The 56852-nt window shown below is 62.9% G+C and carries 53 protein-coding genes and 2 tRNA genes (1 of these 55 running past the window's edge); 31 read left to right on the forward strand and 24 right to left on the reverse strand.

The annotated features are described in order from the left end of the window. The coding region (locus tag Q6A48_RS19605) for a YbdD/YjiX family protein (protein ID WP_304555892.1) at positions 1–191 on the forward strand (191 nt) is incomplete at its 5' end. A gap of 510 nt (positions 192–701) precedes the next feature. Here Q6A48_RS19605 and Q6A48_RS19610 read toward each other — a convergent pair. Continuing rightward, positions 702–2498 carry a methyl-accepting chemotaxis protein gene (locus Q6A48_RS19610; RefSeq protein WP_304555893.1) on the reverse strand — a complete coding sequence of 599 codons (1797 nt, stop codon included), beginning with the start codon at positions 2496–2498 and terminating at the stop codon, positions 702–704. Positions 2499–2753: 255 nt separating this feature from the next. On the opposite strand from Q6A48_RS19610, the gene Q6A48_RS19615 reads away from it, so the two are divergent. Beyond that, positions 2754–4829, forward strand: coding sequence for a TonB-dependent siderophore receptor (locus Q6A48_RS19615; RefSeq protein ID WP_369811719.1), 2076 nt, complete (start codon positions 2754–2756; stop codon positions 4827–4829). A 69-nt stretch (positions 4830–4898) separates the two neighbouring features. On the opposite strand, the gene Q6A48_RS19620 is transcribed toward Q6A48_RS19615, so the two are convergent. From Q6A48_RS19620 to ribBA, 8 genes are all read right to left on the reverse strand, one after another. Next, complete coding sequence (locus Q6A48_RS19620; protein WP_369811717.1) at positions 4899–5897, reverse strand: acyltransferase family protein; 999 nt, start codon at positions 5895–5897, stop codon at positions 4899–4901. Between the two features lie 426 nt (positions 5898–6323). Beyond that, entirely contained in the window at positions 6324–7367 is a 1044-nt protein-coding gene (locus tag Q6A48_RS19625) for an LLM class flavin-dependent oxidoreductase (RefSeq protein ID WP_304555895.1), read from the reverse strand. A 29-nt stretch (positions 7368–7396) separates the two neighbouring features. After that, positions 7397–7882 carry a flavin reductase family protein gene (locus Q6A48_RS19630; protein ID WP_304555896.1) on the reverse strand — a complete coding sequence of 162 codons (486 nt, stop codon included), beginning with the start codon at positions 7880–7882 and terminating at the stop codon, positions 7397–7399. A gap of 37 nt (positions 7883–7919) precedes the next feature. Then, positions 7920–9071, reverse strand: a complete 1152-nt coding sequence (locus Q6A48_RS19635; protein WP_304555897.1) for an ABC transporter ATP-binding protein — start codon at positions 9069–9071, stop codon at positions 7920–7922. 17 nt (positions 9072–9088) lie between these two features. Further along, positions 9089–9898: an ABC transporter permease gene (locus Q6A48_RS19640; RefSeq protein WP_304555898.1), complete on the reverse strand. Its 810-nt coding sequence runs from the start codon at positions 9896–9898 to the stop codon at positions 9089–9091. A gap of 6 nt (positions 9899–9904) precedes the next feature. Continuing rightward, positions 9905–10837, reverse strand: a complete 933-nt coding sequence (locus Q6A48_RS19645) for an ABC transporter permease (RefSeq protein ID WP_304555949.1) — start codon at positions 10835–10837, stop codon at positions 9905–9907. Next, entirely contained in the window at positions 10834–11859 is a 1026-nt protein-coding gene (locus Q6A48_RS19650; RefSeq protein WP_304555899.1) for an ABC transporter substrate-binding protein, read from the reverse strand. Before Q6A48_RS19650 ends, Q6A48_RS19645 begins: the two co-directional genes overlap by 4 nt. A 248-nt stretch (positions 11860–12107) precedes the next feature. Continuing rightward, positions 12108–13217 (reverse strand): bifunctional 3,4-dihydroxy-2-butanone-4-phosphate synthase/GTP cyclohydrolase II, encoded by a 1110-nt coding sequence (gene ribBA / locus Q6A48_RS19655; RefSeq protein WP_304555900.1) that lies wholly within the window; start codon positions 13215–13217, stop codon positions 12108–12110. A gap of 80 nt (positions 13218–13297) precedes the next feature. On the opposite strand from ribBA, the gene Q6A48_RS19660 reads away from it, so the two are divergent. Beyond that, positions 13298–13591, forward strand: coding sequence for a DUF1330 domain-containing protein (locus Q6A48_RS19660; RefSeq protein WP_304555901.1), 294 nt, complete (start codon positions 13298–13300; stop codon positions 13589–13591). 6 nt (positions 13592–13597) lie between these two features. Here the strand turns inward: Q6A48_RS19660 and Q6A48_RS19665 are convergent, their stop codons facing one another. From Q6A48_RS19665 to Q6A48_RS19695, 7 genes are all read right to left on the reverse strand, one after another. After that, complete coding sequence (locus Q6A48_RS19665) at positions 13598–14161, reverse strand: NUDIX hydrolase (protein WP_304555902.1); 564 nt, start codon at positions 14159–14161, stop codon at positions 13598–13600. A 1-nt stretch (position 14162) separates the two neighbouring features. Further along, on the reverse strand, positions 14163–14915 hold the full coding sequence (locus Q6A48_RS19670; RefSeq protein WP_304555903.1) for a GntR family transcriptional regulator: 753 nt from the start codon (positions 14913–14915) through the stop codon (positions 14163–14165). Between the two features lie 58 nt (positions 14916–14973). Then, positions 14974–15378 carry a carboxymuconolactone decarboxylase family protein gene (locus tag Q6A48_RS19675; RefSeq protein WP_304555904.1) on the reverse strand — a complete coding sequence of 135 codons (405 nt, stop codon included), beginning with the start codon at positions 15376–15378 and terminating at the stop codon, positions 14974–14976. A gap of 61 nt (positions 15379–15439) precedes the next feature. Then, on the reverse strand, positions 15440–15925 hold the full coding sequence (locus Q6A48_RS19680) for a flavin reductase family protein (protein WP_304555905.1): 486 nt from the start codon (positions 15923–15925) through the stop codon (positions 15440–15442). A gap of 12 nt (positions 15926–15937) precedes the next feature. Beyond that, positions 15938–17419, reverse strand: coding sequence for an aldehyde dehydrogenase (locus Q6A48_RS19685; protein ID WP_304555906.1), 1482 nt, complete (start codon positions 17417–17419; stop codon positions 15938–15940). After that, positions 17416–18249, reverse strand: coding sequence for an alpha/beta fold hydrolase (locus tag Q6A48_RS19690; RefSeq protein ID WP_304555907.1), 834 nt, complete (start codon positions 18247–18249; stop codon positions 17416–17418). Before Q6A48_RS19690 ends, Q6A48_RS19685 begins: the two co-directional genes overlap by 4 nt. A 45-nt stretch (positions 18250–18294) precedes the next feature. After that, complete coding sequence (locus tag Q6A48_RS19695) at positions 18295–18885, reverse strand: amino acid synthesis family protein (protein WP_304555908.1); 591 nt, start codon at positions 18883–18885, stop codon at positions 18295–18297. 632 nt (positions 18886–19517) lie between these two features. Here Q6A48_RS19695 and Q6A48_RS19700 point away from each other — a divergent pair. The 21 genes from Q6A48_RS19700 to nudC all read left to right on the forward strand — a co-directional run bounded on the left by Q6A48_RS19700 (position 19518) and on the right by nudC (position 46127). Beyond that, complete coding sequence (locus Q6A48_RS19700) at positions 19518–20927, forward strand: circularly permuted type 2 ATP-grasp protein (protein ID WP_304555909.1); 1410 nt, start codon at positions 19518–19520, stop codon at positions 20925–20927. Between the two features lie 3 nt (positions 20928–20930). After that, positions 20931–21881 carry an alpha-E domain-containing protein gene (locus Q6A48_RS19705; RefSeq protein ID WP_304555910.1) on the forward strand — a complete coding sequence of 317 codons (951 nt, stop codon included), beginning with the start codon at positions 20931–20933 and terminating at the stop codon, positions 21879–21881. Further along, a complete protein-coding gene (locus Q6A48_RS19710) occupies positions 21878–22675 on the forward strand; it encodes a transglutaminase family protein (protein WP_304555912.1) in 798 nt (265 codons plus the stop codon). Before Q6A48_RS19705 ends, Q6A48_RS19710 begins: the two co-directional genes overlap by 4 nt. 482 nt (positions 22676–23157) lie before the next feature. Next, positions 23158–23760 carry a transposase gene (locus Q6A48_RS26145; protein WP_369811718.1) on the forward strand — a complete coding sequence of 201 codons (603 nt, stop codon included), beginning with the start codon at positions 23158–23160 and terminating at the stop codon, positions 23758–23760. A 26-nt stretch (positions 23761–23786) separates the two neighbouring features. Further along, positions 23787–25391, forward strand: a complete 1605-nt coding sequence (locus Q6A48_RS19720) for a ShlB/FhaC/HecB family hemolysin secretion/activation protein (protein ID WP_304555950.1) — start codon at positions 23787–23789, stop codon at positions 25389–25391. Between the two features lie 17 nt (positions 25392–25408). Beyond that, positions 25409–27208, forward strand: coding sequence for a DUF2341 domain-containing protein (locus Q6A48_RS19725; RefSeq protein ID WP_304555913.1), 1800 nt, complete (start codon positions 25409–25411; stop codon positions 27206–27208). 10 nt (positions 27209–27218) lie between these two features. After that, complete coding sequence (locus Q6A48_RS19730; protein ID WP_092348164.1) at positions 27219–27644, forward strand: ExbD/TolR family protein; 426 nt, start codon at positions 27219–27221, stop codon at positions 27642–27644. Between the two features lie 2 nt (positions 27645–27646). Continuing rightward, on the forward strand, positions 27647–28351 hold the full coding sequence (locus Q6A48_RS19735) for an energy transducer TonB family protein (RefSeq protein ID WP_304555915.1): 705 nt from the start codon (positions 27647–27649) through the stop codon (positions 28349–28351). A gap of 39 nt (positions 28352–28390) precedes the next feature. Beyond that, the gene (locus Q6A48_RS19740) at positions 28391–30082 is read left to right on the forward strand and encodes a putative porin (RefSeq protein ID WP_304555916.1); all 1692 of its coding nucleotides are present in this window, start codon (positions 28391–28393) and stop codon (positions 30080–30082) included. A 15-nt stretch (positions 30083–30097) separates the two neighbouring features. Further along, positions 30098–30745, forward strand: a complete 648-nt coding sequence (locus Q6A48_RS19745) for a DNA repair protein (protein ID WP_304555917.1) — start codon at positions 30098–30100, stop codon at positions 30743–30745. Between the two features lie 23 nt (positions 30746–30768). Beyond that, positions 30769–31248 (forward strand): YbjN domain-containing protein, encoded by a 480-nt coding sequence (locus Q6A48_RS19750; protein WP_304555919.1) that lies wholly within the window; start codon positions 30769–30771, stop codon positions 31246–31248. Next, the gene (locus Q6A48_RS19755) at positions 31245–32189 is read left to right on the forward strand and encodes a peptidylprolyl isomerase (RefSeq protein WP_304555920.1); all 945 of its coding nucleotides are present in this window, start codon (positions 31245–31247) and stop codon (positions 32187–32189) included. Before Q6A48_RS19750 ends, Q6A48_RS19755 begins: the two co-directional genes overlap by 4 nt. A 122-nt stretch (positions 32190–32311) precedes the next feature. After that, positions 32312–33295: a LysR substrate-binding domain-containing protein gene (locus Q6A48_RS19760; RefSeq protein ID WP_304555921.1), complete on the forward strand. Its 984-nt coding sequence runs from the start codon at positions 32312–32314 to the stop codon at positions 33293–33295. A 246-nt stretch (positions 33296–33541) separates the two neighbouring features. Continuing rightward, positions 33542–34213 carry a DUF3313 domain-containing protein gene (locus Q6A48_RS19765; protein ID WP_304555922.1) on the forward strand — a complete coding sequence of 224 codons (672 nt, stop codon included), beginning with the start codon at positions 33542–33544 and terminating at the stop codon, positions 34211–34213. A 104-nt stretch (positions 34214–34317) separates the two neighbouring features. Further along, positions 34318–34818 carry a thiol peroxidase gene (tpx, locus tag Q6A48_RS19770; RefSeq protein WP_304555923.1) on the forward strand — a complete coding sequence of 167 codons (501 nt, stop codon included), beginning with the start codon at positions 34318–34320 and terminating at the stop codon, positions 34816–34818. Between the two features lie 221 nt (positions 34819–35039). Further along, positions 35040–36356, forward strand: coding sequence for an MdtA/MuxA family multidrug efflux RND transporter periplasmic adaptor subunit (locus tag Q6A48_RS19775; RefSeq protein WP_304555924.1), 1317 nt, complete (start codon positions 35040–35042; stop codon positions 36354–36356). Continuing rightward, positions 36353–39448, forward strand: coding sequence for an MdtB/MuxB family multidrug efflux RND transporter permease subunit (locus tag Q6A48_RS19780; protein WP_304555925.1), 3096 nt, complete (start codon positions 36353–36355; stop codon positions 39446–39448). Before Q6A48_RS19775 ends, Q6A48_RS19780 begins: the two co-directional genes overlap by 4 nt. Positions 39449–39605: 157 nt before the next feature. Next, a complete protein-coding gene (locus Q6A48_RS19785) occupies positions 39606–42710 on the forward strand; it encodes an efflux RND transporter permease subunit (RefSeq protein ID WP_304555926.1) in 3105 nt (1034 codons plus the stop codon). Continuing rightward, positions 42707–44182, forward strand: a complete 1476-nt coding sequence (locus Q6A48_RS19790; protein WP_304555927.1) for an efflux transporter outer membrane subunit — start codon at positions 42707–42709, stop codon at positions 44180–44182. Before Q6A48_RS19785 ends, Q6A48_RS19790 begins: the two co-directional genes overlap by 4 nt. A 295-nt stretch (positions 44183–44477) precedes the next feature. Beyond that, complete coding sequence (locus tag Q6A48_RS19795; protein WP_304555928.1) at positions 44478–45290, forward strand: crotonase/enoyl-CoA hydratase family protein; 813 nt, start codon at positions 44478–44480, stop codon at positions 45288–45290. A gap of 6 nt (positions 45291–45296) precedes the next feature. Continuing rightward, positions 45297–46127 (forward strand): NAD(+) diphosphatase, encoded by an 831-nt coding sequence (nudC, locus tag Q6A48_RS19800; RefSeq protein WP_304555929.1) that lies wholly within the window; start codon positions 45297–45299, stop codon positions 46125–46127. Here nudC and Q6A48_RS19805 read toward each other — a convergent pair. Further along, on the reverse strand, positions 46095–46874 hold the full coding sequence (locus Q6A48_RS19805) for a TSUP family transporter (protein ID WP_304555930.1): 780 nt from the start codon (positions 46872–46874) through the stop codon (positions 46095–46097). The genes nudC and Q6A48_RS19805 overlap by 33 nt on opposite strands. A gap of 324 nt (positions 46875–47198) precedes the next feature. On the opposite strand from Q6A48_RS19805, the gene Q6A48_RS19810 reads away from it, so the two are divergent. Both Q6A48_RS19810 and Q6A48_RS19815 read left to right on the forward strand, forming a co-directional pair. After that, positions 47199–47272 (forward strand) — tRNA-Cys (locus Q6A48_RS19810). Positions 47273–47466: 194 nt separating this feature from the next. Further along, positions 47467–47553 (forward strand) — tRNA-Leu (locus tag Q6A48_RS19815). Positions 47554–47634: 81 nt separating this feature from the next. On the opposite strand, the gene Q6A48_RS19820 is transcribed toward Q6A48_RS19815, so the two are convergent. Next, a complete protein-coding gene (locus Q6A48_RS19820) occupies positions 47635–48027 on the reverse strand; it encodes a RidA family protein (protein WP_304555931.1) in 393 nt (130 codons plus the stop codon). 197 nt (positions 48028–48224) lie between these two features. On the opposite strand from Q6A48_RS19820, the gene Q6A48_RS19825 reads away from it, so the two are divergent. After that, positions 48225–49085, forward strand: coding sequence for a LysR family transcriptional regulator (locus tag Q6A48_RS19825; protein WP_304555932.1), 861 nt, complete (start codon positions 48225–48227; stop codon positions 49083–49085). Between the two features lies 1 nt (position 49086). Here Q6A48_RS19825 and Q6A48_RS19830 read toward each other — a convergent pair whose 3' ends face one another. Next, positions 49087–50544: an MFS transporter gene (locus Q6A48_RS19830; RefSeq protein WP_304555933.1), complete on the reverse strand. Its 1458-nt coding sequence runs from the start codon at positions 50542–50544 to the stop codon at positions 49087–49089. Positions 50545–50763: 219 nt separating this feature from the next. On the opposite strand from Q6A48_RS19830, the gene Q6A48_RS19835 reads away from it, so the two are divergent. Further along, positions 50764–51522, forward strand: coding sequence for an SDR family oxidoreductase (locus Q6A48_RS19835; protein WP_304555934.1), 759 nt, complete (start codon positions 50764–50766; stop codon positions 51520–51522). 168 nt (positions 51523–51690) lie between these two features. Here Q6A48_RS19835 and Q6A48_RS19840 read toward each other — a convergent pair whose 3' ends face one another. Next, positions 51691–52053, reverse strand: coding sequence for an NUDIX hydrolase (locus Q6A48_RS19840; RefSeq protein ID WP_304555935.1), 363 nt, complete (start codon positions 52051–52053; stop codon positions 51691–51693). Between the two features lie 245 nt (positions 52054–52298). Between Q6A48_RS19840 and Q6A48_RS19845 the strand changes: the two genes are divergently transcribed. Both Q6A48_RS19845 and Q6A48_RS19850 read left to right on the forward strand, forming a co-directional pair. Next, positions 52299–52487, forward strand: coding sequence for a hypothetical protein (locus tag Q6A48_RS19845; protein ID WP_304555936.1), 189 nt, complete (start codon positions 52299–52301; stop codon positions 52485–52487). Between the two features lie 77 nt (positions 52488–52564). Further along, positions 52565–52792, forward strand: a complete 228-nt coding sequence (locus tag Q6A48_RS19850; RefSeq protein WP_304555937.1) for a PLD nuclease N-terminal domain-containing protein — start codon at positions 52565–52567, stop codon at positions 52790–52792. An 81-nt stretch (positions 52793–52873) separates the two neighbouring features. On the opposite strand, the gene Q6A48_RS19855 is transcribed toward Q6A48_RS19850, so the two are convergent. Both Q6A48_RS19855 and Q6A48_RS19860 read right to left on the reverse strand, forming a co-directional pair. After that, the gene (locus tag Q6A48_RS19855; RefSeq protein ID WP_304555938.1) at positions 52874–53104 is read right to left on the reverse strand and encodes a hypothetical protein; all 231 of its coding nucleotides are present in this window, start codon (positions 53102–53104) and stop codon (positions 52874–52876) included. Between the two features lie 151 nt (positions 53105–53255). Next, on the reverse strand, positions 53256–53510 hold the full coding sequence (locus tag Q6A48_RS19860; protein WP_304555939.1) for a DUF6555 family protein: 255 nt from the start codon (positions 53508–53510) through the stop codon (positions 53256–53258). Positions 53511–53749: 239 nt separating this feature from the next. On the opposite strand from Q6A48_RS19860, the gene Q6A48_RS19865 reads away from it, so the two are divergent. Further along, complete coding sequence (locus Q6A48_RS19865; RefSeq protein ID WP_304555940.1) at positions 53750–54649, forward strand: polysaccharide deacetylase family protein; 900 nt, start codon at positions 53750–53752, stop codon at positions 54647–54649. 9 nt (positions 54650–54658) lie between these two features. Here the strand turns inward: Q6A48_RS19865 and Q6A48_RS19870 are convergent, their stop codons facing one another. Together Q6A48_RS19870 and Q6A48_RS19875 are read right to left on the reverse strand one after the other, a co-directional pair. Next, a complete protein-coding gene (locus tag Q6A48_RS19870) occupies positions 54659–56446 on the reverse strand; it encodes a DAHL domain-containing sensor histidine kinase (protein WP_304555941.1) in 1788 nt (595 codons plus the stop codon). 255 nt (positions 56447–56701) lie between these two features. Then, on the reverse strand, positions 56702–56852 hold the 3' portion of the coding sequence (locus Q6A48_RS19875; protein ID WP_304555942.1) for a prohibitin family protein. 704 nt of this gene lie beyond the right edge of the window; 151 of the gene's 855 nt are visible here — the last part of the coding sequence; its start codon lies off the right edge, out of view — the gene reads right to left on this strand; it ends in the stop codon at positions 56702–56704.

Raw genomic sequence — 56852 nt, forward strand, 5'->3', positions numbered from 1 at the left:
ATGACTTGAGTCGCCTCGGTAAATACCTCGGTCAGGCCGCCCGCCTGATGGTCGGCATGCCCGACTACGACAACTACGTCGAGCACATGCAAACCCAACACCCGGACAAGCCGCTGATGGACTACGAAACGTTCTTCCGCGAACGCCAGGAAGCCCGCTACGGCGGCAAGGCCGGGCCCAAGTGTTGTTGACAATGAGGTAGCTCAACCCCCTGTGTGGGAGCGGGCTTGCTCGCGAAGGCGGTGTATCAGTTGACGAAGGTGTCGACTGGCCGGACGCTTTCGCGGGCAGGCCCGCTCCCACAGGTGTTTTGGGGTGGTTTCAAGCTAGGCGTACACCGCCGACCCTGTGTGGGAGCGAGCTTGCTCGCGAAGGCGGTGGGTCAGTTGACGAAGATGTCGACTGGCCGGACGCTATCGCGGGCAAGCCCGCTCCCACAGGTGTTTTGGGGGATTTCAAGCTAGGCGTACACCACCGATCCCTTGTGGGAGCGAGCCTGCTCGCGAAGGCGGTGGGTCAGTTGATGAAGGTGTCGACTGGCCGGACGCTATCGCGGGCAAGCCCGCTCCCACAGGTGTTTTGGGGTGGTTTCAAGCTAGGCGTACACCACCGATCCCTTGTGGGAGCGAGCTTGCTCGCGAAGGCGGTGTATCAGTTGACGAAGATGCCGACTGGCTCGCCACACCCACCCGCCACCCACATCACTCCGCCAGCAACACCGCCGCATCGAACCCCACCCGCAAGTTGCCCCAATGGCGGCCGCCGAAGAAGAAGGGTACGTCGATCTCGGTCATGATTTCCCCGGTGTCGCGCAGGTAGGTCTGGAGCAGGAAGCGCTGGACGTTGCCCGCCGCGCGCAGGCCGATCGGGTCGTTGAAGATCCGTTTGTTGCGGCACACCGGCAGGTCCACTGCGCGATCACCGGTGGGCGGCTTGGAAACCCAGCTGTTGTTCACCGGGCAATACCCCTTGGTGTCGACGATGAACGACACCTTGCCACCCGGCGTGCTGCGGGTGAGGTTGTCGCATTCCTCCTGGCAGACCTGGGCGAAGCGTTCGGTGTAGCCGGTCATGTACTGCTTGGGATCGGTGCCGGGAATCAGTTGGTAGCTCTGGTCGAACAGGTTGAGGCCTTCGCGGTGCAGCGCTTCCAGGCGGACCTGGAGCGTATCGCGGCATTCGCTGGCGCGGGTGATCGCGGCGTCGAGCTTGCCGTGGCCCAGCACGAACCGGCCCAACAGCGCCTGGACCTTTTCGGCGACGCCGGACAGGTCGCGAGTGGCCGTGGCCGACTGCTGCATGCGCTGGTCAATCGACTGGCTGTCGGCATGGATCTGGGTCACCCGGTCGTTGATGCCGGTGTTGCTGTCGGCGAACTGCTGGATATGCCCGGCAATGTCCGCCAGCTTGCCGTTGGTGGATTCGAAGTCGCTGATCATGCTTTCGAAATGGCCGGAGGCACGCTCCACCACTTTCTGGGTTTCCCGGGCGCTGTGGCTGATCTGGGTGGTCTGTTCGTGGGTGGAGCTGACTTCTTCGAGCATGGCGTCGATGTTGCGCGAGATATCGTCGGTGGCCCGGCTGACGTTCTGGGCCAGGGTGCGCACTTCATCGGCCACCACCGCAAAGCCGCGGCCGCTTTCGCCGGCCCGGGCGGCTTCGATGGCCGCGTTGAGGGCCAGCAAGTTGGTCTGGGCGGAAATCTGCTGGATCAGTCCGACGATCGACTTGATGCTCGAAGAGCGCTGGTTCAGGGCGCTCACCAGCGTGGCGAACTCACCGAGGCTGGCAGAGATTTCGCTGATGTTGCCGGTCACTTCCAGCAGCTCGGCGTAGGAGTCTCGGGCCATGCTCAGGTTCTGGGCGGTGGTGCTGGAAATGCCCTGGGTCTGGCGCGACACCTCTTCGATGCGGCCCACGGCGGTATTGCTCTGCTCCATCACTTCCCTGGCGAACCGTGCCTGGTGGGTCGCGCTGTCGCTGGAGTCGCTGATGTTCTTGAGCGAGCGCGCCGACTCGACGGCAATGTGCACGGTCAACGCCTGCACATTGCTGATGATCTCCCGCTGCTTGGCCAGGAAGCGGTTGCAAGTGCTGGCCAGCACGCGGATTTCGTCATGGGTCACCAAGGGCAGGTCCTTGGACAAGTCGCCTTCACCGTTGGCGATTTCTTCCAGGGCCTTGGTCATGGCGGTGACCGGGCGCACGATCAGGTGCCGGAAGTACCAGACCATGAAACTGATCATGGCCAGGGTCAGGAACGCGCCGAAGAGCAGGGCATGGCTGAGGCTGTCGAGGCGGCTCTCGATTTGCCCCAGCAACGCCGCATCAAGCTGCGCGCCGCGCAACTGCAGCAGGATATCGGCACGGGCACTCAGGGCCACCCAGTACAGCAGCCCGCTGACCAACACCAGCAGGAAAAGGCTCGACAACTTTTTGGTGAGCGTATCGAAGAACTGCATCTCGATAGACTCGTACAAGGCCTTTAACGTCTGCATGCCGCTGCTCCTGGGCAAAAAAATCTCTCAATGGAATACATTCGACCGAGAGGGCCAAAGCTTTAGCGGATTAGGGCGTTTTGATATCACTGCGGGGCGTCGGCCCAGCGATCGTGGAAGCAGGCTCACTCCACGATGTATTTACTGGGAATGGTTCTCAAAGTATAGTCGCTCTCATTAACATCCCTCCGTGAGTGCAGCGCTTTGAATCGTTCCACCCCTCCCGTCAGACGCAACCGCTTCATCCAGTGTTTATTGCCCACCGTCTCCTGTTGCTTCATCGCGACCCCGCTGTGGGCGCAGGACACGCTCGAACTGCCGGCCACGGCCATCCAGGGCAGTCGTACGCTCCAGGACGAGGGCTACACGGCGTCGCAAGCCAGTACCGCGAGCAAAAGCGATGTACCGATCAAGGAGGAAGCGCAATCGATCAATGTGGTGACCCCGCAGACACTGGACGATTACCAGGTGCGCTCGCTGGGCGATGCGATGAAGTTCGTCAGCGGCGTCAGCCAGGGCAATACCCTGGGCGGCTCGCGGGATTCGCTGGTCAAGCGCGGTTTCGGTACCAACGACGACGGCTCGATCCTGCGCGACGGCGTGCGTTCGAACCTGGGGCACAACTTCAGCGCTACCACCGAGCGCGTCGAAGTGCTCAAGGGCCCGGCCTCGATGCTGTACGGCGCCTTGGAGCCCGGCGGGTTGATCAATGTCATCAGCAAGCAGCCCGAGTACAGCCAAAGCACCACCTTGAGCGGCTCTGCCTACAGCGAAGGCGGCGGCACCATGGCCCTGGACACCACCGGACCGTTGGGCGATACCGGCCTGGCGTATCGCCTGATTGCCGAACGCGGGCATGAGGATTACTGGCGCAACTACGGCGTCAACGAGAGCACGCTGGTGGCGCCGTCCTTGGCTTGGACAGGGGAGCGGGCTTCGTTGAATTTGAGTTATGAATACAACGAATATTCCAATCCGTTCGACCGGGGTACGGTGTTCACCAACGGGCATCCGGCCGATATCGATTATGACAAGCGCCTGGATGAGCCTTGGGCCAAGAGCGTGGGGATTCGCGAGACGGCTACGGCGCGGTTCGAATATGAGTTGAGTGAGGCGTGGAAGACCCGTGTGACTTATGGTTGGAACAATGATCGGTACAGTCTTTCGATTGCGCAGCCGAGCCTGTCAAAAACCGGTGTTTTTCAACGGGCTGCCAACGGTGCTCATTATGACGACGAAACTCGCTATGCCAGTTGGGATTTCATGGGCAAGCAAGAGCTGCTTGGCCAACGTCACGATTTGTTGATTGGCGTTGATAATCAGGTTTCTGATCAATTCCGTGGCAAGACTTACCGTGGAAAGGCTCAGGCTGGTTTCGATATCACATCGCCGGTTTATGGCGGTCTGGCTGAGCCCAGTGTGATCAGTCCAACTCAAAGCGATCTGCGCAACCAGTTGAACTCCAGCTCTGTCTATTTGAAGGACAACTGGCATCTCGACGATCGCTGGATTTTGGTATTGGGAGGTCGTTATCAGCATTACGATCAATACAGTGACCAGGGGCTTGGTAGTAACTACGAAGTCAATCGCGATGACAACGGTGACGCCTTCGTACCCTTCCTCGGCCTGGTTTACAAAGCCACCGACACTTTGTCGCTGTACGGTAACTACAGCCGTTCGTTCAAGCCCAATGACACCGTGGACGACGCCGGCAAGACCTTCGATCCGGAGGAGGGCCGCAGCTATGAGATCGGTGCCAAGTACGATCCGCTCCCAGGCTTGAACATCAACCTCGCGTTGTTCGACATCGTCAAGAAAAACGTCGTGACGTCCTCTACGGTCAATGGCGTGACCCTGTCGGAAGCCGCCGGCAAAGTCGGTTCCCAAGGCCTGGAACTGGACATCACCGGTCGCCTGTCCGAGCGTTGGGACCTGATTGGCACCTACGCCTACACCCACACGGAAATCCTCGACGATCCGGATGATGAAGGCCAACGCCTCGCTGACGCACCCAAGCACACCGCCAGCCTGTACTTGAGCCACCACTTGAACGTACCTGCCGAATTCGGCGCCTGGCACGCCGGTGCCGGTGCGCGCTACGTCGGTGAACGCGCCGCCAACAACGCCAACGATTTCTGGCTGAGCAGCTATACCGTCGCCGACGCCTTCCTGCGTTGGGAGTCGCCGGTATTCGGGCACAAGACCTCGCTGCAACTGAACGTCGACAACCTGTTCGACAAGCAGTACTACCCGTCCTCCACCGGCAGCCAGTTGCAAGTCAACGTCGGCGAGCCGCGTACCGCCAAGCTGAGCGCCAGCGTGACGTTCTGACTTCGCGGCGTTGAAATGCAAAATGCCCGGGACCTGAATCCCGGGCATTTTTTGTACCGCTGTCGGCGACTAGGCCACTGTGCCGCCGATGGGACCTTGCGCCCCACGGTATTTAGCGCCCGCCCTCAGCGCATGGCGCAGCTTCAGCGCCGGGCGCTCGACCCCGTAGTACGACACCCCACTCAACGCGAACGACAGCACCAGCACCGCCGTGATCATCAGGTTGCTGTACGCCACTGGCCAGAACGCGCGCAACACGTACATCACCACAAAATGATTGAGAAATACTCCATAGCTGATGTTGCCCAGCAGCTCATCCAGCCGGTGGTATTTCAATCGGCCGAGCAGGAACACCGCCGGCAGGCCCAGGGCGATGCCGAGGGTGACTTCGGCGTTGAACGGACGCCGGGGAATGACCCCGATGACAATCGCCACGAACATCGACGCGGCGATGATCGTGGTGATGGCCGCCATCCACAGGCCCTTTGCCCGAGCCCGGTACAGATAGCTGCCGCACAGGAAAATGAACAGCACCCCGGGCAGCAAGCGGTAGCCATAGAGATCGGTATTGATGTAGCCCAGCGTCGCGACCATGAACACGGTGACTGACACGGCGAACGCGATCCCCCGGCGCCTATGGAGAATCAGGAAGGGGATCAGCAGGTAGAAGCACATTTCCAGCCCGAGGGACCAGGCAGGTGGCAGGATCTCGGGCACGGTGATGCCGAACATGTAGAAACCCAGCGGCAGGATCGGCAAGCTGGTGGCGATGTTCTCCAGCGTCAGGGCCTGCGCCTGGGGCGTTCCGGGCAAAAGGAAGTGAATCACCACACAGGACATGACGAAGTACAACAGGAACTGCGGGTACAGCCTCAGCAATCGATCCAGGTAGAACAGGCCGATACGCCCGACAGCGTTGTAGTTGCGTTCGATCAGCGAGGTCATCACGAAGCCGCTGATGATCAGGAAGGACACCACGGCGACGACGCCGGGGTTGAACCCCATGAACGTCACGCCCATGTGCGAAATCGCCACGAGCAAGGCCAGCAGCAGACGGTAAACCCCCACGCGCATCATCCTTAATCAGAGTTGATCCGTTGGGGAGCGAAGTTATTTGGGTTTGCAGTGGGTGAACAGCGGTTTACAGGGGAGCGGCGGGGAAATGCGGGAGATTGGCAGATTTGACATCAGCGTCTCGGTCAGGCCGCTTCTCGCTCCAAAGCGCCATTTCTACATTTTTAGAAGATTGTGGCGTCAAACAGACTGATACCCTCTTTTTTCAAGATTTAGATCAGGAAGTTATTTCCTCATTGATATAGCCATCATCCACCGGGCGGGAACGGGTGATGGCCGGTACATTCCGAATCTGTGCGACAGGCACCCCGCCACCGCGAGCAGGCTCGCTCCCACAGGTGTCCCACGGCGTACGCAATGTTTGTGCGCACCCCTGGCCCTTGTGGGAGCGAGCCTGCTCGCGAATGGCGGTGCAACTGATCAGCGAAACGCCGGCACCACGTGCTTGATGAACAACTCCAGGGATTTTTTCTTCTCGGCGTGAGGCAGGCTGTTGTCGCACCAGAAGCTGAACTCATCCACTCCCAGTTCCTGGTAGTACTTGATGCGTTCGATGATTTCCTGCGGAGTGCCGATCATGGTGTTCTTGCGGATGTTTTCCAGCTGGAATTCCGGACGCTCGGCGAACTTTTCTTCCGGGCTTGGCGCGAGGAAACCGTTGGCCGGCACTTGCTTGTTGCCGAACCAGGCATCGAAAGTGCGATAGAACCTGGAGATCGCCCGGGCACCGACCTTCCAGCCTTCGGGGTCGTCCACGGCATGCACGTGGGTGTGACGCAGCACCATCAACTGCGGGCGCGGGATATCGGGGTTGTTGTCCAGGGCCGCCTGGAACTTGTTCTTCAGGTCCAGGACTTCTTCGTCACCTTTCATCAGTGGCGTGACCATGACGTTGCAGCCGTTGGCGACAGCGAAGTTGTGGGAGTCCGGGTCGCGGGCGGCGATCCACATGGGCGGGTGCGGCTTGCGGATCGGCTTGGGCACGCTGGTGGACGTCGGGAATTTCCAGATCTCGCCGTCATGGGCGTAGTCGCCCTGCCACAGGGCGCGGACCACCGGAACCATCTCCCGCAGGGCCTGCCCACCGGCGGAGGCGGGCATGCCGCCGGCCATGCGATCGAATTCCACCTGGTAGGCACCCCGGGCCAAGCCCACCTCCATGCGGCCATTGCTGATCACATCCAGCAGCGCGCATTCACCGGCCACCCGCAGCGGATGCCAGAACGGCGCGATGATGGTGCCGGCGCCCAGGTGGATGGTGGTGGTCTTGCCGGCGAGGTAGGCCAGCAACGGCATCGGGCTCGGCGAGATGGTGTATTCCATGGCGTGGTGTTCGCCGATCCACACGGTGCTGAAACCGCCGGCTTCGGCCAGGAGGGTCAGTTCGGTCAGGTCCTCGAACAGCTGGCGATGGCTGACGCTTTCGTCCCAACGCTCCATGTGTACGAACAGGGAAAATTTCATGGCGCTCTCTCTTGTCAGTGACGATCGGTTCAGGCGAGGACGGGCAGGGCGCCCATCTTGCCGTGGCAATAGACCAGTGGCCCCGACGTGTGCTGGGGGACGATCAGGTTCTTCACCGCGCCGACCATGATGGCGTGGTCGCCGCCCTCGTATTCGCGCCACAGTTCGCACTCGATGATGGCGGTGGCGTTGGCCAGAAGCGGGTTGCCCAGTTCGCTCAGGGTCCATTCGATGTCCTGGGCCTTGTCCTTGCCTTTGCGGGCGAAGGCGTAGGCTTCGTCCTGCTGGCCGCCGGAAAGCACGTGGATGGCGAAGCGCTTGTTCTTGATCAGCACCGGATAGGAGTCGGAGCTGTAGTTGGGGCAGAACAGCACCAGCGCCGGGTCCATCGACAGCGAGCTGAAGGCGCTGGCGGTCAGGCCGACGACCTGGTCGTCGTCGTCCAGGGTGGTGATCACTGTCACACCGGACGGGAACGAGCCCATGACCTGCTTGTACACATTGGCATCAATCATTTAACAATCCTCTACGCATACGTGATGACGCGATGCCTCAATGGGCACCGGCGGCTTTGTTCAGGTCGCTCTCGGCCCACTGGGTGTAGACGCAGGCATCGGCGGTTGCCCAGCGCACGCGCACCGGGTCGCCTGCCTTGAGCGGCATGCCGGCGGCGGAAAGGGCCTTGACGGTCATGGCGGTGCCGCCGGACGTCACCACGCTGCACGTCTGGCTTTCGCCGAGGAACAGCACTTCCACGACCTTGGCCGACACTTCGTTCCAGCCTGCCGCAAGCGGTTGTTGCGCCGCCTGTTCGGTGCTCAGGGCCAGGGCTTTTTCCGGGCGCACCATCAACAGTACGGCCTGGTCGGCTTGCAGGCCGGCGGTCAGGCGAATCGACAGTGATTGGCCTTCGAAACTCGCCGCCGCGTTGCCTTGGGCCTTGAGCTTGAGGAAGTTCGAATTGCCGAGGAACGACGCGACGAAGGCATTCGGCGGATTCTGGTAAAGGTCGTAGCCGCTGCCCAGGCCAACGATCTTGCCGTGGCTGAAGATGGCGATGCGTTGGGACAGGCGCATGGCTTCTTCCTGGTCGTGGGTGACATAGACGATGGTGATGCCCAGCCGCCGATGCAGTTGGCGCAGCTCGTCCTGCAGGTCTTCCCGGAGTTTCTTGTCCAGGGCGCCGAGGGGTTCGTCCATCAGCAGGATGCGAGGCTCATAGACCAGCGCCCGGGCGATCGCCACGCGCTGCTGCTGGCCGCCAGACAGTTGCGAAGGGCGGCGGTGGGCGAATGGTTCCAATTGCACCAGCTTGAGCATGGCGTCGACACGACGGTCGCGTTCCGCCGGGGCAAGCTTGCGGATCGCCAGGGGGAAGGCGATGTTGTCGCGTACCGACAGGTGCGGGAACAGCGAGTAGCGCTGGAACACCATGCCGATGTCGCGCTTGTGCGGTGGCACGTTGACCAGGGATTTGCCGTCCACCAGGATCTCGCCGCTGCTGGGTGTTTCGAACCCGGCCAGCATCGACAGGGTGGTGCTCTTGCCCGAGCCGCTGGAACCGAGGAAGGTCAGGAACTCTCCGTCCTGGATCTCCAGGGAAATGCTGTCCACGGCGGCAAAGTCACCGTAGTGCTTGTTCAGGTCGCGCAGGCTGACCAGGGCCTTGTGGTTCTGTTGTGCGGGGTCTTTGACAGCACTCATCGTGTTCTCCTAGGCGCTCAGGCGCTGAGTTCATTGCGCCGGCGCAAGGCGGCGGCGATCACCATCACCAATACCGAGAGGCCGATCAGCAGCGTCGACGCGACGGCGATCACAGGCGTCAGGTCCTGGCGCAGGGTGGTCCACATCTTGACGGGCAAGGTTTGCAGGGTCGGGCTGGCCATCATCACGCTCAGCACCACCTCGTCCCACGACACCAGGAACGCGAACAGGGCGCCGGCGACCATGCCCGGGCGAATCGCCGGGAACGTCACCTTGAACACCGCTTGCAGGCGCGAGGCCCCGCAGATCACCGCCGCGTCCTCGATGGACTGGTCGAACAGCTTGAGGGAGTTGATGATCGAAATGATGGTGAACGGCAGCGCGACGATGACGTGGCTGACCACGAACGCGAACATCGTCCCGGTGTAGCCGAGCTTGAGGAACAGCGCATACACCGCCACGGCAATGATCACCAGCGGCACGATCATTGGCAGGGTGAACAGGCCGTAGAGCATCTCCCGCCCGGGGAAGCGCCCGCGCACCAGGGCGAAAGCCGTCGGCAAACCCAGCGCCACCGCGCAGGCCGTGGTCAACAGGGCGACCTTGAGGCTGGTCAGCGCCGCGCTCATCCAGTCCGGGTTGGAAAAGAACTGGCCGTACCACTTGAACGTCCAGCCCGGCGGTGGGAACACCAGCCACTGGGAGGAGCCGAACGACAGCAACACGATGAACACGATCGGCAACAGCAGGAACAATCCGATCAGGCCGGTGGTGGCGTACAGACCGAAGCGCATGCGCCGGCTCATGGCATTGGGAGTCAGGAGCATGACGATTTACCTCGCGTGACTGGCGCCGACCGGGGATTCCGGCTGGAGCTTCAGGTAGAAGTAGAACAACACCAGCGTGATGACGACCAGCAACGCGGCGCCGGCGCTCGCCAGGCCCCAGTTGAGGAACGATTGCACCTGCTGGATGATGAACTCGGGCAGCATCATGTTCTGCGCGCCGCCCAGCAAGGCCGGGGTCACGTAGTAACCGAGGGACATCACGAACACCATCAGCCCGCCGGAGAACAGCCCTGGCCGGCACAGCGGCAGGAATACCCGGAAGAAGTTGGTCCAGGGACTGGCGCCGCAGATGGAGCCCGCCTGCAGGATCATCGGGTCGATGGCCTGCATGGTCGCCTGCAACGGCAGGACGATGAACGGAATCATGATGTAGCTCATGCCGATCACCACGCCAGTGAGGTTGTGCACCATTTCCAGCGGCTGGTCGATGATGCCCATCGCCATCAGGGCCTTGTTGACCACTCCGGAGGCCTGCAACAGCACCAGCCAGGAATAGGTCCGGGCCAGCAGGCTGGTCCACATCGACAACAGCACGATGTTCAGGATCCAGCGTCCCCAGCCACGAGGCACCAGGGTGATGGCCCAGGCCAGGGGGAACCCCAGCAGCAGGCTGAACAGGGTCACCAGCCCGGCCACCGAAAAGGTGTTGAACAGCACCCGGGCATAGGCTGAGTTGGCGAACAGTTGCTCATAGTTGCCGAGCCCGGGAACCGGCTCCAATACGCCGCGCAACAGCAGGCCGATCAGCGGCGCCAGGAAGAACAGGCCCAGGAACAGCAGGGCCGGGGCGAGGTTGCCGAGCCCACGCCAGCGCTGGGCCAGCGACGGGGTTTGCGCAACGACTGCCTTGGCGGTTGCCACGCCGGCGGCGCTGGCAGCGCCCCCGGCAGCTGGGGTTGCCGTTGCCGACATTCTTATTTGACCAGCCATTCGTTCCACCGTGTCGCGATGTCCTGACCGTTCTTGGCCCAGTATGCGTAATCGAGCGTGATCTGATCCTTGGCATAGGCGGTCGGCAGGTTGGGAGCGAGCACCGAGTCCAGGCGTGCGACGCTGTCGACGTTGACCGGCGCATAGGCGGTCAGGTTGGAGAAGTCGGCCTGGCCCTTGGCGCTGCTGGCGTGGGCCAGGAACTTCATGGCCGCGGCCTTGTTTTTCGAACCCTTTGGGATGACCAGGATGTCGGCCATGACCAGGTTCTGCTTCCAGCTCACGCCGACGGGCGCGCCGTCCTGTTGCAGGGCGTAGACGCGGCCGTTCCAGAATTGGCCCAGGCTGGCTTCGCCGGAGGCGAGCAATTGTTGGGACTGGGCACCGCCACCCCACCAGACAATATCTTTCTTGATGGTGTCGAGTTTCTTGAAGGCGCGGTCCAGGTCCAGCGGGTAGAGCTTGTCTTGCGCTACACCGTCGGCCAGCAGGGCCAGTTCCAGCACGCCAGGGCTAGGCCATTTGTACAGTGCGCGCTTGCCGGGAAACGCCTTGGTGTCGAACAGGGCGGACCAGTCCTGGGGCTTGCCGGAGCCGAGCTTGCCTTCGTTGTAGCCGAGGACGAAAGAGAAGTAGAAGGAGCCGACGCCGTGGTCGGACACGAAGCGCGGGTCGATCTTGTCCCGTTGGATGACCGAAAAGTCCAGCGGTTCGAGCAAGCCTTCGGCCGCAGCCCGCAAGGCGAAGTCCGCTTCCACGTCGACTATGTCCCACTGCACGTTGCCGCTCTCGACCATGGCCTTGAGCTTGCCGTAGTCGGTCGGGCCGTCCTGGACCACGGTGATGCCGCTGGCCTTGCTGAACGGGTCGGCCCAAGCCTGCTTCTGTGCATCCTGGGTGCTGCCGCCCCAGCTGACGAAATTGACGCTCTCAGCCGCCGTCGATGCCTGGCTGGCAACGCCCAGCAGGCTCGCAAAAAGAACGGCGACTGCACTTTTCTTCAACACCATTTTCACGCCCTCATTGTTGTGTTTATTGAGCGGGCTTGTGTCTGCCCGCTTATCGGGAGCTTGGGTCCATCGGGTCTTGCGGCTGACCGTGCCAAGGGCGGGTTGAGCGCGCTGTCCCTGCCGGGTGCGCTTGGCTGAAGCCTTCGGTCTATGGAATATCATATTATGGTATTCCAAGCTTTCTGCAAGCATTTTGCCTGACCGACTATCTGTCCGGGGTGGTTTTTTGTGCCTGTGGCCGAGCCGGACTACCCGCTAAACGGAATACTTTCCACTACCTCCAGGTCATACCCGGTCAACCCTGCATACTTGAGCGGTGGCCCCAGATGCCGCAGCTTGCCGACGCCGAGATCCTGGAGAATCTGCGCCCCGGTGCCCACTTCAGAATAGATGCGCGATTGGGAGCGGCTGAACTGCCTGGGCGGCTGGGTGAGATGCGGGACGCGTTCGAGCAGCGCCTGGGACGATTCGTGGTTGGCCAACACGACCACCACGCCGCGACCTTCTTCGGCGACCCGTTGCAGGGCCGCCCACAGCGTCCAGTTGGACGGGCCGTTGTATTCGGCGCCCACCAGGTCCCGTAGCGGGTCGATCACATGCACCCGCACCAGGGTCGGTTCGTCGCGGCGAATATCGCCCATGACCATCGCCAGGTGCACGCCGCCCTCGATGCGATCTTCAAAGGTGAACAAGCGGAAGGTGCCGTGCACCGTCGGCAATTCGCGCTCCCCGATGCGCACCACGGTGTGCTCGGTGCTCAGGCGGTAGTGGATCAGGTCGGCGATGGTGCCGATCTTGATGCCGTGCTGGCGGGCGAAGATTTCCAGGTCGGGCCGGCGGGCCATGGTGCCGTCGTCGTTCATCACTTCGACGATGACCGAGGCCGGTGTGAAGCCGGCCAGGCGCGCCAGGTCGCAACCGGCCTCGGTGTGCCCGGCGCGGGTCAGCACGCCACCTTCCTTGGCACGCAACGGGAAGATATGCCCCGGCTGCACGATGTCGGCGGGGCCGGCATCGACCGCCACTGCGGCCGCGACGGTGCGGGCCCGATCGGCGGCGGAGATGCCGGTGGTCACGCCCGTGGCGGCTTCGATGGACACCGTGAACGCGGTGCTGAATACACTGCCGTTGCTGGGCACCATCTGTTCGAGGCCCAGGCGCTGGCAATGCTCGTCGGTCAGGGTCAGGCAGATCAATCCCCGGGCTTCGCGAGCCATGAAGCTGATGGCCTGAGCGCTGCAACAGTCGGCGGCGAGCAGCAGGTCGCCCTCGTTCTCGCGGTCTTCGTCATCCACCAGCAGCACCATCTTGCCCAGGCGGTAGTCTTCGATGATTTCCTGAATGCTGTTAAAGGCCATGGCGGGTTCTCTTCGTGATGGCGTGCTTGATGGAAACAACTTGTGGTATACCATAATACAAAACAAACCGAGAGGTCACTATGAAGGCGTACTGGATTGCTCATGTGGATGTCACCGACCTCGATCAATACCGCCAATACACCCAGCGGGCACCGGCGGCGTTTGCCTTGTACGGCGCGCGCATGTTGGCCCGGGGCGGGCGCAGCGAGGCCATGGAGGGCAGGCCGACGCCGCAACGCAGCGTAGTGATCGAGTTCGATTCGTACGAGCAGGCGTTGGCCTGTTATCACTCGCCGCAGTATCAGGAGGCCAAGCGTCACCGCAAGGAAGTGGCCCAGGCCGAAGTGATCATTGTCGAAGGCGTGGCGCCTTGAGGCCCATCAGCGGATGAAGTGGATCTTGCCGCTGTCATCGTTACCGATGTAGATGCCATAGACCCCGGCCTGACGCTCCTCGATGTAGCGTTCGAGGATCTGCCGGATGGCCGGGTAATAGATACTGTCCCAGGGAATGTCTTGCGGGGCGAAGAACTGGCAGGCAAGGGTTTCCGGGCCGAACCGGCCGGTGATCTCCACGGCGACGGCGCGGAAGATGATGTACACCTCGCTGATCTTCGGCACGCTGAAGATGGAGTAGGGCGAGACGATGTCGGCGCGCACGCCGGTTTCTTCCCAGACTTCCCGCAGCGCGGCCTGCTCGGTGGTCTCGTTGCCTTCCATGAAACCGGCCGGCAGGGTCCAGGTGCCGGGCCGTGGCGGGATGGCGCGCTGGCAAAGCAGGTACTTGCCGTCCTGCTCGATGATGCAGCCGGCAATGATCTTGGGATTGACGTAGTGGATATAGCCACAGCCGTCGCACATCAGCCGCACATGGGTATCGCCCGCTGGCAGGCGGTGATTGAGGTCACTGCCGCCACACTTTGGACAAAAGCTCGGGCTGAACATGTCAGTGGCCTATGCGAGGTTCTTTGAGCGCGATGGGCGCGGTGATCTCGGGGATGTCACCGGTTTCTTCCTGCTGGCGCTTGAGGTATTCCAGCGCCACCTTGGCCGCCGCGCGCACGTGGTCCACCGACGCCTGGTGGGCCGCCAGCGGATCGCCGCTCTTGATCGCCTCGACCATGCGCTCCATTTCCTGGTTGCTGGCGCCCCGACGGTTTTCCTGGGACACCGACGTCGCCCGCAGGTAGCTGATGCGGGCCTGCAATTGCCGCAACTGGGTGGCGGCCACATGGTTGCCGGAGCCTTCGAGCAGCACGTCGTAGAAACCCTGTACCGAATCGAGCACCTGTTGCAGCTCGCCCTCCTTGAGGGCCTGGCGGTTTTCCTCGAGGGCCCGCTCAAGTGCCTTGATGTCCTTGGCCTTGGCCCGCAGGGTGAACAACTGCACGATCAGGCCTTCCAGTACGCAGCGCAGCTCATAGATGTCGCCGGCATCGGCCAGAGTGATGATCGCCACGCGCGGGCCCTTGGCATCGGCGAACTCCACCAGGCCTTCGGATTCCAGGTGGCGCAGGGCTTCGCGTACCGACGTCCGGCTCACGCCCAGGCGATCGCACAAGTCGCGCTCGACCAGTCGATCTCCCGGCAGGAGCTGGAAGTTCATGATGGCGCTTCGCAGTTTATCCAGCACGATCTCGCGCAGGGTAACGGGGTTGCGATTGACCTTGAAGCTGTCGTCGAGTGGCAGGCGTTTCATGGGGTCCGCTCTGTGGTATGGCTGTCCATGCCCAACGGGCAACATCTGCACGTTCAGGTCAAACAGCCGAAGGTTGACTGGAGGCCTCGGCATCGGCTTCGGCGAAGGCTTCACGGGCAAGCCGGAAACTGTCTACCGCCGCGGGAACGCCGCAATAGATGCCGACCTGAAGCAAAATTTCGCGTATTTGCTCACGACTCAAGCCGTTACGCAAGGCGCCACGCACATGCAACTTGAGTTCGTGCGGGCGATTGAGCGCCGAGATCATCGCCAGGTTGATCATGCTGCGCTCCTTGAGCGACAGGCCTTCGCGTCCCCAGACGTGACCCCAACAGTATTCGGTCACCAGGTCCTGAAGCGGCCGGGTGAAGTCGTCGGCGTTCTCGATGGCGCGCCTGACGTAGGCCTCGCCGAGCACCTGGGTGCGGATCCGGAGGCCCTGTTCGTACTGGTCGTTGCTCATCGTGGCATGCTCCCAAAATTGTCTGCCGGCCCCACGTCGGCGCCTGTGGGGCGTGTCGCCATCAGGCGAGAGTGGGCAGGGCGCCGAGCTTGCCCTTGTGGTAGATCATCGGCGTGACCGGTTGCTCGGGCAGGATCAGGTGTTTCACCGCACCGACGATGATGGCGTGGTCGCCGCCGTCGTACTCGCGCCACAGTTCGCACTCGATGATCGCCGTGGCCTTGGCCAGGATCGGGTTGCCAAGGGCACTCAGGTGCCAATCGATGCCGTTGGCCTTGTCCTTGCCTTTGCCGGCGAAGGCGTAGGCTTCGGCGGTCTGGTCGGCGGACAGCAAGTGGATTGCGAACTGCTTGCTGTCACGCAGGATCGGGTAGGTGTCGGAGGCGTAGTTGGGGCAGAACAGCACCAGCGCCGGGTCGATCGACAGGGCGCTGAACGCGCTGGCGGTGATGCCGACGATGCTCCCTTCCGGGTCCAGGGTCGTGACCACGGTGACGCCGGACGGGAAGGAGCCCATGACTTCTTTGTAAATGCCGGGTTCGATCATTTTTCAGGACTCCTAGCGCATCACGAACGGGTCAGGCATGGGGGCCTGGGAGAGGTTGATCCACACCGTTTTCAGCTCGGTGTAGGCCAGCACCGAATCGATGCCGCTTTCGCGTCCATAGCCGCTGTTCTTGAAGCCGCCGATCGGCGCCATGGCCGAGACCGCGCGGTAGGTGTTGACCCAGATGATCCCGGAGCGCACGTCGCGGGCCAGGCGATGGGCGCGGCCCAGGTCACGGGTCCAGATACCGGCGGCGAGGCCGAATTGCGAGTCGTTGGCGATCGCCAGGGCCTCGGCTTCGTCCTTGAACCGGATGACCGAGGCCACCGGGCCGAAGACTTCTTCCTGCATGATCTTCATGGAATTGCGGTCGCATTCGAACAGGGTCGGCTCATAGAACCAGCCGTCGCCCAAGTGCTGCGCACGCTTGCCGCCGAGGCGCAGGCGGGCGCCTTCGGCGATGGCGTCGGCCACCAGGCCTTCGACCACGGCCAATTGCTGGGCGGTGGCCATCGGGCCCATTTCACTGCTGTCGTCTTGCGGGTTGCCGATGCGGATGCGCTTGGCGCGTTCTTCCAGGCGCGAGACGAACTCATCGTAGATCTCGTCCTGCACCAGCAGGCGCGAGCCGGACACGCAGCTTTGCCCCGAGGCCGCATAGATGCCCGCGATCGCACCGTTGATGGCGCTGTCGAGGTCAGCGTCGGCGAAGATGATGTTCGGCGACTTGCCCCCCAGTTCCAGGGACAGCTTGGCGAAGTTCTCGGCACTGCCGCGCACCACATGACGGGCCGTGGCCGCACCGCCGGTGAAGGCGATCTTGCGCACCAGTGGATGACGGGTCAGGGCCGCGCCGGCAGTGGGGCCGTAGCCGGTCACGACGTTGACCACGCCAGGGGGAATCCCGGCTTCCAGGGCCAGGCGAGCCAGCTCCAGGATCGTCGCCGACGCGTGTTCGGAAGGCTTGATCACGAGGGTGTTGCCGGCGGCCAGGGCCGGGGCCAGCTTGATGGCGGTCAGGTACAGCGGACTGTTCCAGGGGATGATCGCCGCGACCACGCCCATGGCTTCATGCACGGTGTAGGCAAACAGGTCCGGCTTGTCGAGGGGCAGGGTGCCGCCCTCGAGCTTGTCGGCCAGGCCCGCGGTGTAGTGGAAGAATTCCGGCAGGTAGCCGACTTGGCCACGGGTTTCGCGGATCAGCTTGCCGTTGTCGCGGCTTTCCAACTGGGCCAGCTGTTCCTTGTTCTCGGCGATCAGGTCACCCAGGCGCCGCAGCAATTTGCCGCGCGCGGTGGCGGTCAGGCCGCGCCATGCCGGGCTGTCGAAGGCCGCCTGCGCCGCCTGCACGGCGCGCTCGACGTCGGCTTCGTCGGCATCGGGCAGTTCGGCCCAGGCTTGTGCGAGCGCCGGGTTCAGGCTTTCGAAGGTCTTGCGGGACAGGGCATCGACCCATTCACCGCCGATGCACATCTGGAAGCGTGTGAGTGTCATGCAACGTTCCCCTTTATTGGATTGGGTCGGGCGTACGCCTTGTCGAGGAATTCCAGCAGTAGCTGGTTGACCAGGCGAGGCGATTCTACCGGCATCATATGCCGTTGCTCGGCAAGCACGGCAACGCTGGCACCGGGAATGCGCGCGGCCAGCTGCTCGGCCATTTCCGGGGTCGAGCCCGGGTCCAGTTCGCCGGTGGCGATCAGCGTCGGCACCTGGATGGTGCCCAGGTCCTCGGCGCGGTACATGTCCTGGGTGGCGAACAATTGGTAGGTGGTCAGGTAACCTTGCGGGTCGTTCTGCGCCAGGGTCTGGCGCAGCGCGGCAATTTGCGCCGGGTTGGCGGCCTGGTATTCGCGGCTGAACCAGCGCGACAGGGCGGCCTCGGCGTTGGCGTCCGGGCCATGCTCGGCGGCCTGTGCGGTGCGGGCGATCACCCCGGCACGCTGCTCGGCGCTGCGGTTGAACACACTGTTGAGCACCACCAGGCCTTGCAGCCGTGATGGGTAATGCAAGGCAAACGCACGAGCCACCAGGCCGCCCATGGAAAAGCCGATGACTGTGGCCTGGGGCAACTGCAGGTGGTCGAGCAGCTCCAGCAACTGATCGGCATAACCCAGCAACGACGTACCGTTCTGCGGACGCGGGCTGGCGCCATGGCCGAGCATGTCGTAGGCGATGACACGGTATTTCGTGGCCAGGCCGACGACTTGGCCCCCCCACATTTCTTTGTTCAGGCCCACGCCGTGGATCAATACTACGGGCTGGCCTTGGCCGGTCGCCAGGTAACTGGTGCCGGCCGGGGTGAGTTCAGCGGTAAGCCGAATCATGGAGCGCTCCTGCATGCCTTTTTTATTGTGGTTGCCCAGGCTGGATTACTGCGCGTTCTCGGCGGCCAGTTCTTCCAGGTCGATGTAGCGGTTGCCGATACGCGGGTGCAGGCGACCGCCATCGGCGCAGCCCAGGACCACGACGATTTCGTCGGCGCGCGGGGCGTCTTCGATCTGCATTTCCAGGGTGATGTAGTGGGAGCGCAGGCCTTCGTCGTCCTTGTGCATCATGGGGATCTGGATCGAAGTGCCCGGCCCGCCGCGCTTGTTGGTGAAACTCAAATAGCTCTTGGCCTTGACCGCTTCACGGTAATGGTTGCCGAAGCGCAGGGTGTGGATGACGGCCGAGGCGTGTTCGATTTCGCCGTCGGCGCCGACCACCGCGGCCTTGCCATAGGCTTGGATCTTTTGTGCGCCGCCGATGAGGCCCACCAGGCGCTCGACCATCAGGGCGCCGAGGTCGGAGCAGTGGGCGCGAATCTCCGGTTTCAAGTCTTCGACAAACCCACGGCCCAGCCAGGGGTTCTTCATGACCACCGCCAAACCGACCATGGTCACCGGCTTGTCGGTGGCCTTGCCGCCTTCGATGAAGGTTTCTTCGATGTAGCTGACGATCTTGCGAATTTCGAAACTCATGAGCTGCTCCGTGGGAGGATGAAGGAGGACTTTGCGTATGATGGTATACCATAATACTGTAAGCGCAATAGGTCACTTCCAGAATGTTTGCCAGGGCGACAGAAGGAGGATCGACGGGGCCGACTCGGCCCTTGGCAATCTGTAACAACAGGCTTCGTGGCCACACAAATGGCGAAGGCCGACTATCCTCTGGGGAATAAATCTCCCCCTTTCGGTGCAACAAGCGCTGGTTAGCCGCCGGGCTGCACCGCTTCCACCCGTTCGAGGCCACATGAGGACCGCAGGCGTCAGGCGTTTCATCCCCCACAGGCCGAGGGTTGCTCGCCAATACCCACCATGACTTCGCTTCAACGAACATTTGCGCCGGTTTTTTCCCGCCAAGACCGCTTAAGGCACAGCGATTGCTAAGGTTCATCCATGAACGCCACCACCAGAGGAGTCAACCAAAGAGAACCCATTGCCACGCAGATTCACCCAAGGGGCGCTCGTCATCCAGACGCAAGGCCAGTCAAGAGACCGCTGCCAATGGGAGGGACTCGCAGAAACAGGGGCTGATCAAACCAGGCAAGGCCGAACCATAGGAATGACGCAGTGATAAGAAATGCCGTGTAGAACGCGGCTGGGAGTTGGCTATGCCCCACGCTTTTTTTGATGAAATGTACGACGCCAAGGGTGACTGCCGCCCGCATTACCAGGCCTTCTCACGCTGGCTGGCGGACACGCCCCACGAACTGCTCGAACAACGCCGGCGCGAAGCCGACCTGTTGTTCCACCGGGCCGGTATCACCTTCACCCTCTACGGCGATGAGCAGGGCACCGAGCGGTTGATTCCCTTCGACATCATTCCCCGCAGCATCAAGGCCAGCGAATGGCAGACGGTCGAGCGCGGTTGCATCCAGCGGGTCCAGGCCCTGAACATGTTCCTGGCCGACATCTACCACGGCCAGCGCATCCTCAAGGAAGGCATCATCCCGCCCGAGCAGGTGCTCGCCAACGAGGGCTACCAGATCGCGATGCAGGGCCTGGACCTGCACCGAGGCATTTATGCCCATATCGCCGGGGTCGACCTGGTGCGCGACGGCGACGGCAGTTACTACGTGCTGGAAGACAACCTGCGCACGCCCAGCGGCGTGAGCTACATGCTCGAAGACCGCAAGATGATGATGCGCCTGTTCCCCGAGCTGTTCGCCGCCCAGCGCGTGGCCCCCATCGATCATTACCCGAACCTGCTGCTCGACACCCTCAAGCGTTCCAGCCCGCTGGACAACCCCACCGCCGTGGTGCTGACCCCGGGCCGCTTCAACAGCGCCTATTTCGAGCACGCGTTCCTGGCCCGGGAGATGGGCGTGGAGCTGGTGGAGGGCGCCGACCTGTTCGTGCGTGACGACCACGTGTACATGCGCACCACCGCCGGTCCCCAGCAGGTGGATGTGATTTACCGCCGGCTGGACGATGCGTTCCTCGACCCCCTGTCGTTCAACCCCGACTCGATGCTGGGCGTGCCCGGGCTGATCGCTGTCTACCGTGCCGGTAATGTGGTGCTGGCGAATGCGGTCGGCACCGGTGTCGCCGATGACAAGTCGATCTACCCCTATGTCGACGAGATGATCCGTTTCTACCTCACCGAAGAGCCGATCCTGAAGAACGTACCGACCTGGCAATGCCGCAAGCCCCAGGACCTGTCCCATGTACTGGCCAACCTGCCGGACCTGGTGGTCAAGGAAACCCAAGGGTCCGGCGGCTACGGCATGCTGGTGGGCCCGGCCGCCACGGCGGCGGAGATCGAAGACTTTCGCGCCCGGCTCAAGGCCCGCCCCGAAGCCTACATCGCCCAGCCGACCCTGAGCCTGTCCACGTGCCCGACCTTCGTCGAAAGCGGCATCGCGCCACGGCACATCGACTTGCGTCCGTTCGTGCTGTCGGGCAAGGAAACCCGTCTGGTGCCCGGCGGCTTGACCCGGGTGGCACTGCGCGAAGGCTCGTTGGTGGTGAATTCGTCCCAGGGCGGCGGCACCAAAGACACGTGGGTCGTGGAGGACTAGGACATGCTTTCAAGAACCGCTTCGGACCTCTACTGGATGTCCCGCTACCTGGAGCGCGCCGAGAACCTGGCGCGCATGCTCGAAGTCAGTTACTCGCTGTCGCTGATGCCCCAGGCCGGGCGCGGCGAAGGGCATGCCGAACTGGCCATGTCGTTGCTGGCCGCCGGTACGCTGGACGATTACAACGCGCGCTATGAGGCGCTCAACAGCGAACACATGCTGCATTTCTTCGCCCTGGACGAAACCAACCCCGGCAGCATCTACAGTTGCCTGCGGGCGGCGCGGACCAATGCCCACGCGGTGCGCGGGCGCATCACCGCCGACATGTGGGAAAACATCAATGCCACCTGGCTGGAAATGCGCAACATTGCCAGCAACGGCCTGGGGCGCTACGGCATCAGCCACTTCTGCGAATGGGTCAAGGAGCGCTCGCACCTGTTCCGTGGCGCGACGTCGGGCACCATCATGCGCAACGACGCCTACCGCTTCATCCGCCTCGGCACTTTTATCGAGCGGGCGGACAACACCTTGCGCCTGCTGGATGCGCGCTACGAGATGTTCGGCGAGGAGTCGGAGGAGGTCAGCGACAATTCCGCCCGTGGCTACTACCAGTGGAGCGCATTGTTGCGAGCGTTGTCGTCGTTCGAGGCGTTCAACGAGATCTACCGTAATGCGCCCAACGCCGAGCAGGTGTCGGAAATGCTGCTGTTGCGCGCCGACGTGCCGCGCTCGCTGCTCGCCTGTATCGAGGAGCTGGACCAGATCCTCGCCAGTTTGCCCGGCCAGAACGGCAGGCCGGCCCAGCGCCTGGCGGCGGAGTTGCATGCGCGCCTGCGCTATTCGGGGATCGACGAGATCCTTGCGTCGGGCCTGCATCAATGGCTCACCGACCTGATTGAACAGGTTCGCCACTTGGGCCAGACCGTCCACGAGTCTTACCTGGAGGTCGTATGAAACTGTCCATACGCCACGACACCACCTATCGCTACGCCGATGAAGTCTGCACCAGCATCCAGTTCCTGCGCCTGACGCCCCGGGACACCCCGCGCCAACGCATCCTGGAGTGGCACCTGGAACTGCCACGCCTGGTGCGTAGCCAGATCGACCCCTATGGCAACATCCTGCACGTGATGACCATGGACGAACCCCACGGCGCCCTGGTGCTGAGCGCTTTCGGCGAGGTGGAAATCCATCCGTCGGTGGAGAAGGAACCGGATGAGCAGTCACCGCTGCCGTACCTGCGCACCAGCCGGCTCACCCTTGCTGACGAAGCGCTTGCCGCGTTCGCCCTGGAGCAATGCGCAGGGCGTCGCGACCGGGCGGCGCTGGCCGACTTGATGGAGGGGCTGGCGGCACGAATGCCCTACAGCCTCGGTACCACGGCGGTCAACAGCACGGCGGCCGAGGCGTTCGCCGGCGGGGCAGGGGTCTGCCAGGACCATACCCATGCCTTCCTGGCCTGCGCCCGCAGCCTGGGGATCCCGGCGCGTTACGTCTCCGGCTACCTGTGCACCGACGATGAACATCACCTGGCCAGCCACGCCTGGGCCGAGGCGTGGCTGGGCGACGGCTGGTACAGCTTCGACATCACCAACCGCCTGGTCCGCCCGGACCGCCACCTGAAACTGGCCGTCGGCCTGGACTACCTCGACGCCTGCCCCGTACGCGGCATGCGCCGCGGCGGCGGGGCGGAACACATGCAGGCCCGGGTGCAGGTGAACTCGATGGTGCAGGTCCAGCACCAGTAGCCGCGGGCTCGCGGGCAGGCCCGCTCCCACAGGATTGGTGTGGTGAATACCGAATCGGTGAACACCCGAGCATCCTTGTGGGAGCGAGCCTGCTCGCGAAGACGGCCGCCCATCCAACATCCCCGCCAACTGATCCACCGCTTTCGCGGGCAGGCCCGCTCCCACAGGATTGGTGCGGTGAATACCGAATCGGTGAACACCCGAGCATCTTTGTGGGAGCGGGCTTGCTCGCGAAGACGGCCGCCCATCCAACGTCCCCGTCAACTGATCCACCGCTTTCGCGGGCAGGCCCGCTCCCACGGGATTGGTGGGGTGAACACTGGCCGCTTGCGCGCTACCTCATGCCCTCTCAAATGAAGCTTTCATGACAAAAGTTCGGTAGCACATCGCCATTCCCGTCATGCCTGTGTGACGTGTTCGAGGGGACCCCTGGGGTCGTTTGGAGCCGGGGCGCGAAGCCGGGAGTGAGGGCGATGGGGACTATGGAACGTTATTCGAAAGTGGGCATGCAGGAGCTCGACCAGCGGCTGTCGAAAATCGTCGAGGCGGCGCGCAAGCAGCCGGTCTCGGTGTATCGCTATGGCGCGCCGTGGGTCTGGATCGTTTCCCAGGATGACTGGCAGGGCGCGCTCAAGGAAGTGTCCAGCTACATCCCGCAGGGCCATTCACTGGTCCTGTTGCGTCCGCAGATCGACGACCTGCTCGACGACCACCGCGACGTGCTGCAGGGCCTCAACGCCGCTGACGAGATGCTCATCGCGCCGCAGACCGCCATGCACATCCTCTTGCTGCAACTGCTCTATTCGGTGCCCAGCGAGCAGCAACTCTACGAACAACTCAACTACAACCTGCTGTTCCGCTGGTTCGTCGGCCTCGACCTGAACCAGAAAGTCTGGAGCTTCAACGTCTTGAGCAAAGACCTCGCCACGCTGCTGGGCGATGCGCGGGCAGTCAGGCTCATCGAGAAAATCATCGGTGAAGTGTTCTGTGGCGCCTTGCTGCAAATGCCGGAGTTCTCGTTGAACTTCGCGCTACTGCACACCTGGCTGGCCCGGCACGCCACGACATCGACAGCCAGCAATTGAGCCGTATCTTGAATTCAGGGGGTGGTGTGGAGCATTTCTTCAAATCGCGACCGGCGATGTGGGGCTGGTTGCTGCTGGCGGTCGGCGGGCCGTCGGCGTTCGCGGCCGAAGGCGGGCAGGACGCCGAGGCGGCCTCCACGCGACGGGTGGACGTGAACGAGTACTTCGTGCGCGGCAACACCGTGCTCGATGCCCGGGCCATCGAGGAGGCGGTGTATCCGTTCCTCGGCCCCCAGAAGGCCTTGAGCGACATCGAGGGCGCACGCGAAGCCTTGCAGAAGGTCTATCAGGCGCGCGGCTACCAATCGGTGTTCGTCGAGTTGCCCGAGCAGAAAGTCGAAGACGGCATCGTCTACCTGCAAGTCAGCGAGACCAAGGTCGGCCGCGTGCGGGTGGTGGGGGCCAAGCATTATTCGCCCGTGGAAATCCGCGACGACGTGCCGGCCCTGAAGGAAGGCGAGGTACCTGACTTCGCCCAGGTCCAGGCAGAACTGGCGAAGTTGAACAAGACCCCGGGTCGCCAGGTCATGCCGCTGGTGCGCGAAGGCCAGCGGCCCGGGACCATGGACGTGGATTTGCAGGTCGAGGACCAGAACCCGTGGCAGGCCAGCCTCGGGCTGAACAACGACTACAGCGCCGACACGGAAAAGCTGCGCACCGTTGCCAGCCTCGGCTACAACAACCTCTGGCAACTGGGCCACAGCGTTTCGCTGACCTTTTTCACCGCGCCCCAGGACACCGAAAACGCCAAGGTCTGGTCGGGCTCCTACACGGCGCCGTTGAACGAACGCTGGAGCGTGCAGTTCTCCGGCTATCAGTCCGACAGCAACGTGGCGACCGTGGGCGGCAGCAACGTGCTGGGCAAGGGCCATTCCTACGGCGTCTCGGCGATCTACAGCCTGCCGTCGAGCGCTGCCTGGGCCAACACGTTCTCCGTTGGCGTGGACTTCAAGGACTTCGATGAAGAGCTGAACCTGGGCGGTGCGAGCGACAAGGCGCCGCTCAAGTACGCGCCATTCACCTTCGCCTACAACGGCCTGCGCTACACCGAAAGCAGCCAGCTGGGGCTCGGCCTGAGCCTGGTGGCCGGTACGCGCAGCCTGCTGGGCTACGGCAGTTCCGATGAGGAATTCGACTACAAGCGCTATCGCGCCAGCCCCAGCTTCGCCGTGCTCAAGGGCGACGGCAACTACACCTTCACCTTCGGCAACGACTGGCAGAGCGCCTCGAAAGCGGCCTTCCAGCTGGCCTCCGGTCCGCTGGTTTCCAATGAGCAATTCTCCGCCGGTGGTGCCACGTCGATACGCGGTTACCTGGCGGCCGAACGCACCGCCGACGACGGCTACCTGTTGTCCCAGGAGCTGCGCACACCGTCCCTGGCCAAGTTCCTCGGCAGCTATGTCCAGGAGTGGCGTTTCTATGCCTTCGCCGAAGGCGCGCAGTTGTACCTGCGTGACGAGTTGCCCGACCAGGACGCCGACTACGCGTTGGCCAGCGTCGGCCTCGGCACCCGGGCAAGCCTGAGCAAATGGCTGTCCGGCAGCCTCGACTGGGGCTTTGCGCTGCTCGACGGGCCGAACACCTCGAAACAGGAATCGCGCCTGCATTTCAACCTGCAAGCGACGTTTTGAACCCAGGAGTCATGTCCATGCAACGCTTATTGTTATCCGTGTTTATCTGCCTGGGGCTGGTGCTTCCGGCGACCGCCAATGCCTGGTGGCAGGACGATTGGCACTACCGCAAACAGATTTCCGTGGACACCACGCCCCAGGGCGCCGGCATCGCCCAGGCCCTGGGACGCACGGCGCTGCTGGTGCGCCTGCACACCGGCAATTTCACCTTCGACGGCGTCAAGGACGATGGCTCGGACTTGCGTTTCGTCAGCGCCGATGACAAGACCGTGCTCAACCACCAGATCGAAAGCTTCGATCCGCTGATGGGCATGGCGCTGATCTGGGTCGATGTGCCGAGTGTGGAGGGCGGGCAGCGCCAGGACCTGTGGATGTACTACGGCAACCAGAAGGCCCCGGCCACGGGCAGCGGCCAGTTGACGTTCGACCCGGACTACACCGCGCTGTACCACTTCGACGGCGCCACCGGCGTGCCGCCCCGGGACACCACGGCCTACGGCAACAATGCCCAGGGCGCGACCGGCACCAGCATCGATGGCGTGATCGGCCGTGCCCTGCAGTTCGGCGGCCAGCCGCTGTTGCTGCCGGCCAGTCCTTCGTTGCAACACAATGCCGGCGCGGCGTTCACGTTCAGCACCTGGCTGCGCCAGGACCAGGCCGGCGGCGAACAAATCATCCTCGCCCGCCACGAAGCCGCCGCCAGCTTGCTGGTGGGGGTGAACCAGGGCGTTCCGTTCGTGGCGATCGACGGCCAGCGGGCAGTCTCGACCCAATCGCTGAACCCTGGCCAATGGCAACACCTGGCCCTGACCGCCTCGGGAGACCGCGTGGTGCTGTACGTCAACGGCCGCGAAAGCGCGAGCCTCGCGGTGGCGATGCCGGCGTTCAATTCGCCCATCGCGCTGGGCGCCGATGTCTCGGCCGGTGCCTTTGCCCCGTTCAGCGGGGCGATGGACGAAGCACGGCTGTCCAAGGTCGCTCGGCCGGCACCGCTGTTGCTGGCCGACGCGAACGCCCAGGGCGCCGAGTCGAAGCTGGTTGCCTATGGCGTCGATGAAGAACAGTCCGGCTTCGGTTTCGGCAGCCTGGGGTTCCTGTTGAACGCCGTGCCGCTGGACGCCTGGGTGATCATCGGCGTGCTGGTGCTGATGATGTTCCAGTCGTGGATCATCATGATCCGCAAGAACCGCATGGTCAGCCGTCTCAGTGCGGCCAACCAGGCCTTTCGCGAGCAATTCGCCCGGATCGGCACGCGCCTGGAAATGTTCGCCGACGACCAGGACCTGGCCCAGCGCCTGCAACATTCGTCGCTGTGGCGCCTGTACCTGGTGGCCGTCAAGGAAATCCGCACCCGCCGCGAGCAGGGCGCCGACACCTCGTCGGTATCGGCCGCGACCATCGAGGCGATCCGCTGCTCCATGGATGGCGTGCGGACCCGGGAAAACCAGCTGCTGAGTTCGAAACTCTCGACCCTGTCCAACGCCATTGCCGGCGGCCCCTACATCGGCCTACTCGGCACCGTGCTGGGGATCATGGTGGTGTTCCTCGGCACGGCGATGGCCGGTGACGTGAACATCAACGCCATTGCCCCGGGCATGGCCGCCGCCTTGCTCGCCACCGCCATGGGCCTATTCGTCGCGATCCCGGCGTTGTTCGGCTACAACCGCCTGATCACCCGCAACAAGGAAGTCAGTGCCGACATGCGCGTGTTCGTCGACGAGTTCATCACCCGCCTGGCGGAAATGCACGGTGAAGGCCAGGCCGGCGAATCGGCCCATCGCCGTGACCACCACGCCCAATCGTTCGTACCGGCCTGAGGAAATCGCGATGGCTAGCGTAAATGCTTCACACGATGACGACGATGACGCGGCAGTGGACAGCATCAACATCACGCCGTTGGTGGACGTGCTCATGGTGGTGCTGGTGATGTTCATCCTCACTGCCACGGCGCAGGTGTCGGGGATCCAGATCAACTTGCCCAAGGCCAGCGCCTCGGTGTCGTTGTCGGAGGCCAAGACCAAGGCGATTTCGGTGAACGACGGCGGTCAGGTGTTCCTCGACGCCTACCCGGTGACGCTGGCCGAGCTGGAAGAGCGCCTGCGCATCGAGAAAGCCCAGAACCCGGACTTCCCGATCATCGTGCGCGGTGACGCCACGGTGCAGTACCAGAAAGTCATCGAGGTGCTCGATCTGCTGCGGCGGCTGGAACTGTCCCAGGTCGGTCTCGTGACCGGCAAACCGAGCCAGGGCTGACCATGACCGCGAAACTTCCCATCAACCCACCGCCGGTGAAGAGCTCGCCGCTGCGCCTGCTCAAGTGGGCCGTGGGCCTGCTGCTGGCTGGCGTGGCGGCCTGGCTGCTGTGGCAGTGGGCCAATGACATGAGCGGCGTGCGTCGCGAAGCGCCGAAGGTGCCGACCATCATCCCGCTGCCGCCACCGCCGCCACCGCCTCCGGAAAAACCCAAGGAGCCGGAGCCCAAGGTCGAGGAAAAAGTGGTCGAGCCCGAGCCGACCCCGGAACCCGAGGAGGTCAAGCCCGAGGAAGAAGCACCGCCGTCACCGGTGGATGACCTGGCAAACCCCATGCAAATGGACGGCGACGCCCAGTCCGGCAACGACGCGTTCAACATCGGCGCGGGCAAGGGCGGCGGCATGGCGGGAGCGGGCGGTGGCCGGCTGGGCAATGGCACCTATAGCCAGTTCCTGGCCTTCACCTTCCAGCGCTTGCTGCGGGAGAACCCCGACCTGCGCAGCCTGGCGTTTTCGCTGCAAGCCGACGTCTGGCTCAGCGCCGCGGGCGAGATCACCCGGGTCGAGCTGGTCAAGTCCAGCGGCAATCGGCAAGTGGACGACCAAGTGCTTTCCGCACTGCGTGCCGCCCCGCATTTGAGTGAACGGCCGCCGGCCTCCCTGACATTGCCGGTGCGCCTGTCCCTGCAGGGACGGCGTCCGGGTTAATCGACTATTTCAAAGTTCGCCAACAGGAGTTGTGTGCAGATGATTTCCAATGTGAATCGATTGTCGTGGGCGGTCGGCCTGGTGGTCCTGGGCCTGGCCGGGCACGTGGTCGCCGCCCCGGCGCCTTCGGAGAACGCCACGATCAATCTGATCCGCCTGCTGGTGCAGCAAGGCGTGTTGAAGCAGGATCAGGCCGACGGGCTCATCGCCCAGGCCGAGCGGGAAGCGGTGCAGGCCCGCCAGGCCGCCACGGCGGTGGCTGCGGCGCCGGTTGGCGCGCCCGGGGACGTGCGCGTGCAATACGTGCCGAACATCGTCCGCGAGCAGATCCGCGACCAGGTCAAGGCGGAAGTCATGGCTACCGCCAAGCAGGAAAACTGGGCCCAGCCCAACACGTTCCCGGACTGGGTCTCGCGGATCAGTTTCGATGGTGACATTCGCCTGCGGGACGAGTCGCGCTACTACTCGGGGACCAACAGCAACCAGATCGTCGATTTCGCCCGGCTCAATGACAAGGGGCCGTATGACGTCAACCCCAACAGCAGCACCGGCCTGCCGCCGTTGCTCAACACCCGCGAAGACCGGGAAAACCTGTTCCGCCTGCGAGCGCGCCTGGGCATGAAGGCGGTGATCGCCCCGGAGTGGACCGCTGGCATCCGCATCGGCACCGGCTCGGACAACAACCCGGTGTCCACCACCCAGACCCTGGGCGGCGGCTTCGGCAAGAAAGACATCTGGCTCGACCAGGGCTACCTGACCTGGAAGCCATCGGATGAACTGACCGTCACCGGCGGGCGCTTCGCCAACCCGTTCTTCTCCACCGACCTGTTGTACTCCGGCGACCTGAACTTCGATGGCGTGGCGGCGATCTTCAACCGCAAGCTCAACCAGGACTGGGGCGTGTTCGGCACCGTCGGCGCGTTCCCGGTGGAGTACACCAACGACACCAGCACCAGCAACGGCTCCGACAAGGAAGAGAGCGACAACAAATGGCTGTACGGCGCGCAACTGGGGGCCAACTGGGCGATCAACGACAGCAACCGGATCAAGGCCGCGATGGCCTACTACCGCTTCGACGACATCGAAGGCCGGCGCTCATCCCCTTGCCAGCCCTGGGCCGGCGATCCTGGTTGCGACAGCGACGGTTCGCGCGTGGCGTTCATGCAAAAGGGCAACACCGTGTTCCTGTTGCGTGACATCACGCCCAACCCCCTCAACCCGGCCACCACGCCACAGCCGCAATTCGTCGGCCTGGCATCGGAATTCAACCTGCTGGACCTGAATCTCGCCTGGGACACCGACCTGCCCGCCGACCTGAAGCTGCGCAGCCAGGCCCACTACGTCCACAACCTGGGCTACGACGAGGGCGAGATGCGCAAGCGCTCGGCCGGGCAGTTCGCCAACAACCTGGACAGCGATGGCGAAGTGCAGAGCGGCGCCAATGCCTGGATGCTCCAGTTCACCCTGGGCAATTCCCTGGAGCTCAAGCGCCAGGGCGACTGGAACATGTTCGCCGGCTACAAGTACATCCAGCCGGATGCCTTGCCGGACGGCTTCAACGATTCGTCGTTCCACTTGGGCGGCACCAACGCCAAGGGCTATTTCCTGGGCGGCAACTATGGCCTGGCGAGCAACGTCTTCGCCACTGGCCGCTGGTTGAGTTCCGAAGCGGTGTACGGCGCGCCGTACGACATCGATGTCTTGCAGCTTGAAATCAACACGCGCTTCTAAGCGCTGGGAGGCCCCATGAAACGGCGAGCCATGAACCACGCCCCGGTGGCGTTGCTGCTGGCAGGCCTGCTGCTCAACGGCAGTGCCCACGGCGAAGGCCTGGAGGAACGCTTGCGCGCGCAATTGCGCAGCACCACGGCGCAGTTGCAGGCCCTGCAAAGTGAGCAGGCCCAGGCCAGCGCCGCCCGCCAGGCGGCCGAGAACCAGGCCCGGGACGCCCAGGCGCAAATCAAGCAATTGACCGCGCAACTGGGCAAGGCCCAGGCCCTCAACGAACAACTGGCCGGCCACCAGCAGAGCCTGCAAAGCCAGGCCCAGGCCCAGGTGGCCGCCAGCAACGAGCAGGTCGGCAAGTTCAAGAAGGCCTACGACGAACTGTTGACCCTCGCCCGTGGCAAGGAGGCCGAGCGGGCGCGCCTGGAGGCGCAACTGACCGAGCGTGACACACAAGTGCAGCAATGTTCGGTCAAGAATCAACAGATGTACGAAGTCGCCAAATCGCTGCTCCACGCCTACGAAACCATCGACGTGGCCGACGTGATGAAAATCCGCCAGCCGTTCGCGGCCCAGGCCCGGGTGCGTTTCGAAGAGCTGGCCCAGGGGTTTGGCGATGATCTCTACAAGAACCGTTTCGATGCGCCCCAGGCCTCGATCACCCACTGAAGCAGAACAAGGAAGAACCGACCATGAGCGCAATGATTGAACAGGTTTCCGTCTCCTCCCTGACCGAGCTGCTGCAAGCGGCCGGCTACCGGGTCAACGAAACCGAGCAGAACGGCATCGTGCAGTTGCTCAGCGCCAGCCAGGGCATCGGTTATGCCGTGCGTTTCGGCAATCCGACGCCTACCTCCGGCGAGTACCTGGACTTCACCTTCAGCTGTGCCTTGCGCGTGCAGGGCGAGTTGCCGGCCGGGCTGGCGGAGCTGTGGAACGCCTCGCGGCGCTTCGCCCGGTTGTCGGTGCAGGGTGAGTTCCTGGTGATGGAAATGGATGTGGTGGTGGCGGCCGGGGTGAGCGCCGATCACCTGCGCAGCCAGTTGGAACTGTGGGACCGCCTGTTGCAGGAGTTCATCGTCTACCTGCGCGAATACAGCCAGAACGCCGCGCGCCTGCACGGCCAGGTCGAGCCCGACGAGGCCCGTTCGCAAGAGGCCGTCGCATCGTGAAGAAGCCGACCTTCGTCATCAGTGCCGCGGCGCTGGGCCTGGTCGCCGTGGCGGTGGCCCTGGGCCTGCGGCCGGGAAATGATCCGGTGGCGGCGGTGCAGGCCGTCAGCGTGGTGACGCCCGAGGCGCCGAGCCTGGCCCGGCTGGGCAACCAGCAAGTCAGCCCGGAGGAACTCAAGTCCTTGCTGGCCGCGCTGGCCCCCGAGGTGCGCCAGCAGATGCGCGGCAACCGCGCCGCCCTGGAAGGCTGGATCCGTGCACGCCTGGCGGAAAAGGCCGTGCTGGAGCAGGCCGATGCGCAAGGCTGGCGCCAGCGTCCGGAGGTGGAGCGCCAGACCCGGGCGGCCACCGAGCAAATCGTCTTTCGAGACTACCTGCAATCAGTCAGCCAAGTGCCCGCCGGGTACCCCAGCGAAGACGAGTTGAAGCAGGCCTACGACGCCGGCAAGGCCAACTGGACCGCGCCGCCGTTGTATCGCGTCAGCCAGATATTTCTCGCCGCGACCGAACCGCAAACGGTTGAGGCGGTGCGCCGGCAAGCCCTGGAACTGAGCAAGAAGGCCCAGGCATCGCCGGCCGAGTTTGCCGCCCTGGCCGGCCGTTATTCCCAGGATCGTAGCAGCGCCGAGCGGGGCGGCGACAGTGGCTACCAGCCGCTGCAGCAGTTCGTGCCGCCGGTCCGCGAGACGGTGGCGCGTTTGAAAGTGGGCGCCGTGTCCGATCCGGTGCAGAGCGCGGCGGGCTTCCATGTGATCAAGCTGACTGAGCAGCAACCGGCCCGGCAAGCGACCCTGGACGAAGTCCGCGAACGGTTGACCCAGGCCTTGCGTGCCCAGCGCCAGGAACAGATCGCCAAGGCCTACCTGGACGGCATGCTCGACACCGCGACGTTGAGCATTGACGGCGCGCAGTTGAGCAAGGTCCTGGAGGAGGGGCTTTAACCCGGTTCTTTTGGCCGTGGACACCGTTGCGACAAGAGGATTGATCGGTGGCAAGGGGCGCTGCGCCGGGTGTGGACCCCCTGCGCGGCCCCACGTATTCAAACAACGACAGGGAGTCACCCATGACCTTCATCGAGCCAGCAGGACGCCAGGCTGCCATCCCCCCTTACCGCACGCCGATGCGTGCCCCCGAGCCGTGGCTGGCCTTGGCCGCGAGCATCGAGCCCCAGGTGGCGCAGTGCTTCCTGGTCAGTGCGCGCTGCGGCTGCTTCATGCAAGCGGCGCGCAGCCTCAACGTCAAGGCGACCTGGTTGCGCAAGCAACTGGCGCAGTTGGAGGGGCGCTTGCAACGTTCGCTGTTCAGCTACCAGGGCAGTGCCTTGGCCCTCAGCCGCGAAGGCCGGCAACTGCAAGCGCGGCTGATTGCCCTGGCTCACGAAGGGGCGGCGCCGCTGAATGACCAGCCGCTGATTCGCCTGGCGGTGGCCGAATCGATCCTGCATGACATCCTCGGGCGCGACCTGATCGCGCTGTTGCGCCGCAATGCCAGCGTCCGCTTGCAGATCATCACCCTGGACAGCGACCTGGCACTGCAAGCGGTCAGCGCCGACCTGGTGCTGTGGCTCAGCGATACCCCGGCCGCGGTGCCGGGCCCAAGCTTCGCCACATTGCCGGCGCAGCGGCTGGCGCGCCTGGACTACGTGCCGCACATGGCCAAGCGTTATTCACGGCCGGCCACGCGTCCGGCGTGCCTGGACGACCTCAACGACTACATGCTGGTGCAGTGGCTGGCGGACCGGCAAGTGGACAGCTTCGCGCCCTGGAACAACCTGTTGGAGCAGCGCCCGGCGGGCGTGGTGCAGGTGCAATCCTATGAACTGATGCTGGAGATGATCCGTTGCAGCGCCTGCATCGGCTTGCTGCCCCAGTACATGAGCCGTTTCGACCGCGGCCTGGTGGCCCTGCCAGGCATCTTCGGCCCGCCGATGCAGCGCGATGTGTGGATGGCCATCAACGCCGAAGCCCAAGCCTCGGCACAGGTGCAGATGTTCGTCGAACTGATCCGCCATACCCTGGACGAACGCGGGGACTGGTTCCAGACATAAGCCACGCGCACCCACCCCAGTCCGCACTTGTGGGAGCGAGCCTGCTCGCGAAGGCGCCGGCCCATCCAACCTGCGCTGCCTGACACACCGCAATCGCGAGCGGGCTCGCTCACACAGTGGGTTTGAGGGAGGTAGGCGCAGCCGTACTGAATCCCCCTGAAGCCCTTCATGAAACAGGCAAAACCCCAGGCATTGTCTATACCTTTAGTTCAAACCCGGCCCCGGGTGGATTAAAGGAGTGATCGCATGAAGTTCGCATCGATGATTGGCACCGTATGCATTGCCTCGCTCGCCTTGGTGGGTTGCTCCAGCAAGGTCACCCAGCCGGACGAGTACTCCGGCTTCCTGGGCGATTACAGCCGGCTCAAGGAAGACAAGTCACCCTCGGGCGCCGAGGTGATGCGCTGGATCGATCCGAAGATCGACCCGAGCAAGTACACCAGCCTCTATATCGAACCGACGCAGTTGTATCCCAAGCCACAACCGACCGCCAGGATTCCCCAGGCCACCCTGTCCGGCATCACCGCTTATTACGATCAGGCGCTCATGCGCGAAGCGGGGAAGTCCCTGCCATTGGCCAAGAGCCCGGGCCCCGGGGTGTTGGTGATGCGCGCGGCCATTACCGCCGTAGGCAGCAAGACCGAGGGCCTGAAGCCCTATGAAGTGGTGCCGATTGCCCTGGTGGCGGCGGCGGTCAGCACGGCCAGCGGCATCCGTGACCAGGAAACCACCCTGGGCACCGAGGCGGTGTTCCTCGACGGGGGCAACAATGCCGTGGTCGCCCAGGTGGTGCGCAAGGGCACGGGCAAGCCGTTGGCCAATGATTCCCAGGTGATGAAGGTGGATGATGTCAAAGGGGTCATCGATGGCTGGGCAATGGACATGCACCAGTCGTTCCTGAAACTCAAGGCCAAGTAGCGGCGCCCGCGCCATGACTTTTTCCGTCCAGGCATAGGTCGCGGCCGCATTTCATGGTTAACTCCGGCCTCGACCTTTTCAAACCTGTCAGAAGGAATCCGTTCATGGCTCAAGTCACGCTCAAAGGCAATCCGGTTCAAGTCAACGGCCAACTGCCCCAAGCCGGCTCCAAGGCGCCAGCCTTTTCCCTGGTGGCCGGCAATCTGTCCGACGTTACCCTGGCGAGCTTCGCCGGCAAGCGCAAGGTGCTGAACATTTTCCCAAGCGTCGACACGCCGACCTGCGCCACCTCCGTGCGCAAGTTCAACGCCCAGGCCAACGAGCTGAACAACACCGTGGTGCTGTGCATCTCCGCCGACCTGCCGTTCGCCCAGGCGCGTTTCTGCGGTGCCGAAGGCCTGGATAACGTCCAGAGCCTGTCGACCCTGCGCGGCGCCGAGTTCATCCAGAACTATGGCGTAGCCATTGCCGATGGTCCGCTCAAGGGCCTGACCGCCCGTGCCGTCGTCGTGCTGGACGAGAACGACACCGTGCTGCACAGCGAGCTGGTCAAGGAAATCGCCGAAGAGCCGAACTACGACGCGGCGCTCAGCGCCCTGAAGTAATGCCCTGAAAGCGATAAGTGACCTGCAATCCGCTGTGCGGATAGATCATTTATTACAATTTCGACGGCCAGGGTCCCACCCGGGCCGTTTTTATTTGTACTTCAAGGCTTTAGCCGATTTGACGATACGTAAGCCCAAGGTAAATTGCCGGTAAAGCCGCTTTGCTAAATACCGTCCAGTGCTTATCGTTCAGCCTCCCGTAGAAGAAGCCCACGCGCCCAATGGTTGATCACTCCATGCAATCCTCTGTTTCCCGTCGTTCCCGTCGCTGGCTGTTCGGCTTGCTCATCGTCCTGGTCGTCGCGTTGCTGGCCTGGAAGTTCTGGCCCGCCAGCACGGCCCAAAAGCCTGGGGCAGGGCAGAAAGCCACGGCGGGGCACATGGGACGCTCCGGTGGCATGCGGCCTGGCTTCGGCGGCGCGTCGGGGCCGATCCCGGTCCGGGTGGCCCCGGCGGTCACCGGCGACTTCCCGTTGTACTACAAGGCGCTGGGCACGGTCACGGCGCTCAACACCATCAATGTGCGCAGCCGGGTGGGCGGGGAACTGGTCAAGATCGCCTTTGAAGAAGGGCAGATGGTCAAGGCCGGCGACCTGTTGGCCGAGATCGACCCGCGGCCGTACCAGAATGCACTGCTCCAGGCCGAAGGCACGCTGTTGCAGAACCAGGCGCAGTTGAAGAATGCCCAGGTGGACCTGGAACGCTATCGCGGGCTGTACGCCGAGGACAGCATCGCCAAGCAGACCCTGGACACCGCCGCTGCGCTGGTCGGCCAGTACCAGGGCACGGTGAAGACCAACCAGGCCGCCGTCAACGATGCCAAGCTCAACCTGGAGTTCACCAAGATCCGTGCGCCGATCTCCGGGCGCGTCGGCTTGCGCCAGTTGGACATTGGCAACCTGGTGGCGGCAAACGACACCACGGCCCTGGCGGTGATCACCCAGACCCAGCCGATCAGCGTGGTATTCACCCTGCCGGAAAACAGCCTCGAAACCGTGCTGGCCCGCTACCACAGCGGTGCGAAACTGCCGGTCGAGGCGTGGGACCGTGGCGACGAGAAACTCCAGGCCCAAGGTGTCCTGCAAAGCCTGGACAACCAGATCGACGTGACCACCGGCACCCTGAAGTTCAAGGCTCGCTACGATAACCGCGACCAGTCGCTGTTCCCCAACCAGTTTGTCAATGTGCGCCTGCTGGCCGACACCCTCAAGGGCGTGATCCTGGCACCGACGGCGGCCATCCAGTTCGGCACCAACGGCACCTTCGTCTATGCCCTGGAGGGCGACAGGAAAGTCACCCTCAAGACGCTCAAGATCGGTGCCAGCGACGGCCAGAACACCGTGGTCCTCGAAGGCCTGGCCGCCGGCGATCGGGTGGTCCTGGAAGGCACCGACCGCCTGAAGGAAGGCAGCGAGGTGGAAGTGGTCAACGACAGCCAGGACGTGCCGACCTCGCCAACCGAACACTTGCAAGGCAAGACTGCGGCCGCGCCGGCTGAACCGGCAGCGGCCGACAAGGCGAAAAAGGGCGGCGCATGAATCTCTCGCGGCTGTTCATCCTGCGCCCGGTCGCCACGACCCTGAGCATGCTCGCCATCGTCCTGGCCGGCCTGATCGCCTATCGGCTGCTGCCGGTGTCGGCGCTGCCCCAGGTCGATTACCCGACCATCCGCGTGATGACCCTGTACCCGGGCGCGAGCCCCGATGTGATGACCAGTGCGGTGACCGCGCCCCTGGAACGGCAGTTCGGGCAAATGCCGGGGTTGACGCAGATGGCGTCCACCAGCTCCGGTGGCGCGTCGGTGATCACCCTGCGCTTCAATCTCGAGATCAACATGGACGTCGCCGAGCAACAGGTGCAGGCGGCGATCAACGCGGCCACCAACCTGTTGCCCAACGACCTCCCGGCGCCGCCGGTGTACAACAAGGTCAACCCGGCGGACACCCCGGTGCTGACCCTGGCGATTACCTCCAAGACCATGCTGCTGCCCAAGCTCAATGACCTGGTGGACACCCGCATGGCGCAGAAGATCGCCCAGATCAGCGGGGTCGGCATGGTGACCATCGCCGGTGGCCAGCGCCAGGCGGTGCGGATCAAGGTCAACCCCGAGGCGCTGGCGGCCAATGGCCTGAACCTGGCGGATGTACGCACGCTGATCGGTGCTTCCAACGTCAACCAGCCCAAGGGCAACTTCGATGGGCCGACGCGGGTCTCGATGCTCGACGCCAACGATCAGCTGACCTCGCCCAAGGACTACGCCGAGTTGATCCTGGCCTACGCCAATGGCGCGCCGTTGCGGCTCAAGGACGTGGCGCAGATCGTCGACGGTGCCGAGAACGAGCGTCTTGCCGCCTGGGCCAACGAAAACCAGGCCGTGCTGCTGAACATCCAGCGCCAGCCAGGGGCCAACGTCATCGAGGTGGTGGACCGGATCAAGGCCTTGCTGCCGAGCATCACCGACAACCTGCCGGCCGGCCTCGACGTCACCGTGCTCACCGACCGCACCCAGACCATCCGCGCCTCGGTCACCGACGTGCAACATGAACTGCTGATCGCCATTGCCCTGGTGGTCATGGTGACGTTCCTGTTCCTGCGCCGTGTCAGCGCCACCATTATCCCGTCGGTGGCGGTGCCGCTGTCGTTGATCGGGACATTCGGCGTGATGTACCTGGCGGGTTTCTCCATCAACAACCTGACGCTGATGGCCCTGACCATCGCTACCGGTTTCGTGGTGGACGACGCCATCGTCATGCTGGAGAACATCGCCCGTTACATCGAGGAGGGCGACAGTCCGCTGCAGGCCGCGCTCAAGGGCGCGAAGCAGATCGGCTTCACCCTGGTGTCGCTGACCCTGTCACTGATTGCCGTGTTGATCCCGCTGCTGTTCATGGCGGATGTGGTAGGGCGGTTGTTCCGTGAGTTCGCCATCACCCTGGCGGTGGCCATCCTGATTTCCCTGGTGGTGTCCCTGACACTGACGCCGATGATGTGCGCGCGCCTGCTCAAGCGCGAACCCAAGGAGCACGAGCAAGGTCGTTTCTACCGCGCCAGCGGGGCCTGGATCGACTGGTTGATCGAAGGCTACGGGCGCCGGTTGCAGTGGGTGCTCAAGCACCAGCCGCTGACCCTGCTGGTGGCGGTGGGCAGCCTGGTATTGACGGTGGTCCTGTACCTGGCCGTGCCCAAGGGCTTTTTCCCGGTGCAGGACACCGGGGTGATCCAGGGCATCTCCGAAGCGCCGCAATCGATCTCGTTCGCCGCCATGAGCGAACGCCAGCAGCAACTGGCCAAGGTGATCCTCGCTGATCCGGCGGTGGAAAGCCTGTCGTCCTACATCGGCGTGGACGGTGACAACGCCACCCTCAACAGCGGCCGCCTGTTGATCAACCTCAAGCCGCACGGCGAACGGGATGACAGTGCCACGGCGATCATTGCCCGCTTGCAGCCGCAGCTGGATCGCCTGGTGGGCATCCGCCTGTTCATGCAGCCGGTGCAGGACCTGACCATCGAGGACCGGGTCAGCCGCACCCAGTACCAGTTCAGCCTGTCGTCGCCGGACGCCGAGTTGCTCAGCCTCTGGAGCGGGCGGCTGGTCGAAGCCCTGGCCAGCCAGCCGGAGTTGACCGACGTTGCCAGCGATCTGCAGGACAAGGGCCTCCAGGTCTACCTGGTGATCGACCGCGATGCCGCGTCACGCCTGGGCGTGTCGGTGTCGAACATCACCGATGCGCTATATGACGCCTTCGGCCAGCGCCAGATCTCGACCATCTATACCCAGGCCAGCCAGTACCGCGTGGTGTTGCAGGCCCAGGCCGGCGAGCGCATCGGGCCCCAGGCGCTGGACCAGATCCACGTCAAGACCACCGATGGCGGGCAAGTGCGGTTGTCGAGCCTGGCCCGGGTCGAGGAGCGCCAGGCGCAACTGGCGATTGCCCACATCGGCCAGTTCCCGGCGGTGATGATGTCTTTCAACCTCGCCCCCGGCGTGGCCCTCGGGCACGCGGTGGAGGTGATCGAAAAGGTCCAGCACGACATCGGCATGCCGCTGGGCGTACAGACCGAGTTCCAGGGCGCGGCCCAGGCGTTCCAGGCCTCGTTGTCGAGTACCTTGCTGCTGATCCTGGCGGCGGTGGTGACCATGTACATCGTCCTTGGCGTGCTGTACGAGAGCTACATCCACCCGATCACCATCCTGTCCACGTTGCCCTCGGCGGCGATTGGCGCCTTGCTGGCCCTGATCCTCACCGGCAACGACCTGGGCATGATCGCGATCATCGGCATCATCCTGCTGATCGGCATCGTCAAGAAGAACGCGATCATGATGATCGACTTCGCCCTCGATGCCGAACGCAACCAGGGCGTGGACCCGCAGACGGCGATCTACCAGGCCGCGCTGCTGCGTTTCCGGCCGATCCTGATGACCACCCTGGCGGCATTGTTCGGTGCGGTGCCGCTGATGCTCGCCACCGGCTCCGGCGCGGAATTGCGCCAGCCCCTGGGTTTGGTGATGGTGGGCGGGCTGCTGGTGAGCCAGGTCCTGACGTTGTTCACCACGCCGGTGATCTACCTGTACTTCGACCGGCTGGGCCGTCGGTTTGCCAGGGCGGACGGGAAGGAGGTGTCGGTATGAGCCAGGCGCTTCTCTTGTGGCGAGGGGATTTATCCCCGCTGGGCTGCGCAGCGGCCCCTTTGGTGAGTGCTGCGCACTCAAGCGGGGATAAATCCCCTCGCCACAAGCGCCCAAATGTCGCCCTTGGTTTTTCGTCCGCAATCTGGAGCCGCGGCCAATGAACCTCTCCGGCCCGTTCATCAGGCGCCCGGTGGCGACCATGCTCCTGAGTTTCGCCATCACGCTGCTCGGCGGCGTGTGCTTCGGCCTGTTGCCGGTTTCGCCGCTGCCGCAGATGGATTTCCCGGTGATTGTCGTCCAGGCCAGCCTGCCCGGGGCCAGCCCGGAAGTGATGGCGTCGACGGTGGCAACGCCCTTGGAACGATCCTTCGGCGCCATTGCCGGGGTCAACACCATGAGCAGCCGGTCCAGCCAGGGTTCGACCCGCGTCATCCTGCAATTCGACCTGGACCGCGACATCAACGGCGCGGCCCGGGAAGTGCAGGCCGCCATCAACGCTTCGCGCAACCTGTTGCCCAGCGGCATGCGCAGCATGCCCACCTACAAGAAGGTCAACCCGTCCCAGGCGCCGATCATGGTGCTGTCGCTGACCTCCGATGTGCTGGAGAAAGGCCAGCTCTATGACCTGGCCTCGACCATCCTGTCCCAGAGCCTGTCCCAGGTATCAGGCGTCGGCGAAGTGCAGATCGGCGGCAGTTCCCTGCCGGCGGTGCGCATCGAACTGGAGCCCAAGTCGCTCGACCAGTATGGCGTGGCCTTGGACGACGTGCGCACCGCGATTGCCAATAGCAACGTGCGCCGGCCCAAGGGGTCGGTGGAAGACGACCAGCGAATGTGGCAGGTCCAGGCCAACGACCAACTGGAAAAAGCCAAGGACTACGAAACGCTGATCATCCGTTACCAGGATGGCTCGGTGCTGCGCCTCAAGGACGTGGCGAAAGTCACCGACAGCGTCGAGGACCGCTACAACAGTGGTTTCTTCAACGACGACGCCGCGGTGCTGCTGGTGATCAACCGGCAGGCCGGGGCCAACATCATCGAGACGGTCAACGAGATCAAGGCCCAGTTGCCAGCGTTGCAGGCCGTGCTGCCGGCCAGCGTCAAGCTGAACCTGGCGATGGACCGCTCGCCAGTGATCAAGGCCACCCTGCATGAAGCGGAAATGACCTTGCTGATCGCGGTGGCCCTGGTGGTCATGGTGGTGTTCCTGTTCCTGGGCAACTTCCGCGCCTCGTTGATCCCGACCCTGGCGGTGCCGGTGTCGCTGGTGGGCACGTTCGCGGTGATGTACCTGTACGGCTTTTCGTTGAACAACCTGTCGCTGATGGCGCTGATCCTGGCCACCGGGCTGGTGGTGGACGATGCCATCGTGGTGCTGGAGAACATTTCCCGGCACATCGACGAGGGCGTGGCGCCGATGGAGGCCGCGTACCTGGGGGCCAGGGAAGTCGGCTTTACCTTGCTGTCGATGAACGTCTCCCTGGTGGCGGTGTTCCTGTCGATCCTGTTCATGGGCGGGATCATCGAGAGCCTGTTCCGCGAGTTTTCCATCACCCTGGCGGCGTCCATCGTGGTCTCGCTGGTGGTGTCGCTGACCCTCACGCCAATGCTCTGCGCCCGTTGGCTCAAGCCGCACGTGCCCGGGCAGGAGAACCGCTTGCAGCGTTGGAGCCAGCGGCTCAACGAGCGGATGGTCCGCGGTTACGCCACCAGCCTGGATTGGGTCTTGCGCCATCGCCGCCTGACCTTGCTCAGCCTGTTGGTGACCATCGGCGTGAACGTGGCGTTGTACGTCGTGGTGCCAAAGACCTTCATGCCGCAACAGGACACCGGTCAACTGATCGGCTTCGTGCGCGGCGACGACGGGCTGTCGTTCAACGTGATGCAACCGAAGATGGAGATCTTCCGGCGTGCGGTGCTCAAGGATGACGCGGTGCAGAGCGTCGCCGGCTTCATCGGTGGCAACAACGGCACCAACAATGCCTTCATGCTGGTGCGCCTCAAGCCTATCAAGGACCGCGGGATTTCCGCGCAGAAAGTCATCGAGCGCCTGCGCAAGGAAATGCCCAAGGTCCCTGGCGCCCAGCTCATGTTGATGGCGGACCAGGACTTGCAGTTTGGTGGCGGGCGCGAGCAGACCACCTCGCAATACTCCTACATCCTGCAAAGCGCCGACCTGGCGTCACTGCGCGAGTGGTATCCGAAGGTCACGGCGGCGTTCCGAGCCCTGCCGGAGCTGACCGCCATCGACGCCCGCGACGGTGGCGGGGCGCAACAAGTGACGCTGGTGGTGGACCGCGACCAGGCCAAGCGGCTGGGCATCGACATGAACATTGTCACTGCGGTGCTGAACAACGCCTACAGCCAGCGGCAGATTTCCACCATCTACGACAGCCTCAACCAGTACCAGGTGGTAATGGAGGTCAACCCCAAGTATGCCCAGGACCCGAGCACCCTCGAACAGGTCCAGGTGATTACCGCCGACGGCGCGCGGGTACCGCTGTCGACCATCGCCCATTACGAAAACAGCCTGGAGGACGACCGCGTCAGCCATGAAGGCCAATTCGCCTCCGAGAGCATTTCATTCGACATGGCTGAAGGCGTGACGGTGGAGCAGGGCAGCGCGGCCATCGAACGGGCCATTGCCAAGCTCGGGATGCCCGAGGACGTCATTGCGAAAATGGCCGGCACCGCCGATGCGTTCGCGGCCACCCAGAAGAGCCAGCCGTTCATGATCCTCGGGGCGTTGCTGGCGGTCTACCTGGTGTTGGGCGTGCTGTACGAAAGCTACATCCACCCGCTGACCATCCTCTCTACGCTGCCGTCGGCCGGGGTCGGCGCCTTGCTGTCGATCTATGCGCTGGGCAGCGAGTTCAGCCTGATTTCGCTACTGGGACTGTTCCTGCTGATTGGGGTGGTGAAGAAAAACGCGATCCTGATGATCGACCTGGCGCTGCAATTGGAGCGCGGCGGCCAGTCGCCGCTCGAATCGATCCGCAGTGCCTGCCTGCTGCGCCTGCGGCCGATTCTGATGACCACGTTGGCGGCGATCCTGGGCGCCTTGCCGCTGTTGCTCGGCAGTGCCGAAGGCGCGGAAATGCGCCAGCCGCTGGGCCTGACCATCATCGGCGGGCTGGTGTTCAGCCAGGTACTGACCCTCTACACCACGCCGGTGGTGTACCTCTATCTCGACAAGTTGCGCCATCGCTTCAATCGCTGGCGCGGCGTGCGCACCGATGCTGCCCTGGAAACCCCGCTATGACCGAACGTTCGCCTTTCCCTCTTGCCGCCGTGTTGGCGACCGCCCGTGGTTCACGGGGACTGAGCCTGGCGCTGTGCGTGGCGATGCTCAGCGCCTGCGCCATCGGCCCGGACTACCAGCGCCCGTCGGCCGCCGCTCCCGCGCAGTACAAGCAGGCCGAGGGCTGGCGCCAGGCCAATCCCGGCGATGCATTGGCCCGAGGCGCCTGGTGGGAGTTGTACGGCGACACGCAGCTCAACGGCCTGGTGGAAAAGCTCAACACCTCCAACCAGACCGTGGCCCAGGCCGAAGCCCAGTACCGCCAGGCCCAAGCGCTGGTGCGCAGTGCCCGGGGGGCGTTTTTCCCGAGCGTGGACCTGACCGTGGGCAAGACCCGCTCCAGCCAGGGCACCGGCAGCAGCAGTTCGAGCCTGAGCAGTTCCTCCAGCGGCATTCGCGACACCTACAACGCCCAGGCCGGTGTCAGTTGGGAGGCAGACGTCTGGGGCAAGCTGCGGCGGACCCTGGAAGCCGATGAAGCGAGCGCCCAGGCCAGTTTTGCCGACCTGGCCGCGATGCGCCTGAGCCAACAGTCGGAGCTGGTGCAGAATTACCTGCAACTGCGGGTGATCGATCAACAGAAGCGCTTGCTGCAGAGCACCGTCGACAACTACCAGCGCTCGCTGAAAATGACCGAAAACCAGTACCGCGCGGGGGTGTCCGGCAAGGACGCGGTGGCCCAGGCGCAGAACCAGCTCAAGACCACCCAGGGTGACCTGATCGACCTGATCTGGCAGCGGGCCCAGTTCGAAAACGCCATTGCCGTGCTGATGGGCTTGCCGCCGGCCGAGTTCAACCTGGCCGAGACCCAGGACGTCCCGCAGTTGCCACGGATCCCGGTGGCGCTGCCCTCGCAACTGCTCGAACGCCGGCCGGACATCGCCTCGGCCGAGCGCTCGGTGATGGCGGCCAACGTCAACATCGGCGTGGCCAAGGCTGCCTATTACCCGGACCTGACCTTGAGCCTCAGCGGTGGCTACAGCAGCAGTACCTATGACAACTGGGTCAGCGTGCCGAACCGTTTCTGGTCGGTCGGGCCGCAACTGGCCATGACCCTGTTCGACGGCGGCCAGCGTTCGGCGGAAGTCGACCGCAGTATCGCCGCCTACGACCAGACCGTCGCCACCTACCGTCAGACCGTGCTCGATGGCTTTCGTGAAGTGGAAAACTACATGATCCAGCTCAAGGTCCTGGAAGACGAGGCGCGTGTGCGCCAGGAAGCCCTCGAAGCCGCCCGCGAGTCCCTGCGCCTGACCCAGAACCAGTACAAGGCCGGGTTGATCGCGTACCTGGACGTGGTGACCGTCCAGGCCACGGCCTTGAGTAATGAACGCAGCGTGCTGAGCCTGCAGCAGAGCCGATTGATCGCCAGCGTGCAGTTGATCGCCGCGCTGGGTGGCGGGTGGGATGGGCAACTGAAAATAGATGAATAAGCCAGAGCGGAGCAGGCCTCTGTGGCGAGGGGATTCATCCCCGCCGGGGTGCGAAGCGCCCCCTCATCCTGCTGACACACCGCAGTGGCAGTTGTATTTGGGGCTGCTGCGCAGCCCAGCGGGGATCAATCCCCTCGCTACGGATAAAGCCTTCACCACAGATAAATCCCCTTATAGCGGTGCACCTTCGCTAAGTGGCCAGGCAGTCCCGCTTTTGGCCGATGCACTGTCTACGACCCATCTCGATGGCTTGTTATAGTTCAAGCCTCTTTTCAGCCGGTAAAGGATCACTGCCATGTCGCAATACCAAGCGTTCAACGTCGAACTTGCAGACAACATCGCCCACGTGCAGATCAACCGGCCGGAAAAGATCAATTCGATGAACGCGGCGTTCTGGAGCGAGATCATCGAGATCTTCCAGTGGATCGACGACACCGATGAAGCCCGTGTCGTGGTACTGAGTGGCGCCGGCAAACATTTTTCCTCGGGAATAGACCTGATGATGCTGGCCGGCGTGGCCAACGAGATGGGCAAGGATGTGGGCCGCAATGCCCGCCTGCTGCGACGCAAGATCTTCCAGCTGCAAGCCTCGTTCAACGCCGTCGACAACTGCCGCAAACCCGTGCTCGCGGCGGTCCAGGGCTATTGCCTGGGCGGCGCCATCGACCTGATCTCGGCGTGTGACATGCGCTACGCCGCCGAGGATGCGCAGTTCTCCATCAAGGAGATCGATATCGGCATGGCGGCCGACGTGGGCACGTTGCAACGCTTGCCCCGGATCATCGGGGACGGCATGCTGCGTGAACTCGCTTATACGGGGCGCACCTTCGGGGCCGACGAAGCGCGCAGCATTGGCCTGGTCAATCGTGTCTACAGCGACACGGCCAGCCTGCTCGACGGCGTGATGGGCATCGCCCGGGAAATCGCCGCCAAGTCGCCGATTGCGGTGGCCGGCACCAAGGAAATGATCAGCTACATGCGTGACCACCGCATCGACGACGGCCTGGAATACGTCGCCACGTGGAACGCCGCCATGCTGCAATCGTCCGACCTGCGCGTGGCCATGGCCGCCCATATGAGCAAACAGAAACCCGAATTTCTGGATTGACCGACCATGATTTCACGCTGGACCACCGCAGTATTCGACACCGAACTTCCTGGCGGCTGGGCTGTGGCCCGAAGCCCGGAAGGCTTCCTGTTCGATGATAATGGCGCACTGTTTCCCCGCGAATGGCTCAAGCGCCAGGACCTGTCGATCCTGGCCGAGCACGGTATCGGCCACCTGGACGGCGAGCCGGTCTACCTGCTGGAGTTGCACAGCGCGCTGGACGTGCCGGGGTGCAACTGGAAAGGCCTGCGGGCGTTCATGCTTGAGGATGACCACACGCTCTACAAGGTGCTGGGCTATGCGGCGCAGATCGGCACCTGGGCCCGCGAGCATCGATTCTGTGGCAGTTGCGGCAAGCGCATGAGCCAGGTTCCGCGGGAACGTGCGATGTACTGCGACGCCTGCGACCTGCGTCACTATCCGCGGATCTCGCCGAGCATGATCGTGTTGGTCACCCGCGGCGATGAAGTCCTGCTCGCGCGTTCGCCGCGTTTCGTCAGCGGGGTCTACAGCACCCTGGCGGGGTTTGCCGAGCCTGGCGAGTCCGCCGAGGACTGCCTGGTGCGGGAAGTGCGCGAAGAGGTCAGCATCGAGGTGAAGAACATCCAGTACGTGGGCAGCCAGTGCTGGCCGTTCCCCCATTCGATGATGCTGGGCTTCCACGCCGAATACGCCCGTGGCGACATCGTGCCCCAGGAGGACGAAATCGAGGACGCCCAGTGGTTCAACGTGCACAACCTGCCACCGTTGCCGGCCTCGCGTTCCATCGCGCGCTACCTCATCGACCTCTACGTGGCGCGGCGTCTAGGCCATGCTGAACCAGTGCTGCCAGGCTAGGCGCACGGTCAGGCCCAACACCACGGTGATGAACACCGGCCGGATGAACTTCGCGCCGCCGCTGATGGCGGTGCGCGCCCCGAAGAACGCCCCGGCCATCACTGACAGGCCCATGCTCAGGCCGATGACCCAGTCCACTTGCCCGGAAAAGATGAACACCGACAGCGCCGCGATGTTACTGACGAAGTTCATGCTGCGCGCTACGCCACTGGCCTTGACCAGGTCGATCGGGTAGAGCAGCAGGCTGCTGACCGTCCAGAACGCGCCCGTGCCAGGGCCGGCGACGCCGTCGTAGAACCCCAGGCTGAAGCCCTGGGGCGCTTGCCAGGTCTTCTTGATCGGTGCATCGCTGTCCAATGGCGCCTTGGGCGTGCCGCCGAACAGCAAGTACAGGCCACAAGCGAAGACGATCACCGGCAGCATCTTGTTCAGCCATTCGGCGGGCAGGTAATGGGCCACGATCGCGCCGGTCAAGGCACCGACCAGGGTCCCGACCAGCGCATGGGTCCATTGCCTGGGGTGGAACAGCTTGCGCCGGTAGAAGGTGAAACTGGCCGTGGCCGAGCCGAAGGTCGAGCTCAGCTTGTTGGTGCCCAGCACCAGGTGCGGTGGCAACCCCGCAGTGAGCAGCGCAGGGGTGGTCAGCAGGCCACCGCCGCCGGCAATGGCATCGATGAAACCGGCGAGGAACGCGACGAAGATCAGGACGGCGAGGGTGGTGAGGTCAACGCTGAGTTCAAAAGGCATGGAGTCGGCTTATCCGGCAAGTCGCCGGCGGGTGGCGTGGGGAGGCCGATATGTTACCGGCAATGGTCCTGGGCCGCGACTCCTGGTGATGGATCCGTCGCTGCGGGCCCGGCGCTTCCCGGGAGTCTAGACAAGAAGTGCCAATTTTTTTTTGAAATCAAGGGGTTGTCAGCTTTGGGAAATGAGTCCATAATTGCGCCCATCGAACGCACTGGGACGTAAAAAATCTCAATGTTTTCAAGGAGATAGCGCTTCATGAGAAGGCTGTTTTCCTGATCAGGTTTGTACGCGGTTGATGTGGCTGCATTGCATCAAACGTTTTGAGGCCGAATAGCAAAATGGTTATGCAGTGGATTGCAAATCCACCTACGCCGGTTCGATTCCGACTTCGGCCTCCACTTTTAAAAAGCTCTGTAGATCCATGATCTACAGAGCTTTTTTGTTATGGGGCAGGGAAAGGTTTTGTCTTGAAAAGGGCATGAACCACCTTGCTTCACCGGGGAGGGATGTATATATTCCCACCTCTTGCTGCACCGCGTTGTTCCTGGCAAAGCCTTATTCTGCCAGTCTTGCGGGACTGCACCGCGCTACCGCCCGAATGGCGAAACTGGTAGACGCATGGGACTTAAAATCCCCCGCTCGTAAGGGCGTGCCGGTTCGATTCCGGCTTCGGGCACCATGAATATCAAGGGCTTGCATGACATACCTCATGCAAGCCCTTTCTTTTGTGCGATCAACAAACATCTTTCCTGCAAGCTGCTTATCGCTCCACAGCGACGCATTTGATCTCCACGAGAAGGCCAGGTCGAGCCAGTTCACTGACCCCTATGCATGTCCATGCACACGTGCCCCTCGGAAAGACTTCATCTTTCACACGTCTGAAAACCGGCATGTGGCGGTGCATGTCAACGTGATAAGTAGTCATGTCGATGACGTCTTCAAATTCGCAGCCACCGGCTTCCAAGACGAGCCGGAGATTTTTCCAGGCCGCCAGAAACTGCTGCTCAGGGTCTTCGATGACGGCCAGTTCCGGCGTCCGGCCTACCTGGCCAGCGCAGTAGAGCGTCTTTCCTACCTTTACAGCGGGTGCATAGCCGGCTTGCTCAAAGAGCAATCTCATGCCATCTGGAACGATGATCTGGCGGTCAGTCATGGTCGTGGAGTCCTAGGTAAAAACGGATACGAAAGCTAACCCAGGTGCGAGAACGAGGTCCACTCGGCTCATTGTCCATCTTGCCGTTCCCGGTGGGTGCTCCGACGAGGGTGTATGCAGGCCAGTATGTTGGGTGAGGGATTGCTACGGCACTGCCATTGCTGCACTCTCACTGTTCATTTTTGTAGGGGGAGCCCATGGACTGGAGCGATGTGCGAGTTTTTCTCGCGATTGCCCGCGGCGGGTCATTGGGCGCTGCCGCCAAGCTGTTGGGTGTTAGCCATCCGACTGTCGGGCGGCGCTTGCAGGTGCTTGAACAGTCCAGTGGCCAACCCATTTTCCTGCGTACCACTCAAGGTCTGGTACTGACCGATAGTGGAGAAAAACTGCTCAGCCTGGCGCAGGAAATGGAGCAAAGTGCGTTGGCCATCGAAAGGCGCATGGCGGGCGACAGTGCACAGCCAGAAGGTGTATTGCGCATTTCCTGTGCTGACTGGTTCGCCTGTTATGTGCTGGCGCCGGTCTTGAGCGAGCTGGGGCGACGCTATCCGCTGGTCGTGCCCGAGGTCATTGCCGGGCATCGATTATTTGATTTGGCTCGTCGCGACGCCGACATTGCGTTTCGAATCGTTCCTTTCACCGAACCCGATATTGTTCACCGCAAGCTGGTTACCCTGGACTATGGGCTATACACGGCCATCGGATCTGCAGACCCCGAACCACAGGGTGACGGGCTTGGTTTGATCACCATGAGTGTGGCCCAGTCACATTATCCCGATGTGCAGTGGTTGCAGCAGCGTTACCCTCTGGCACGTACCGTGTTCACCAGTAGCAGTCGCACGGTCCAGGCGCAAATGTGTGCGCAAGGGCAGGGTGTTGCCGTCTTGCCCCGCGCCTTGGGCGACCAACTGACGGCGCTGCGGCTGGTTGATCCGCACGAGCCGCCGCCGGGCCGCGACATTTGGATGGGTTATCACCAGGACCTGCGTCAGATGGACAGCCTTCGCGCCCTTGCCGACCTTGCATGCATGATGATCGGCTCGCAGCGAGGCGGTTGACTCACTCGGATGGGTACAGGGGTGCCGTTTGCAGCGGCGCCGCCGGTTGGCGCGCCAGGGTAAGGCTAAGTCCCGCACCCGCGGCCAGGCATGCCGCGATGCAGAGTAGGGAGACGGTAAAGGCGTGGACGATGGCAGCCGCGTCCGTAGCGGTGTCCAGAAGCGTGTAAAAAATGCCGCCAATGATCGCCACGCTCAGTGACGTGCTGATCTGCAAAGTGGAACTGGCAATGCCCGCAATCATGCCGGAATACGCGGGGGCCACGCGCCCTGTGATCATTCGCATCAATGTCGGAAGGGCCAATCCTTGCCCGAAACCGATCATGAAGAGAATAAGGGCGAGGGGCAGGGCAGGAGGGCTGATGGTCATCGGTGTCTGGGCCACGAGCCCGGCCAACAGCACGAATCCCAGCACTTCAAGCCCCATTCCGAAGGCATTCAAGTAAGCCCCGAGCAAACGCCGGAGCGGGTGGGTGGCGAGCGGTCCGAGTAAAAATCCCGCGCCGAAAGGAAGGAAGACGAGGCCTGCACTGAGTGGGCTCGCATGCAGCGCTCCCTGTAGATAAATGGAAAACAGCAGGAAAAACACACCGATCGCATAAAAGGTCAGGGCGACCAGCAGTGCCCGGCCCAAGCCAGGCGTGCGCAATGCGGCAGGATTGATCAGCGGTGCGCCTTGCGCTTGATGCAAACGGGCTTCGTAGCGCCAGAACAGCCAGGCCAATAGCGGCACGGTCGCAAGCGATAGCCAGGCCCACACCGGCCAACCCGCTTCACGCCCTTCGATCAGTGGAACGATCAGCGCCCCAAGCGTCAACATCGACAGTAGCGTTCCGCCCAGATCCAGCTTGCTGGTCTGTTGCGCGCGGGTTTCCTTGACTACCGGAATGGCGATGAGAATGACCAGCAATGCAATCGGTAAATTCACCAGGAATATCGTTCTCCATCCCAAGTCCATCAGGTTGAGCGATATCAATACCCCGCCCAGTGCCTGGCCGACGACGGACGCCAAGCCGAAGACCGCACCATAGAGGCTCAGCGCCAAGGGCTTCTCAGACTCGGGGAATACTGCCTGCACCGACGCAAGTGCCTGGGGCGCCATGACCGCTGCCGTCAAGCCTTGCAGCGAACGTCCGGCGATCAATACCCAGGGTGACTCGGCGACACCGCAAACCAGTGAGGCGACGGCAAAGCCAATCAGGCCAACGAAGAACATTCTCATGCGGCCAAAGATGTCTCCAAGCCGTCCGCCAGTGATCAGTGTCACGGCATAAAGCGCCGCATATGAGGAGATGATCAGCTGTTCGGCGGAGGAGGCGGTGCCCAGCGATTGCTGAATTGAAGGCAGCGCTACGTTGACGATGAAAAAGTCCAGCGGTGGTAAAAACGCTCCAACCAGCAAGATAGCGAACATCAACCAGCGCCGCGGTTCCGAGGGGGCGATTTTTTTCTGAGGCATAGGGTCTCCTGGCTGAAACCTTTCGGTTCCAGAGTCTTCTCGATTGCGGGTCTTGCTTGAATCAACGGTTTCAATCTAAACGATCAAAACTTCGCTTACGCCTCACATAAATGAACGGCCAAGGTTCATTTATGGCAGTGTCGCTCAGCCCCGATTCTTCTCAGAATGACCGTCCTGTGGTTCCAGTCGAGCCATACAATCGAGACTGAGGAGTCAGCTATGTCAGGCAAATTCGCCAATCAGGTTGCAGTCGTCACCGGGGCGTCCACCGGGATCGGGTTTTCGATTGCGCAGGGTTTGATTGCTGGGGGAGCCAAGCGCGTGTACATCACCGGGCGTTCGGCGGCCACCCTGGAGACGGCGGTGGCAAAGCTGGGAGACAGGGCGGTCGCGGTCATTTCCGACGTCGCACACCAGGCGGATCTCGATAAGCTCAAGGCGATGGTCGAGGCTCGCAACGATCAGTTGGATGCAGTGTTTGCCAACGCGGGCATTTGCGAAAAGAATCCGCTGGGCGAGACCACCGAGGCGGCTTATTTCAACCTGTTCGACATTAACGTGAAGGGCGTCTTCTTTACCGTTCAGACGTTGATGCCGTTATTGAAAAACGGCGCTTCGATCGTATTGACAGCGTCTATCTGCTCCAGCAATGGCATGGAAGGGCTGAGCCTCTACAACGCATCGAAGGCCGCGGTGCGCTCCTTTGCCAGGACCTGGGCCAACGAACTCAAAGGACGCAAGATTCGCGCGAATGTCCTGAGCCCTGGCTTCACCCGCACCCCTCTGATGGACAACGGCTTGAAGATGAGCGAAAGCGACATTGCCGCACTGCGCCAGCATGTCGAGGCGATCACTCCGCTGGGGTATATGGCTGAACCTGAAGAAATCGCTTCGTCGGCGCTGTTCCTTGCATCCGCCGATGCGAAATATGTCAACGGTGTGGAACTGATGGTCGACGGCGGCCTGTCACAGATCTGAACAGTCGCTCAACGGTAGTGCGACCCTCGCCGCGCGTGTCTTTGTCGCTTTCACGAGGGCCACGGAGCAAAATACGCCGATAATGTAATGAGCTCTTCATATAAAAACAAAGGGTTGCATGAACGATCTCATGCAACCCTTTTTGTTTGCGCGCCAATGGCCTCGCCGCTACAACCGCCGGCGAAACGCCTCGAGAATTTCCCGGGTACCTTTCTTCATCTGCAGGTGCGCCACGGCGTCCAACGGTTGCCAGAGGCAGTCGCTGATTTCGTTCTGCGGCCTGGCGGCGCGAAAGTCGGCGACCGAAGCTTCGAATACGTGGTGCACGGTCGTGCCTTCGCTGAGGCGCATCAGGTAGAGCAGGTTCTCGGCGTCCAACCCCGTTTCTTCCGCAAGTTCGCGAATGGCCGCGCTGGCGTGGGTTTCGCCGCGCTCGACCGTGCCCCCTGGCAACGCCCATCGACTGTTGGGTTTGCGCACCAGCAGCACGTGGCGGTCTTCCTCACAGATGACGGTCGCTCGTATCTTCATGGCCTACTCAATCACTGACTGTCATTAAACTGAAATATAACTGAAATATTTGCATCTGGCACAACATGGTGGCGTTTTAGCTTCTATTCGGTAGGACCGCGTCAAGGCACAAACCGTTTAATTTCATTTCAGCGTCGATGGCCTTATCTGCCTATCGACCGGTCATCGCATAAAATGAATCAGATCCGAAAAAAGGTATCCATGTTGAGTGGATAGCCGACCCTACGCCGAGGGGGGAGAGAGAGATGACCACTACTGTCGAAGACTTTAAAGTCAGATCCCAAGAGCTGCTGGTTGAGCTCGACACGGCAACGTCTGAAATGATGTCGCTCATTGGCACCCATCAAATGGCCGGATCAACGTGGGAAGCCGCGGTCCAGCGTCAGCACGAAGCCTATGAGCAGTGGGTAGCCTATCTGAATGAGCGGCAGTAAGGCTGGCCCGCAGATTGTTTGAACGGACACCGTGCCGTTGTGCCTAATCCTTACACGGATACCAAGAGGATGAGGTCATGTCTGAATTAGCCAGTTACTTCTGGATTGCTGTCGCGGTGCTGTTGCTGCTGGTGGACCTGTGGGCCATCGTCAGCGTGTTTCGTAGCGACAAATCGGCGGGCACCAAGGCCGGCTGGGCGTTGCTACTGGTGATCCTGCCCGTGCTGGGCCTGGTCATCTGGGGTGTGGCCGGGCCACGGGGTATCAAGGAAGGCCCGTCGTCGCCGGAGCATAGCAAGGGCTAGCCGACGGCGCGCGAGTACCGGCCACGGGTGGTGCCTGTGGCTGCGGGTGGCTCGTGGTCCAATGACGCTCTCGAGGGCGCCTTAGCGAAACTTAGGCAGTGGGCGCTCGATGGGCTTGAGGGAGGTCAGCGCGCTCTGGATCGACGGTGCGTCCTTTTCGATCTCATTGAGCCGGTCGCGGATCCGCACTGCGGCCGGATGCCCGCCCTGGTGATCGACCCAATCGGCGATTTCCTTGCAAGCGGCCGTCAGTCTTGCCTGGCGGGATTCGAGCAGGGTGAGCAGGGTGGTGATGGACTCTTTTTCCGACATGTCACACCTCCGTACAGAGTGGATGAGGCAGCACCAAACCCGCCAGAGAGGCGGGTCGTACCGTTCATTGAGCGTAGTCGAGTTATTGCGGATCTGTCGAAATCCGGCGCCCGGCTGGACAGTCGGTGCGCCGGTGTACAGGTTCAGTGAATCAGCCGGATTCCTTGACCCAGGTGGGCGCGACGCTTGCGCGCCAGCGTACGTCAGTGATGCCGTACTTTTCCGCCATGGGTTTTGACACCCGCTTGACCTTTTCCCGTCCGAACTTGGGTATACGCCCGACACCCGCATCGCAACTGGCCCAATGCCAAGCTTCGGAGTTATTCATCACCTCGGCGCGGATGATGAATGACTTAGGCTCGCCATGGAGCATGTAGTCGATGATGTAAAGCGATGGCCCGGCCATAAATCCTCCCTAATTAGTCCTATACGGATGGATACGGCGCCGCGCGGAAAATTCCATCGGATTTCCAGACGGTCAAAACCAGACCGGTCAGCCGCGCAGGCAACTCGCCGGGAAGCGGCAAGGCGCACAGGACTCGCAGCCCGGAACCAAACCCGGTTAACCTTCTCAAAGGTGGGCTTCGTCACCGTGGGCCAGGGATTCGGGCAGGGCAGTGCGGCATTACTCTTTTAAGGCAAAACATGAACATCATCGCCAGGGCGCTGGTCGTTGCAGGCCTCGCCATCGGTGTGTCGGGCTGCATCGGCCCGCCCATCGAACTGACCCCGCAGACCGAGCTACGCTTGCGTGAACAGCCCCCGATCCGCTTCCTCCTGACCTTCGATGACGGCCCCAGCGCGTCCTCGTTCTGGAACCCCAGCCAAGAGGTGCTCGACGCCCTGGCCCACAACCCCGTGCAGCCGGGGATAAAGGCCGTATTTTTCCTGCAGACCCGGGCGGCGCGCGCGGGCAACAGCCCTATCGGGCGTTCGGTCATGCACCGTGAGCAGCGCGAAGGCCACGTACTGGCGTTCCACACGGCCACCCATTGGCACACCAACCATCGTTTCCTGGCACCTGAAGAACTGGAGCAGTCGCTCGTTGACGGTGGCAATGACATCGCCGACATCAGCGGCGCGCCGCCGAGCCTGGTGAGGCCGCCGTTCTGGAGCTATGACCGGCGCACCTTCGCGGCTTATCAGCGCCATGGCATGCACGTGCTGTTGACCGACCTGAGTGCCAACGATGGCAAGGTCTGGGGCATCACCGCCAGCCCGCGACGGCGCATCAACCTGGTCCGCCAGCTTTCCGAAGTGCGTGAGCGCATCGCGGCCGGGCAGTTGCCCGAGGTGGATGGGGTAATCCCGGTGGTGGTGACGTTCCACGACATCAACCGCTACACCGCCCGCCATGCCCGCGAGTACCTGCAGATCCTGCTGGACAGTGCCAGGGCGACCGGCGTGAGAACCGCTGCCAAGCCGTTCTACGATGATCGCCAGGCACTGGAACGGGCGGCACTGGCGCGCACGGTCCGCCACAGTGGCCAACCGGTGCACCTGCCGGGCCTGTGGGACTGGCTATGGGATTCGGATGCCCATTGAGGCCGGCGATCAGGCCAGTTCCAACGGAATTTCCAGGGTGAACAGGGCGCCCTGGCCCGGCCCGTCGCTATGGACATGCAGGCGCCCATTCATTTCCACCGCCGCCAGCGCGCAACTGTGCAAGCCGAACCCGTGGCCATCCTTGCGCGTCGTGAACCCGTGGTTGAAGATGCGCGCCAGATTCTCGGGAGCAATGCCTTCGCCGCGGTCCTTGACGCTGAAGCTCAGGGTCCCGGCGTCCAGGATGCGGATGCCGAGGGTCATTTCCCGTGGTTCGGAAACGTGGGACATGGCGAACTTGGCATTGCTGATGAGGTTGATCAGGATCAGCAGCAACCGATGCTTGTCCCCCAGGATCGTGGGCGTGTCCTGGTAGTCCTTGATCACCGTGACGTGGTGCCGGCTCAGGGCCCCCGAATTCATGCGCAGGGCGTCTTCGAACAGGTCGGTGACGTGGAGCGGTTCCACCAGCCTGGCCGCCCCGGCGTAGGTTTGTTGGGTGGTGACGATTTCCTTGATGTGATCGACGCTCTTGGTCAATTGCGCCAGCTCCTCGACCAACAGGGCCTGTTCGGCCGCGATGGACTCCACCAGCTCATTGAAGTAGCGCGGCAGCAGCTTGCCCTTTTCATCCTGGGTGATGAACTGGCCAAGGTCGCCGGCGTGGTCATTCATCATCTTGACCGCCTTGCCCAACCCCAGCGTCTTGCTGTTCTTCAGCTTGCGCGTCACAAGCTCCGCTGAAATGTTCACGCTATTGAGCACGTTTCCGACGTTGTGCAACACGTTCGTGGCGATCTCTGCCATCCCCGCCATTCGCGCGGCGTCCATCAATTCGCGCTCGGCTGCCTTCAGCTCGCGGGTCCGTTCCTGCACCCGTTCCTCCAGGCGCTCGTTGGAGGTCTGCAGGGCCTGGTTGATCTGGTTGATCACGGCGGCGCTGCGAACCAGGCGAACGGCCAGGTAGATCATCAGGATCGCCATCAGGCTGGCGCACACGGCCAGGTAGATGTGGTACTGGCGGTCCGTCGCGGCGGTCCGGCGTTGGGTCTCGTTCAGCAGTTCATTGATGTTGTCCAGCTCCTGGGCCACCGGGATGACGCTGATGCGGTCGAGCAGGTCATTGACGACGGGTTGTTCCTCGATGATGGTCTTGACGTGTTCCGCCAGCGTGATGAAAGGGCCTCGGCGCTGCGGGGGCAGGCGCTCGATGTCGGTTTGCAGCTCGGTGAGTTGGCTTTGCAGCTCCTGGGCCTTGTCTGCGGTGACGTACAGCGCGTACTCCAGGGTCGTCAGGCACAGCTCCAGGACAGTGGACGCGGCAGTCAGGCGCGCCGTCGGGCTCTCGATGTCCATGTCCTTGAGCAAATCCTGGATATCATCCTCGACGGTCGGCAGCGCATCGAGCGAGTTGCGCAGACGGGCGTTGTGTTGCTGGAATTGCTCGACCAGCGCGGTCTTGTTCTTGACGGCGTCCACGTAGCCCTGGCGCCGGGACGCCCAGAGGTCCGCCAGCGGACCGGCATTGTTGAGTCGCTCCAACTGCTCCCAGCGGCTGTTCGCTTCAGGCGGCGGGGCCAGCGACAGGTTGTTGTTGACGCCGATTTTCTTCCTCAGGATCTTACCGTTCCAGTTGGCGTCGGCCTGCTTGAGCTGGCGAATGAAGTCGCGGGATTCGAAGTAGGTCGATGAATCGTAGGTGTATGACTTGATCAGGAAAAATATCAGTGCGGAGAAAACGATCAGCGCGACGGCCAGCAGGGCCGGCCATTTGTATCTGGAAATGAAGGTGGTCACGCTGTTCTCCCGTTCAGGGTGCTGGTCGAAGGCGTCGGTGGGTTGCCAAGGGGGGATGAAGGTCCGGGCTGCCAATCGGTGGAGTCGGCCGATGGATGGGCCAGCGACTGGAGGATGGGTCTGTGGTTGCCTGGATACACGTCGAGCTCCCTGCTATCGGTAAACAGTGAGGATGAGTGTAGCGTCAACCTGGTGGTCGTTGGGCAGGGCGCGACCAGGACAGGCCGCGCCGCGGGCTTTACTTGATGTCGATTGTTACTTGGTGTCGATGAAGGGCAGGGCGCCGTTCGGCAGCACGGTGGTGGGCAGGACACCATTCCAGCGCTCGGCCTTGGTCAGTTCCACCAGGTTCTGGTTGCTGGCGAGCGCCTGCGCCCGGGCCCTGATGGCCTCGGCTTCGGCCTTG

It is taken from the genome of Pseudomonas citrullilanati (assembly GCF_030580855.1).
Classification (GTDB): Bacteria; Pseudomonadota; Gammaproteobacteria; order Pseudomonadales; family Pseudomonadaceae; genus Aquipseudomonas; species Aquipseudomonas citrulli.

What these genes read in the sequence shown, in the direction of transcription:
- Q6A48_RS19865 (WP_304555940.1), top strand. Translation starts at nt 53,750, where the DNA reads ATGAACATCATCGCCAGGGCGCTGGTCGTTGCAGGCCTCGCCATCGGT.
- nudC (WP_304555929.1), top strand. Translation starts at nt 45,297, where the DNA reads ATGATTTCACGCTGGACCACCGCAGTATTCGACACCGAACTTCCTGGC.
- Q6A48_RS19650 (WP_304555899.1), bottom strand. Translation starts at nt 11,859, where the DNA reads ATGGTGTTGAAGAAAAGTGCAGTCGCCGTTCTTTTTGCGAGCCTGCTG.
- Q6A48_RS19750 (WP_304555919.1), top strand. Translation starts at nt 30,769, where the DNA reads ATGAGCGCAATGATTGAACAGGTTTCCGTCTCCTCCCTGACCGAGCTG.
- Q6A48_RS19695 (WP_304555908.1), bottom strand. Translation starts at nt 18,885, where the DNA reads ATGAGTTTCGAAATTCGCAAGATCGTCAGCTACATCGAAGAAACCTTC.
- tpx (WP_304555923.1), top strand. Translation starts at nt 34,318, where the DNA reads ATGGCTCAAGTCACGCTCAAAGGCAATCCGGTTCAAGTCAACGGCCAA.
- Q6A48_RS19760 (WP_304555921.1), top strand. Translation starts at nt 32,312, where the DNA reads ATGACCTTCATCGAGCCAGCAGGACGCCAGGCTGCCATCCCCCCTTAC.
- Q6A48_RS19625 (WP_304555895.1), bottom strand. Translation starts at nt 7,367, where the DNA reads ATGAAATTTTCCCTGTTCGTACACATGGAGCGTTGGGACGAAAGCGTC.
- Q6A48_RS19820 (WP_304555931.1), bottom strand. Translation starts at nt 48,027, where the DNA reads ATGACTGACCGCCAGATCATCGTTCCAGATGGCATGAGATTGCTCTTT.
- Q6A48_RS19765 (WP_304555922.1), top strand. Translation starts at nt 33,542, where the DNA reads ATGAAGTTCGCATCGATGATTGGCACCGTATGCATTGCCTCGCTCGCC.
- Q6A48_RS19795 (WP_304555928.1), top strand. Translation starts at nt 44,478, where the DNA reads ATGTCGCAATACCAAGCGTTCAACGTCGAACTTGCAGACAACATCGCC.
- Q6A48_RS19745 (WP_304555917.1), top strand. Translation starts at nt 30,098, where the DNA reads ATGAAACGGCGAGCCATGAACCACGCCCCGGTGGCGTTGCTGCTGGCA.
- Q6A48_RS19835 (WP_304555934.1), top strand. Translation starts at nt 50,764, where the DNA reads ATGTCAGGCAAATTCGCCAATCAGGTTGCAGTCGTCACCGGGGCGTCC.
- Q6A48_RS19700 (WP_304555909.1), top strand. Translation starts at nt 19,518, where the DNA reads ATGCCCCACGCTTTTTTTGATGAAATGTACGACGCCAAGGGTGACTGC.
- Q6A48_RS19665 (WP_304555902.1), bottom strand. Translation starts at nt 14,161, where the DNA reads ATGTTCAGCCCGAGCTTTTGTCCAAAGTGTGGCGGCAGTGACCTCAAT.
- Q6A48_RS19735 (WP_304555915.1), top strand. Translation starts at nt 27,647, where the DNA reads ATGACCGCGAAACTTCCCATCAACCCACCGCCGGTGAAGAGCTCGCCG.
- Q6A48_RS19635 (WP_304555897.1), bottom strand. Translation starts at nt 9,071, where the DNA reads ATGAGTGCTGTCAAAGACCCCGCACAACAGAACCACAAGGCCCTGGTC.
- Q6A48_RS19710 (WP_304555912.1), top strand. Translation starts at nt 21,878, where the DNA reads ATGAAACTGTCCATACGCCACGACACCACCTATCGCTACGCCGATGAA.
- Q6A48_RS19640 (WP_304555898.1), bottom strand. Translation starts at nt 9,898, where the DNA reads ATGCTCCTGACTCCCAATGCCATGAGCCGGCGCATGCGCTTCGGTCTG.
- Q6A48_RS19860 (WP_304555939.1), bottom strand. Translation starts at nt 53,510, where the DNA reads ATGGCCGGGCCATCGCTTTACATCATCGACTACATGCTCCATGGCGAG.
- Q6A48_RS19805 (WP_304555930.1), bottom strand. Translation starts at nt 46,874, where the DNA reads ATGCCTTTTGAACTCAGCGTTGACCTCACCACCCTCGCCGTCCTGATC.
- Q6A48_RS19670 (WP_304555903.1), bottom strand. Translation starts at nt 14,915, where the DNA reads ATGAAACGCCTGCCACTCGACGACAGCTTCAAGGTCAATCGCAACCCC.
- Q6A48_RS19780 (WP_304555925.1), top strand. Translation starts at nt 36,353, where the DNA reads ATGAATCTCTCGCGGCTGTTCATCCTGCGCCCGGTCGCCACGACCCTG.
- Q6A48_RS19730 (WP_092348164.1), top strand. Translation starts at nt 27,219, where the DNA reads ATGGCTAGCGTAAATGCTTCACACGATGACGACGATGACGCGGCAGTG.
- Q6A48_RS19705 (WP_304555910.1), top strand. Translation starts at nt 20,931, where the DNA reads ATGCTTTCAAGAACCGCTTCGGACCTCTACTGGATGTCCCGCTACCTG.
- Q6A48_RS19785 (WP_304555926.1), top strand. Translation starts at nt 39,606, where the DNA reads ATGAACCTCTCCGGCCCGTTCATCAGGCGCCCGGTGGCGACCATGCTC.
- Q6A48_RS19740 (WP_304555916.1), top strand. Translation starts at nt 28,391, where the DNA reads ATGATTTCCAATGTGAATCGATTGTCGTGGGCGGTCGGCCTGGTGGTC.
- Q6A48_RS19690 (WP_304555907.1), bottom strand. Translation starts at nt 18,249, where the DNA reads ATGATTCGGCTTACCGCTGAACTCACCCCGGCCGGCACCAGTTACCTG.
- ribBA (WP_304555900.1), bottom strand. Translation starts at nt 13,217, where the DNA reads ATGGCCTTTAACAGCATTCAGGAAATCATCGAAGACTACCGCCTGGGC.
- Q6A48_RS19850 (WP_304555937.1), top strand. Translation starts at nt 52,565, where the DNA reads ATGTCTGAATTAGCCAGTTACTTCTGGATTGCTGTCGCGGTGCTGTTG.
- Q6A48_RS19725 (WP_304555913.1), top strand. Translation starts at nt 25,409, where the DNA reads ATGCAACGCTTATTGTTATCCGTGTTTATCTGCCTGGGGCTGGTGCTT.
- Q6A48_RS19845 (WP_304555936.1), top strand. Translation starts at nt 52,299, where the DNA reads ATGACCACTACTGTCGAAGACTTTAAAGTCAGATCCCAAGAGCTGCTG.
- Q6A48_RS26145 (WP_369811718.1), top strand. Translation starts at nt 23,158, where the DNA reads ATGGAACGTTATTCGAAAGTGGGCATGCAGGAGCTCGACCAGCGGCTG.
- Q6A48_RS19660 (WP_304555901.1), top strand. Translation starts at nt 13,298, where the DNA reads ATGAAGGCGTACTGGATTGCTCATGTGGATGTCACCGACCTCGATCAA.
- Q6A48_RS19680 (WP_304555905.1), bottom strand. Translation starts at nt 15,925, where the DNA reads ATGATCGAACCCGGCATTTACAAAGAAGTCATGGGCTCCTTCCCGTCC.
- Q6A48_RS19830 (WP_304555933.1), bottom strand. Translation starts at nt 50,544, where the DNA reads ATGCCTCAGAAAAAAATCGCCCCCTCGGAACCGCGGCGCTGGTTGATG.
- Q6A48_RS19775 (WP_304555924.1), top strand. Translation starts at nt 35,040, where the DNA reads ATGGTTGATCACTCCATGCAATCCTCTGTTTCCCGTCGTTCCCGTCGC.
- Q6A48_RS19630 (WP_304555896.1), bottom strand. Translation starts at nt 7,882, where the DNA reads ATGATTGATGCCAATGTGTACAAGCAGGTCATGGGCTCGTTCCCGTCC.
- Q6A48_RS19855 (WP_304555938.1), bottom strand. Translation starts at nt 53,104, where the DNA reads ATGTCGGAAAAAGAGTCCATCACCACCCTGCTCACCCTGCTCGAATCC.
- Q6A48_RS19840 (WP_304555935.1), bottom strand. Translation starts at nt 52,053, where the DNA reads ATGAAGATACGAGCGACCGTCATCTGTGAGGAAGACCGCCACGTGCTG.
- Q6A48_RS19825 (WP_304555932.1), top strand. Translation starts at nt 48,225, where the DNA reads ATGGACTGGAGCGATGTGCGAGTTTTTCTCGCGATTGCCCGCGGCGGG.
- Q6A48_RS19790 (WP_304555927.1), top strand. Translation starts at nt 42,707, where the DNA reads ATGACCGAACGTTCGCCTTTCCCTCTTGCCGCCGTGTTGGCGACCGCC.
- Q6A48_RS19685 (WP_304555906.1), bottom strand. Translation starts at nt 17,419, where the DNA reads ATGACACTCACACGCTTCCAGATGTGCATCGGCGGTGAATGGGTCGAT.
- Q6A48_RS19610 (WP_304555893.1), bottom strand. Translation starts at nt 2,498, where the DNA reads ATGCAGACGTTAAAGGCCTTGTACGAGTCTATCGAGATGCAGTTCTTC.
- Q6A48_RS19675 (WP_304555904.1), bottom strand. Translation starts at nt 15,378, where the DNA reads ATGAGCAACGACCAGTACGAACAGGGCCTCCGGATCCGCACCCAGGTG.